The organism is Thioalkalivibrio sp. AKL9 (genome assembly GCF_000377825.1).
Lineage (GTDB): Bacteria > Pseudomonadota > Gammaproteobacteria > Ectothiorhodospirales > Ectothiorhodospiraceae > Thioalkalivibrio > Thioalkalivibrio versutus.
The window spans coordinates 30,611-86,268 of the sequence record NZ_KB905107.1 but is presented as its reverse complement, the minus strand read 5'-3'; the positions used below and the strand labels follow the sequence as shown (position 1 = coordinate 86,268).

Annotated in this window: 55 protein-coding genes, 2 tRNA genes, 1 other RNA gene and 2 pseudogenes (1 of these 60 cut by a window edge); 48 read left to right on the top strand and 12 right to left on the bottom strand. The window is 65.3% G+C overall.

The window, feature by feature from the left end; all coding sequences use genetic code 11:
* Positions 1–204, bottom strand: the 5' end (the start) of a protein-coding gene (locus D573_RS0106290; RefSeq protein ID WP_018937968.1) for a TMEM165/GDT1 family protein. Its footprint begins 354 nt before the window's first position; the window shows 204 of its 558 coding nt (coding positions 1–204); its start codon is at positions 202–204; its stop codon lies off the left edge, out of view.
* A gap of 166 nt (positions 205–370) precedes the next feature.
* Between D573_RS0106290 and D573_RS0106285 the strand changes: the two genes are divergently transcribed.
* The 5 genes from D573_RS0106285 (at position 371) to D573_RS0106265 (ending at position 3,287) form a co-directional block, all read left to right on the top strand.
* Positions 371–613, top strand: coding sequence for a hypothetical protein (locus tag D573_RS0106285; protein ID WP_018937967.1), 243 nt, complete (start codon positions 371–373; stop codon positions 611–613).
* Positions 614–704: 91 nt separating this feature from the next.
* Complete coding sequence (locus tag D573_RS0106280; protein WP_018937966.1) at positions 705–1,061, top strand: DsrE family protein; 357 nt, start codon at positions 705–707, stop codon at positions 1,059–1,061.
* Between the two features lie 236 nt (positions 1,062–1,297).
* A complete protein-coding gene (locus D573_RS0106275; protein WP_018937965.1) occupies positions 1,298–2,239 on the top strand; it encodes an aldo/keto reductase in 942 nt (313 codons plus the stop codon).
* 36 nt (positions 2,240–2,275) lie between these two features.
* Positions 2,276–2,944 carry a DUF6064 family protein gene (locus tag D573_RS0106270; RefSeq protein WP_018937964.1) on the top strand — a complete coding sequence of 223 codons (669 nt, stop codon included), beginning with the start codon at positions 2,276–2,278 and terminating at the stop codon, positions 2,942–2,944.
* A 70-nt stretch (positions 2,945–3,014) separates the two neighbouring features.
* On the top strand, positions 3,015–3,287 hold the full coding sequence (locus tag D573_RS0106265; protein ID WP_018937963.1) for a cupin domain-containing protein: 273 nt from the start codon (positions 3,015–3,017) through the stop codon (positions 3,285–3,287).
* A 136-nt stretch (positions 3,288–3,423) separates the two neighbouring features.
* Here the strand turns inward: D573_RS0106265 and D573_RS0106260 are convergent, their stop codons facing one another.
* The 6 genes from D573_RS0106260 to D573_RS0106240 all read right to left on the bottom strand — a co-directional run bounded on the left by D573_RS0106260 (position 3,424) and on the right by D573_RS0106240 (position 6,514).
* Positions 3,424–4,101 carry a glutathione S-transferase family protein gene (locus tag D573_RS0106260; protein WP_018937962.1) on the bottom strand — a complete coding sequence of 226 codons (678 nt, stop codon included), beginning with the start codon at positions 4,099–4,101 and terminating at the stop codon, positions 3,424–3,426.
* 4 nt (positions 4,102–4,105) lie between these two features.
* Positions 4,106–4,570, bottom strand: coding sequence for an EVE domain-containing protein (locus D573_RS0106255; protein WP_018176468.1), 465 nt, complete (start codon positions 4,568–4,570; stop codon positions 4,106–4,108).
* 19 nt (positions 4,571–4,589) lie between these two features.
* Positions 4,590–5,237, bottom strand: coding sequence for a 5-formyltetrahydrofolate cyclo-ligase (locus D573_RS0106250; RefSeq protein ID WP_018937961.1), 648 nt, complete (start codon positions 5,235–5,237; stop codon positions 4,590–4,592).
* Positions 5,238–5,267: 30 nt separating this feature from the next.
* Positions 5,268–5,453: non-coding RNA, 6S RNA (ssrS, locus tag D573_RS14150), on the bottom strand.
* A 74-nt stretch (positions 5,454–5,527) separates the two neighbouring features.
* Positions 5,528–5,962 (bottom strand): rhodanese-like domain-containing protein, encoded by a 435-nt coding sequence (locus tag D573_RS0106245; RefSeq protein ID WP_018937960.1) that lies wholly within the window; start codon positions 5,960–5,962, stop codon positions 5,528–5,530.
* A gap of 45 nt (positions 5,963–6,007) precedes the next feature.
* Positions 6,008–6,514, bottom strand: coding sequence for a heme-binding protein (locus D573_RS0106240; protein ID WP_018167912.1), 507 nt, complete (start codon positions 6,512–6,514; stop codon positions 6,008–6,010).
* A gap of 148 nt (positions 6,515–6,662) precedes the next feature.
* Between D573_RS0106240 and aroC the strand changes: the two genes are divergently transcribed.
* The 3 genes from aroC (at position 6,663) to dapB (ending at position 9,840) form a co-directional block, all read left to right on the top strand.
* Positions 6,663–7,766, top strand: a complete 1,104-nt coding sequence (aroC, locus tag D573_RS0106235) for a chorismate synthase (protein ID WP_018937959.1) — start codon at positions 6,663–6,665, stop codon at positions 7,764–7,766.
* A gap of 44 nt (positions 7,767–7,810) precedes the next feature.
* Entirely contained in the window at positions 7,811–8,974 is a 1,164-nt protein-coding gene (locus D573_RS0106230; RefSeq protein ID WP_018176465.1) for an MFS transporter, read from the top strand.
* Between the two features lie 71 nt (positions 8,975–9,045).
* On the top strand, positions 9,046–9,840 hold the full coding sequence (gene dapB, locus D573_RS0106225) for a 4-hydroxy-tetrahydrodipicolinate reductase (protein ID WP_018146247.1): 795 nt from the start codon (positions 9,046–9,048) through the stop codon (positions 9,838–9,840).
* A gap of 284 nt (positions 9,841–10,124) precedes the next feature.
* Here dapB and D573_RS14955 read toward each other — a convergent pair.
* A pseudogene (locus tag D573_RS14955) lies at positions 10,125–10,380 on the bottom strand (hypothetical protein).
* A 659-nt stretch (positions 10,381–11,039) separates the two neighbouring features.
* Between D573_RS14955 and carA the strand changes: the two are divergent.
* From carA to greA, 3 genes are read left to right on the top strand one after another with little or no spacing between them, the layout of a single operon-like run.
* Entirely contained in the window at positions 11,040–12,173 is a 1,134-nt protein-coding gene (gene carA, locus D573_RS0106220) for a glutamine-hydrolyzing carbamoyl-phosphate synthase small subunit (RefSeq protein ID WP_018937958.1), read from the top strand.
* Positions 12,174–12,233: 60 nt separating this feature from the next.
* The gene (gene carB, locus D573_RS0106215; protein ID WP_018146245.1) at positions 12,234–15,467 is read left to right on the top strand and encodes a carbamoyl-phosphate synthase large subunit; all 3,234 of its coding nucleotides are present in this window, start codon (positions 12,234–12,236) and stop codon (positions 15,465–15,467) included.
* Positions 15,464–15,943 carry a transcription elongation factor GreA gene (greA, locus tag D573_RS0106210; RefSeq protein WP_018146244.1) on the top strand — a complete coding sequence of 160 codons (480 nt, stop codon included), beginning with the start codon at positions 15,464–15,466 and terminating at the stop codon, positions 15,941–15,943. The genes carB and greA overlap by 4 nt, the downstream gene beginning before the upstream one ends.
* Before the next feature lie 49 nt (positions 15,944–15,992).
* Here the strand turns inward: greA and yhbY are convergent, their stop codons facing one another.
* A complete protein-coding gene (yhbY, locus tag D573_RS0106205) occupies positions 15,993–16,292 on the bottom strand; it encodes a ribosome assembly RNA-binding protein YhbY (protein WP_018146243.1) in 300 nt (99 codons plus the stop codon).
* Positions 16,293–16,360: 68 nt separating this feature from the next.
* Between yhbY and rlmE the strand changes: the two genes are divergently transcribed.
* The 31 genes from rlmE (at position 16,361) to D573_RS0106050 (ending at position 48,034) form a co-directional block, all read left to right on the top strand.
* Positions 16,361–16,987, top strand: a complete 627-nt coding sequence (rlmE, locus tag D573_RS0106200) for a 23S rRNA (uridine(2552)-2'-O)-methyltransferase RlmE (RefSeq protein ID WP_018167907.1) — start codon at positions 16,361–16,363, stop codon at positions 16,985–16,987.
* Between the two features lie 43 nt (positions 16,988–17,030).
* Positions 17,031–19,010, top strand: a complete 1,980-nt coding sequence (gene ftsH / locus D573_RS0106195) for an ATP-dependent zinc metalloprotease FtsH (RefSeq protein WP_018937957.1) — start codon at positions 17,031–17,033, stop codon at positions 19,008–19,010.
* A 104-nt stretch (positions 19,011–19,114) separates the two neighbouring features.
* Entirely contained in the window at positions 19,115–20,002 is an 888-nt protein-coding gene (gene folP, locus D573_RS0106190) for a dihydropteroate synthase (RefSeq protein WP_018937956.1), read from the top strand.
* Positions 20,002–21,342, top strand: a complete 1,341-nt coding sequence (glmM, locus tag D573_RS0106185) for a phosphoglucosamine mutase (protein ID WP_018167905.1) — start codon at positions 20,002–20,004, stop codon at positions 21,340–21,342. Before folP ends, glmM begins: the two co-directional genes overlap by 1 nt.
* Positions 21,343–21,487: 145 nt before the next feature.
* Positions 21,488–22,255 (top strand): triose-phosphate isomerase, encoded by a 768-nt coding sequence (tpiA, locus tag D573_RS0106180; RefSeq protein WP_018937955.1) that lies wholly within the window; start codon positions 21,488–21,490, stop codon positions 22,253–22,255.
* A complete protein-coding gene (gene secG, locus D573_RS0106175) occupies positions 22,252–22,635 on the top strand; it encodes a preprotein translocase subunit SecG (RefSeq protein WP_018167903.1) in 384 nt (127 codons plus the stop codon). Before tpiA ends, secG begins: the two co-directional genes overlap by 4 nt.
* 22 nt (positions 22,636–22,657) lie before the next feature.
* Positions 22,658–22,742, top strand: a tRNA-Leu gene (locus tag D573_RS0106170).
* Positions 22,743–23,007: 265 nt separating this feature from the next.
* The gene (locus tag D573_RS0106165) at positions 23,008–23,364 is read left to right on the top strand and encodes an NADH-quinone oxidoreductase subunit A (RefSeq protein ID WP_018146236.1); all 357 of its coding nucleotides are present in this window, start codon (positions 23,008–23,010) and stop codon (positions 23,362–23,364) included.
* A complete protein-coding gene (locus tag D573_RS0106160) occupies positions 23,355–23,831 on the top strand; it encodes an NADH-quinone oxidoreductase subunit B family protein (protein ID WP_012982122.1) in 477 nt (158 codons plus the stop codon). Before D573_RS0106165 ends, D573_RS0106160 begins: the two co-directional genes overlap by 10 nt.
* 17 nt (positions 23,832–23,848) lie before the next feature.
* Complete coding sequence (locus D573_RS0106155; protein ID WP_018146235.1) at positions 23,849–24,568, top strand: NADH-quinone oxidoreductase subunit C; 720 nt, start codon at positions 23,849–23,851, stop codon at positions 24,566–24,568.
* Positions 24,561–25,814 carry an NADH-quinone oxidoreductase subunit D gene (locus D573_RS0106150; RefSeq protein ID WP_018937954.1) on the top strand — a complete coding sequence of 418 codons (1,254 nt, stop codon included), beginning with the start codon at positions 24,561–24,563 and terminating at the stop codon, positions 25,812–25,814. The genes D573_RS0106155 and D573_RS0106150 overlap by 8 nt, the downstream gene beginning before the upstream one ends.
* Entirely contained in the window at positions 25,814–26,344 is a 531-nt protein-coding gene (gene nuoE / locus D573_RS0106145) for an NAD(P)H-dependent oxidoreductase subunit E (protein ID WP_018167902.1), read from the top strand. The genes D573_RS0106150 and nuoE overlap by 1 nt, the downstream gene beginning before the upstream one ends.
* A 1-nt stretch (position 26,345) precedes the next feature.
* Positions 26,346–27,626: an NADH-quinone oxidoreductase subunit NuoF gene (gene nuoF, locus D573_RS0106140; RefSeq protein ID WP_018176461.1), complete on the top strand. Its 1,281-nt coding sequence runs from the start codon at positions 26,346–26,348 to the stop codon at positions 27,624–27,626.
* A gap of 33 nt (positions 27,627–27,659) precedes the next feature.
* Entirely contained in the window at positions 27,660–30,059 is a 2,400-nt protein-coding gene (gene nuoG, locus D573_RS0106135) for an NADH-quinone oxidoreductase subunit NuoG (RefSeq protein ID WP_018937953.1), read from the top strand.
* A 12-nt stretch (positions 30,060–30,071) separates the two neighbouring features.
* Complete coding sequence (gene nuoH / locus D573_RS0106130) at positions 30,072–31,136, top strand: NADH-quinone oxidoreductase subunit NuoH (protein ID WP_018146230.1); 1,065 nt, start codon at positions 30,072–30,074, stop codon at positions 31,134–31,136.
* A 10-nt stretch (positions 31,137–31,146) separates the two neighbouring features.
* Positions 31,147–31,635 carry an NADH-quinone oxidoreductase subunit NuoI gene (nuoI, locus tag D573_RS0106125; RefSeq protein ID WP_018146229.1) on the top strand — a complete coding sequence of 163 codons (489 nt, stop codon included), beginning with the start codon at positions 31,147–31,149 and terminating at the stop codon, positions 31,633–31,635.
* A gap of 15 nt (positions 31,636–31,650) precedes the next feature.
* On the top strand, positions 31,651–32,307 hold the full coding sequence (locus D573_RS0106120; RefSeq protein ID WP_018167898.1) for an NADH-quinone oxidoreductase subunit J: 657 nt from the start codon (positions 31,651–31,653) through the stop codon (positions 32,305–32,307).
* 89 nt (positions 32,308–32,396) lie between these two features.
* The gene (gene nuoK / locus D573_RS0106115) at positions 32,397–32,702 is read left to right on the top strand and encodes an NADH-quinone oxidoreductase subunit NuoK (protein WP_018141813.1); all 306 of its coding nucleotides are present in this window, start codon (positions 32,397–32,399) and stop codon (positions 32,700–32,702) included.
* Between the two features lie 6 nt (positions 32,703–32,708).
* A complete protein-coding gene (gene nuoL / locus D573_RS0106110) occupies positions 32,709–34,718 on the top strand; it encodes an NADH-quinone oxidoreductase subunit L (RefSeq protein ID WP_018146227.1) in 2,010 nt (669 codons plus the stop codon).
* 52 nt (positions 34,719–34,770) lie between these two features.
* Positions 34,771–36,285: an NADH-quinone oxidoreductase subunit M gene (locus tag D573_RS0106105; RefSeq protein ID WP_018167897.1), complete on the top strand. Its 1,515-nt coding sequence runs from the start codon at positions 34,771–34,773 to the stop codon at positions 36,283–36,285.
* A 13-nt stretch (positions 36,286–36,298) separates the two neighbouring features.
* On the top strand, positions 36,299–37,747 hold the full coding sequence (gene nuoN, locus D573_RS0106100) for an NADH-quinone oxidoreductase subunit NuoN (RefSeq protein ID WP_018167896.1): 1,449 nt from the start codon (positions 36,299–36,301) through the stop codon (positions 37,745–37,747).
* A 3-nt stretch (positions 37,748–37,750) separates the two neighbouring features.
* Positions 37,751–38,095, top strand: coding sequence for a DUF2818 family protein (locus D573_RS0106095; RefSeq protein ID WP_026287928.1), 345 nt, complete (start codon positions 37,751–37,753; stop codon positions 38,093–38,095).
* 60 nt (positions 38,096–38,155) lie between these two features.
* A tRNA-Met gene (locus tag D573_RS0106090) sits at positions 38,156–38,232 on the top strand.
* Between the two features lie 197 nt (positions 38,233–38,429).
* A complete protein-coding gene (gene rimP / locus D573_RS0106085) occupies positions 38,430–38,885 on the top strand; it encodes a ribosome maturation factor RimP (RefSeq protein ID WP_018176459.1) in 456 nt (151 codons plus the stop codon).
* Positions 38,886–38,962: 77 nt separating this feature from the next.
* Entirely contained in the window at positions 38,963–40,456 is a 1,494-nt protein-coding gene (nusA, locus tag D573_RS0106080; RefSeq protein ID WP_018146222.1) for a transcription termination factor NusA, read from the top strand.
* A 64-nt stretch (positions 40,457–40,520) separates the two neighbouring features.
* The gene (infB, locus tag D573_RS0106075) at positions 40,521–43,283 is read left to right on the top strand and encodes a translation initiation factor IF-2 (RefSeq protein WP_051076212.1); all 2,763 of its coding nucleotides are present in this window, start codon (positions 40,521–40,523) and stop codon (positions 43,281–43,283) included.
* The gene (gene rbfA, locus D573_RS0106070; RefSeq protein ID WP_018937951.1) at positions 43,283–43,750 is read left to right on the top strand and encodes a 30S ribosome-binding factor RbfA; all 468 of its coding nucleotides are present in this window, start codon (positions 43,283–43,285) and stop codon (positions 43,748–43,750) included. The genes infB and rbfA overlap by 1 nt, the downstream gene beginning before the upstream one ends.
* A 31-nt stretch (positions 43,751–43,781) precedes the next feature.
* Positions 43,782–44,753 (top strand): tRNA pseudouridine(55) synthase TruB, encoded by a 972-nt coding sequence (truB, locus tag D573_RS0106065; RefSeq protein ID WP_018937950.1) that lies wholly within the window; start codon positions 43,782–43,784, stop codon positions 44,751–44,753.
* A 114-nt stretch (positions 44,754–44,867) separates the two neighbouring features.
* Positions 44,868–45,137 (top strand): 30S ribosomal protein S15, encoded by a 270-nt coding sequence (rpsO, locus tag D573_RS0106060; RefSeq protein ID WP_018146218.1) that lies wholly within the window; start codon positions 44,868–44,870, stop codon positions 45,135–45,137.
* Positions 45,138–45,259: 122 nt separating this feature from the next.
* A complete protein-coding gene (pnp, locus tag D573_RS0106055; protein WP_018937949.1) occupies positions 45,260–47,347 on the top strand; it encodes a polyribonucleotide nucleotidyltransferase in 2,088 nt (695 codons plus the stop codon).
* A gap of 69 nt (positions 47,348–47,416) precedes the next feature.
* Positions 47,417–48,034 (top strand): class I SAM-dependent methyltransferase, encoded by a 618-nt coding sequence (locus tag D573_RS0106050; protein WP_018146216.1) that lies wholly within the window; start codon positions 47,417–47,419, stop codon positions 48,032–48,034.
* A 176-nt stretch (positions 48,035–48,210) separates the two neighbouring features.
* Here D573_RS0106050 and D573_RS0106045 read toward each other — a convergent pair whose 3' ends face one another.
* A complete protein-coding gene (locus D573_RS0106045) occupies positions 48,211–48,489 on the bottom strand; it encodes a hypothetical protein (RefSeq protein ID WP_018937948.1) in 279 nt (92 codons plus the stop codon).
* 111 nt (positions 48,490–48,600) lie between these two features.
* Between D573_RS0106045 and D573_RS0106040 the strand changes: the two genes are divergently transcribed.
* Positions 48,601–50,049, top strand: coding sequence for a circularly permuted type 2 ATP-grasp protein (locus D573_RS0106040; protein ID WP_018937947.1), 1,449 nt, complete (start codon positions 48,601–48,603; stop codon positions 50,047–50,049).
* A 1-nt stretch (position 50,050) separates the two neighbouring features.
* Complete coding sequence (locus D573_RS0106035) at positions 50,051–51,010, top strand: alpha-E domain-containing protein (RefSeq protein WP_026313083.1); 960 nt, start codon at positions 50,051–50,053, stop codon at positions 51,008–51,010.
* Between the two features lie 19 nt (positions 51,011–51,029).
* On the opposite strand, the gene D573_RS0106030 is transcribed toward D573_RS0106035, so the two are convergent.
* On the bottom strand, positions 51,030–51,854 hold the full coding sequence (locus D573_RS0106030) for a proteasome-type protease (RefSeq protein WP_018937946.1): 825 nt from the start codon (positions 51,852–51,854) through the stop codon (positions 51,030–51,032).
* Positions 51,855–52,016: 162 nt separating this feature from the next.
* Between D573_RS0106030 and D573_RS0106025 the strand changes: the two genes are divergently transcribed.
* Complete coding sequence (locus tag D573_RS0106025; protein WP_018937945.1) at positions 52,017–52,613, top strand: histidine phosphatase family protein; 597 nt, start codon at positions 52,017–52,019, stop codon at positions 52,611–52,613.
* A gap of 107 nt (positions 52,614–52,720) precedes the next feature.
* Entirely contained in the window at positions 52,721–53,320 is a 600-nt protein-coding gene (locus tag D573_RS0106020; RefSeq protein ID WP_018937944.1) for a histidine phosphatase family protein, read from the top strand.
* A gap of 64 nt (positions 53,321–53,384) precedes the next feature.
* Here D573_RS0106020 and D573_RS0106015 read toward each other — a convergent pair whose 3' ends face one another.
* Positions 53,385–53,834, bottom strand: coding sequence for a host attachment protein (locus tag D573_RS0106015; RefSeq protein WP_018146209.1), 450 nt, complete (start codon positions 53,832–53,834; stop codon positions 53,385–53,387).
* Between the two features lie 235 nt (positions 53,835–54,069).
* On the opposite strand from D573_RS0106015, the gene D573_RS0106010 reads away from it, so the two are divergent.
* Complete coding sequence (locus tag D573_RS0106010) at positions 54,070–55,107, top strand: DUF21 domain-containing protein (RefSeq protein ID WP_018937943.1); 1,038 nt, start codon at positions 54,070–54,072, stop codon at positions 55,105–55,107.
* A 20-nt stretch (positions 55,108–55,127) separates the two neighbouring features.
* Positions 55,128–55,451, top strand: a pseudogene (locus D573_RS13780) (hypothetical protein); the annotation flags it as partial.
* Positions 55,452–55,658 lie beyond the last annotated feature (207 nt).

The following is a 55,658-nucleotide window of genomic DNA, read 5'->3' as shown; positions in this document are numbered from 1 at the left end:
CAGCCACTCGTCCGGCACGCTGGCGCCGATCCAGACGCCGGCCAGCGCGGCGAGGAAGTGATTGGCCAGGGTCGCCACCACGATGCCCCAGATGATGGGCCAGGTCTGCTGGTAGCGGCAGATCAGGAGCAGCGCGAGGAGTTGGGTCTTGTCGCCCATCTCGGCGATGGCGACGATGACGGTGGAGACGAGCAGGGCTTCCATGATGGTCTTCCGGACCGGGCGGCTACTGCGGACCGCGGTGGTGAGGCCAGGCGGTTCCCGGGCCTGCCGCGTCGCGCCCCCTGAAGCTGGCAAAAGTGTAGAAGGCGGCCCCGTTACCGGCAAGAACGGGCTGCGCCGTGCGCGGGCCTTGGGTAGGATGCGCGCGATGAAAGCCTTCGTACGCTGGGTAGATCGCGCACCGCTGTGGCTGTTTGCCCTGCTGGTGGCCACGCTGGGCCTGGCCCCCTGGATCCCCGAGCCGCATGTCGCGGAGAAGCTGCGCTGGTTGCTCGCCGGCGAGCTGATCCGGGTGCGGGACATCCTCGACCTGGTCATGCACGCCATCCCCTGGCTGCTGATGGCCTTCAAGCTCTACCGGACCAGTGTGACGGCGAGGGGCAGGCCCTGATCCGAGTGTTTCTCCGCGGCTTGTGGGAAATCGACGCCGGGCGTGCCTGCCGCTACGGTTGCAGCACGTTTCAAGCACTCAGGAGAACCCCATGCGTTTTATTGTTGCTGTCACCGCCGGTACCGACGACCCCACCCGTGCGACGCTCGGCATGATCGCCGCCAACGTGGCCAAGCAGCAGGGCCATGACGTGACCGTCTGGCTGCAGGGCGAGGCCGTGAACATCGCCAACCGCAATGTCTACGACAAGATCGTCGGCCACAACATGCCGGCGATGAAGGACATCGTCGATTCACTGGTCAGTGAAGGCGTCCCGCTCTGGGCCTGCGAAGCCTGCGCCAAGGGCCGCGACGTCGGCGAACACAACTTCCTGCCGAACGCCGAGATGGCCGGCATGGGCCAGTACGTCCAGGCCGTCGCCGAGTACGACCGCTCGATGAGCTTCTGATCGAATCTCCATCGGCACGGGCGGGGCCCTGCATCCCCGCCCGTTTCTTCTGGAGGAGCTTGTGAGCGGGTTGTCACCGCGCTGCAAACGGCGGTACCCCGGTTTCGAACCCTCCTGATTCCATAATTGCTCGGGTTGATGCCCCGCGTTGGTGAAGGCCCGGTGGATGCCCGCACCGGGAACTTGTGGCGCAGCCCAATGGCCCACGGATTGAGTCTTCTTCGGTGATCCGGGCCATGAATCAACCCACCTTGTGGCGTTCGCGCCGATCCTTCCTGCGCTGGGTGACCGGCTCTGCCATGGCAGCCGGAGCGGGGTGGCCGGCCATCGGGATCGCTTCCGATGGGCGTGAACCGCGTCGAAAGCCGATCCCGTCTTCCGGGGAGAAGATCCCGGTGATCGGGATGGGGACGTGGATTACCTTCAATGTGCAGGAGGATCCCGAAGCGCTGGCGGTGCGTACCCGGATCCTGGATACCTTTGTCCGCCGTGGCGGCGGGTTGATCGACTCCTCGCCGATGTACGGGCGCGCGGAGGCGGTGGTCGGTCACGGCCTGCGCGAACTGGGCCATCCGGAGGGTGTGTTCTCGGCGACCAAGATCTGGACGCGCAGCACCTCGACCGGCCGCGACCAGCATGCGGAGTCGCGGGATCTGTGGGGTGTCGACACCCTGGACCTGCAGCAGGTGCACAACCTGCAGAACTGGGAGGCGCACCTGGAAACCCTGCGCGAGCGCCGTGAGGCGGGGGAGGTTCGCTATCTCGGCGTGACTACCTCGCACGCGCGGCGCCACGATGAGCTGGAGCGCATCCTGCGGCGCGAGGACCTGGACTTCGTGCAGCTGACCTACAACATCCTGGATCGCGAAGCGGAACAGCGCCTGTTGCCGTTGGCGCGGGAACGCGGGGTGGCGGTGATCGCGAACCGCCCGTTTCGGCGCAAGGCGCTGATCAACCAGTTCGCGGGGCATCCGCTGCCGGAATGGGCGGCGGAGATCGAATGCGAGAACTGGCCGCAGTTCCTGCTCAAATTCATCGTCTCGCACCCGGACGTGACCTGTGCGATCCCCGCGACCTCGGTGGTGGCGCACATGGAGGAGAACATGGGCGCGCTGTACGGTCCCATGCCGGACGCCGGGATGCGCAGCCGCATGGTGGCGTACGTGCAGGACCTGTAGGGTTGGCCTCCGAATCCTTGCGACCGGGAAGCCGACATGCTGCCGTTTGAGGCCTCGACCTGGCTGGCGATCCTGGGGCAGTACAACACCGCGATCTGGCCCCTGCACGGGATCGGCGCACTGCTTGCCCTGGTGGCTGTGGGGCTGGTGGTTCCGGGCTCGCGTGCGGCCGGCCGCGTCATTGGCCTGTTGCTGGGCGTGCTGTGGATCTGGACCGGGGTTGCCTTCTTCGGTGGTTCGCTGGCGCCGTTCCACTTCGCCTCCGAGTGGCTGGCCGGAGTGTTCGTGGCCCAGGGCCTGATGCTGGTGTTCGCGCTGACCCTGTTGGGCCAGGCCCGCTTCGGCTGGCCCGGCGGGCTCGCGGGTAGCGGCGCGGTCTTGATGATCGTCTACGCGCTGGTGGGCTATCCCTTGCTGGATCTCGCATTGACCGGCACGCCCTGGACGCAGCTGCAATATGTCGGCGTGGCCCCGGGACCGGTGATGCTGCTGACCCTGGGGCTGCTGTTGCTGGTGCCGTCGCGTCCGCCCCTGGTGCTGGCGATCATCCCGCTGCTGTGGGCGCTGGTCACCGGCTACATGGCCTGGGGCCTTGGCCAGTGGCTGGAATTCCTGCCGGCCGGCCTCGGCGTGGGGGCGTTCGTGCTCCTGCTGCTGCGGCGCTTTGGCGGTACGGCGCGGTCAGGCCCGCGCCCGGGTGTTTGACCGGACCGGCGGTTGGTCTGCGAACGCGTTGGGTTTAGGCTCGCGTGCTCTCGGTATTGAGGAGGCTGTCATGTCGATCGAAGTGATTCATCGCCCGGACCACGACCACCTGGAACGCCTGGGGGTGTTCGGCTGGCCGGTCTGGGAGAAGGAGGTCTCGACCTTCCCCTGGCACTACGACGAGCGCGAGGTCTGCTACATCCTGGAAGGCCAGGTCACGGTGACTCCGGACGGCGGTGAGCCGGTCACGGTCGGCGAGGGCGACCTGGTCACCTTCCCCGAGGGCATGGACTGCACCTGGGAGATCCACCGCGACATCCGCAAGCACTACCGCTTTGGGTGAAATGACTCTGGCCTGCGCTTGGGCCGGGGTCCCTGCGAGATCGCCACGTCGCTGCGCTCCTCGCGATGACGACGAGTCTGAGTGCTGTGGATGAGGGACGCGGCGCATGGCCCGTTGAAGGGTTGTCGCCAACCGGTCAGCGGGCGAGCCAGTGGGTGTTGAGGGGGGTGTGGAAGGTCTCCTCGACGCGGCGGAGGTAGTAGAGCATGTCGACCGGCAGGTTGATGCCGTCGTGCATTTGTAGCGGGTAGAGGTCGGCGGCGATCACGCAGTCGGCGATCGACGGGTGGCCGAGGTAGAAGCGGTTGGCGGCCAGGTGTTTGGCCAGTTCCGGCAGGTGGCTCAGTTTGGCGAGCTGGTTGTAGCCGTCGTAGCGGTCGTTGGCGAGTTCCTCCAGCGACAGGCCGAAGCGGTGCTGCACATGCGCCTTGAAGTCGGCCAGGGCCTCGGCGCTCTCGCCGATGCCGTGAAAGCCCGGCGCCAGCGGGGCGTAGAGTCGGTCCAGCACGATCTCCACCTTGGCGCGCCAGTCCACCAGGGCCTGCCAGGCGTCCTCGGCGATGACGCCATCGGATAGTGGCTCGCCGGTCGGGAACAGGTGGTCGATATCGCGCAATGCGGTGACCGTGTCGGTGTGCAGCGTAGCGTCGTCGGTTTGCAGGATCGGGGACTGGCGGGCCACGCCCAGTTCGAAGAAGGTCTCGTCGTCGAACCAGTCCAGCGCGCGGGTCTCCAGCGCGACACCCTTGTAGCCGCAGGCCAGGCGCAGGCGGTCGGCCTTCGCATCGTGCGGGAAGTGGTAGAGCGTGGCCACGCGTTTACTTCCCGCGCTGGGCGTGGCTCAGGATGAAGTCCCACTGGTCCTGGGTGATGGGCATTACCGACAACCGGTTGCCGCGGCGCACCAGCGGGCAGTCCTCGAGCTGCGGCTGCTGCTTCAGCCAGTCCAGGGTGATGATGTCGCCGAATTTTTCCTCGAAGGCGACGTCCACGCGCAGCCAGCGCGGGTTGTCCGGGTCGCTCTTTGGGTCGTAGTGCGGATCTTCGGGGTCGAAGGCGCAGGTGTCCGGGTAGGCCTCTTTCTCGATGCGCAGGATGCCGACGATGCCCGGTGGCTTGGCGTTGGAGTGGTAGAAGAAGGCCAGATCGCCTTTCTTCATTTCGTCGCGCATCATGTTGCGCACCTGGTAGTTGCGGATGCCGTCCCACGGCTCCACGCCGACGCGTTCCAGGTCGTCGATGCTGAACTCGTCGGGTTCGGACTTCATCAGCCAGTAGGCCATGCGGGCTCCTTCAGGGGTTTCAGTCGAGCGTATTGTGCCGCGCGCGGTCTGGAAGCGCATGCCAGCCCTGTTCTGTGACAACGCCATCCAGCGGGACGTCCCAGGGCTGTGTGGGCAGCGCCGGGACGCCCTGCAGCGAGTGGGCCACGCCGATCAGTTTCGGCCGGCGGATGCCGAAGCGGCGCCGGGCGAAGTAGCGATCGTAGTAGCCCGCGCCCATGCCCATGCGGTTGCCGGCAGTGTCAAAGGCCACCAGCGGCATCAGCACCACCTGCATCTCGCGGCGCCAGATGCGCGGGGCGTCCGGACAGGGCTCGGCGATGCCGAAGCCGTTGTGGCAAAGCGGCTCATCCGGGGCCCAGGTGTGGAAATGCATGTGCCCGGGGCGTTTGTCGTCCATCACCGGCAGGGCGATGCGGGTGCCGCGCCGGGCCAGGGCGACGGTCAGTGGGGTCAGGTCGACCTCGCCGCGCAGGCCGCGATAGGCGCCGACACAATGCGGCTTCCAGCGCTCGAACCAGCGCAGCAGGTGTCCGCAAATGGCGGCAGAGTGGTGGTCGAGCTGGGCATCCGACAAAGCCGCCCGCGCGCGGCGCAGGCGCAGACGCAGGGCACGCAGATCGTCGGGCGATAGCGAATCTTGAACGGAGTCGGTTTCCGCAGGCATAAAGGAAATCGGGATCAATAAAGAAGTGGACGCGCCCCGCAGGCGCCGGCGTGGCCCTTGACCTTGAACCTAGGGCTCAGGTGGGAGAAGTCTCCGGATCTTTAGGCTTTCCGCTCGAAGACGGACATGCACAGCGAAACGGAAGTACTCGGTCCCGTGGTGAAAAATTAAGGCTCAAGGGTACCACCGGGCCACAATCGAACGCCGCAGTGACGCGTCCGAGTTCATTATGAACCAAACCCCCTGGGGTGCGCGCAACCCCCGTGGCTGTAGGGGATCCGTCGCGGGCCTCAGCACTGCTCCCAGGGCAGGCCGTGGTAGCGCCAGCCGCTGCGGGTGGAGCGCTGGTGGTTCTCGTCCAGTGGTCCTTCGAAGCCCTCGTCCACCGAGAAGACATGCTCGATGCCGGCGTCCACCAGGGCCTGCCCGGCGTCCAGCGTGCGCTTGCCGCTGCGGCAGATCAGGTACAGGGCCGGTGCTTCTTCGCTGTGATCGCTGACGCCGCCCAGCAGCAGCTTGCGCACCTGCGGCACGAACTGTGGGTTCACGGTCCAGTCGGGTTCGTCGATCCACGGGATGTGGATGGAGCCGGTCGGATGGCCGACGAACAGATACTCCATGGTCGAGCGGACGTCGATCAGCAGGTCGCGCGGGCGTGCCTGCAGACGCTCGTAGGTCTCCACCGGCGAGATGCGTTTCGGGGCGGGGCGGGGGGTGTCGGTCATGGTGTTTTCCTGGGGGCTGGCGCCGTTCCCTGGCACCCGCAATGCTTACATGGCGAAGTCGAGGCGTTCCTGGACCCGGTCGATCCCGGCCTGGGCGCATTCCTCGTCGAGATCGCCGCCGGGCGCACCGGACACGCCGACCGCACCGAGCATGCTCCCGGCCGCTTCGATTGGCAGGCCGCCGGCCAGCATGATGATGCCATCCACGTGGTTCATCTCCATGCGGATGTCTTCGCGGTTGTCGCGGAAGTTGGCGGAGGTAGTGCCGGACATGGTCACGGCCCGGGCCTTGTCGCCGGCAATCTGGATGGTCTGCACGCCGGCCATGCGGTCGCGCAGGACCACTTGGTCGTTGCCGGCGCGATCAACCACGACCACCGCGGTCTGGTGGCCCATCTCGCGGCAGGCCTCGACGGCGCCCATAGCGATGTCGTTGGCCAGTTCAAGGGTCATGAAGCGCTGGGTATAGACATCGGCCTGGGCGCTGCTGGCGAGGCCGAGGCACAGGGCCGCGGCGGTGCCGGTCACCAGGCGGGTCAGGGAATTCGTCATGGGTTCCTCCTTTCTGGTTATGGGTGTTGCACGTCGATCATGGCAGATAGGGGACGTGGTTGCCGAGCGTGCCATTCCGCCCGTCGCCGACCGGCCGCCGGGTGGGGGAACAGGCGACAGCCGGCGCGGCCGCGGATACACTACGCGCATGTCGGGAAACAGCTTTGGGCGACTGTTCGTCGTCAGTACCTTTGGTGAAAGTCACGGGCCGGCCCTGGGCGCGGTGGTGGACGGTTGTCCGCCCGGTCTGGAGCTTTGCGAGGCGGATCTGCAGTTTGACCTGGATCGCCGCCGGCCGGGCCAGTCGCGCCACACCACCCAGCGTCGCGAGCCGGATCAGGTCCGTATCCTGTCAGGGGTGTTCGAGGGGCGTACCACGGGTACGCCGATCGGGCTGCTGATCGAGAACGTCGATCAGCGCTCCAAGGATTACGGCGACATCCAGGACCGCTTCCGCCCGGGGCATGCGGACTACACCTATCACCAGAAATACGGCGTGCGTGATTACCGCGGCGGCGGGCGCAGTTCTGCGCGCGAGACCGCGCTGCGGGTGGCGGCCGGTGGCATCGCGCGGCGCTATCTCGAGCAGCGCTACGGGATCACCATCCGCGGCTGGTTGTCGCAGCTCGGCCCGATCGAGCTGGAGCCGAAGCAGCCGGAGATCGCGAACGACAACCCGTTCTTCTCCCCCGACCCAGACAAGGTGCCGGAGCTGGAGGAGTACATGGACGCCCTGCGCAAGTCGGGCGATTCCATCGGGGCACGGGTGACGGTCGAGGCGACCGGGGTGCCGGCTGGCTGGGGCGAGCCGGTGTTCGACCGCCTGGACGCCGACCTGGCGCACGCGCTGATGAGCATCAACGCGGTGAAGGGCGTGGAGATCGGCGCAGGTTTCGAATCCGTGACCCAGCGCGGCACCGAGCACCGCGACGAGATCACCCCCGAGGGCTTTCTGTCCAACCACGCCGGCGGCGTGCTGGGCGGGATCAGCACCGGTCAGGCGGTGCAGGCCAGCATTGCCATGAAGCCGACGTCCAGCATCCGTCTGCCCGGGCGCAGCATCAACACCGCCGGCGAGCCGGTGGAGGTGGTCACCAAGGGGCGGCACGACCCCTGCGTGGGCATCCGCGCGACCCCGATCGCCGAGGCGATGATGGCGCTGGTGCTGATGGACCACGCCCTGCGTCACCGTGCGCAGAACGCCGATGTCCCGGACTCGGGGCTGGAGCTGCGCGACCATCCCGGCGAATGACGCGGCCTTCGGCCGTGTCGTCCTGATCGTGTAGCGGTCCCCTCATGGCAGTGACGCAGAACGCGCGCCTGTCCGCGGTCTACTTCTTCTATTTCGCCAGCCTCGGCGCCTTCATGCCGTTCTGGGGGCCGTACCTCTCCGAGGAGGGGTTCAGCGGCGCCCAGATCGGCGAGCTGATGGCGATCGTGCTGGCGACCAAGATCATTGCGCCCAACGTCTGGGGCTGGCTGGCGGATCGCGCCGGCGCGCACATGCCGATCGCCCGCTGGGGCGCGCTGGGCGGGGCGGTCGCCTTCACCGGAGTGTTGCTGTACACCGGGTATTGGTGGCTGGCCGTGGTGATGGCGGCCTACAGCTTTTTCTGGAACGCGATCCTGCCGCAGTTCGAGGCGGCCACCATGCGGTCGCTGGGGCGGGACGCGCATCGCTACGCGCTGGTCCGGCTGTGGGGCTCGGTCGGTTTCATCGTCGCGGTGGCGGTGCTGGGCTGGGCCTTCGACCGGATCGCAGTGGCCTGGCTGCCGTGGATCGTGCTGGCGGTGCTGATCGCGGTGGTGGCGGCGTCGCAGTTCGTGCGCGAGCCGGCGCGCAACCTCGACGAGGACAATAACGCCCCGCCCCTGCTAACCGTGTTGCGCCGCCCCGAGGTGATCGCGCTGTTTGTGGCCTGCTTCTTCATGCAGGCGAGCCACGGGCCGTACTACGCCTTCTTTACCCTGTACCTGGAACAGGCCGGCTACTCGCGCTCGGTGGCCGGGCAGCTGTGGGCGCTGGGGGTGGCCGCCGAGGTGGTGCTGTTCCTGTTGATGCCGCGGTTGATCCTGCGTTTTGGGGCCTGGTTGCTGGTGTCGGCGGCGCTGGTGTTGACCACGCTGCGCTGGGGGCTGCTGGCGGCGGTGCCGGATTCTCTGCCGATGCTGCTGTTCATCCAGATCCTGCATGCGGCCAGTTACGGGGTGTACCACGCGGCGGCGATCTCGCTGATCCACTATTTCTTCCCCGGGCGGTTGCAGGGGCGCGGGCAGGCCCTGTATTCGTCGCTGGCCTTCGGGTTGGGCGGTGCCTCGGGATCCCTGGTGGCCGGCTATCTGTGGGATGGCATCAGCCCAGCCTCGGTGTATGTGTTCGCGGCATTCCTGGCAGCGGCCGGGGTGATCGCCTCGGTGTATGGCGAATGGCGTTTCCGCACCCCGGTGCGAACCCTGTAACTGGCGTGCCCGCGCAAAGCTTCGTAGGGTGCGCGTAACCCGATGGACCGATAGCACTGGATGGAACAAAGATGATTCGAATTGCGATTGCGGGCGCCGGCGGGCGCATGGGCCAGAACCTGGTGCAGGCGGTGGACGAACACCCCGATGCCCAGCTGGGGGCGGCCAGTGAGCGCCCCGGCAGCGAGACCATCGGTCAGGCGGTGGGCGCGGAGGGCCGGGTGCGCCTGGTCGAGGATCTGGCGACGGTTACCGACGATTTCGATGTGCTGATCGATTTCACCTCGCCGCAGGCGACCATGCAGCACCTGGAGCTGTGTGCGAACGCCGGAAAGGCACTGGTGATCGGCACCACCGGGCTGGATGCGGAGCAGGAGCAGCGCCTGCAGGCGGCGGCAGGGGATCTGCCGATCGTCTATGCGCCGAACATGAGTGTCGGGGTCAATCTGACCTTCAAGCTGGTGGAGCTGGCCGCGCGGGCGCTGGGCGACAGCGTGGATGTGGAGATCCTGGAGGCCCATCACCGGCACAAGGTGGACGCGCCCTCCGGTACCGCGCTGAAGCTCGGGCGTGTGGTCGCGGAGACCCTGGGCCGCGATCTGGAGCAGGACGCCGTCTACGGGCGCGAGGGCCAGACCGGAGCCCGTGACCGGCGCACCATCGGTTTTGCCACGGTGCGCGGCGGCGACATCGTCGGCGAGCACACGACCCTGTTTGCGGGTGATGGCGAGCGTGTGGAGATCACCCACAAGGCCTCCAGTCGCACGGTGTTTGCCTCCGGTGCAGTGCGTGCGGCGGTCTGGCTGGCCGGCGCCGGAAATGGGCTGTTCGACATGCAGGATGTGCTGGGGCTGCGCGACCTCTAGCCGGTTGGGGCTCCGTTTGGCGAAGGCTAGGCCTGGTTCGTCATCCGGTGTTTACGGTGCCTTCGTCCGACCGCCAGGCTTGTTGTGGCTGGCCCTGGTTCGGCATCGGGTGTTTACGGTGCTTTCGTCGAGCCGCCTGCCCGGCGCTGACTCGCCAGCGCGCCGCGAGGTACTTTCTTGCTTGCCCAAGAAAGTACCCAAAGAAGGGCACCCGGATTCCGCCCGGGAACCTTGCTCCAGGGCCCTCGGGCCGGCGGCGCTGAACTCGCTACGCTGCGCTTCGCTCAGACATCCAGCGCCTTCTCCCGGCCCGAGAACCCTTCCGCAAGGGGCTCCATACGGGGGGGCAAAACAGAAAGTATCCCGTAGGGTGCGGTTGAGCGCAGGGAAACGCACCGTTCTCCACGCCGTGCGACACGCTGATGCGATTCGCTGCGCTCATCGGCATCCTACGAAAGCCCCCGGCGCCCGCTACGCGGGCGCGGCACGCCATGGCCGAAGGCCGAGCGTGCCGAAGATGCTCGAAGACCTAGCCATCATCCACTGGCAACAACGCTGGGACAGCCGTTGTTTGGACCTGCCTCCCCGTTGTCGTCGCGCCGAGCGGAGAGGCTTTTCGCGGGACGATTCTAAATAGACACGGGGCGCTGGATGTCTGAGCGAAGCCGAAGGCGCAGCGAGTTCAGCGCCGCCCGCGAAAAGCCTCGGAGCGAGGGAAACCCTGGCCCGCACAGCGGGCCGGGGTCGCGGCAGTCGGGCGTGTTTCTTGGGCACTTCTTTGCTCGTGCAAAGAAGTGCCTCGCGGTGCGCTCGCGAGAGAGCGCCTGGCAGGTGGCGGACCGGAGCCGCCGTAAACACCGAGCGATGAACCAGGGCCAGCCTGAATGGCCAGGCTGGCCACGGAGCATCGGCTTCATACCTGGGCTGGGTAGGCAGTGTTCGGGCCCGGAAAGCGGGCGGCGAGTGGCGGGCGGAGACGCCGGAAGTGGGGATCTCGTTGGACGCCGCGCGCGGCGCTCGCGTACACTTGAAGGCGTAATCGTATCCGTCCTCCGAGCACCGAATCGTTGCCGAAAAAGGGGTTCACACCCCGGTAGAATGGTGCGGACGAGGGCGGGTCGCAGATCCCGAACGAATCGCAGTACCGCCGCCGGCGAATCGCCTGGCGGCCCCGACCCAGACCACCCGGAGGTCCCCCTGTGTCCGCGCCTGCTCTGCTCGTCCTGGAAGATGGCACTGTGTTTCATGGTCAGGCGATTGGCGCCCTGGGCCAGACGGTTGGCGAGGTGGTGTTCAACACCGCGATGACCGGGTACCAGGAGATCCTCACCGACCCGTCCTATCACCGGCAGATGGTCACGCTGACCTACCCGCATATCGGCAACACCGGAACGAACCCGGAAGACGACGAGTCCTCGCGGGCTCATGCCGCGGGCCTGATCATCCGGGATCTGCCGCCGCTGGTGTCCAACTGGCGCTCGCGCGAGTCGCTGCCGGACTACCTGCTGCGCCATGGGATCGTGGCGATCAGCGGGATCGATACCCGCAAGCTGACCCGCATCCTGCGCGAGAAGGGCGCGCTGAACGGCTGCATCCAGGCCGGCGACGTGGACGAGGCCTCGGCCCTGGCGGCCGCGCGAGAGTTCCCCGGTATCAAGGGCATGGATCTGGCGCGCGAGGTGACCACGCGCAGCCGCTACGAGTGGCTGGAAGGGACCTGGCAGCTGGGTGAAGAACCGGCGCGGGTCGATGCGAAGGCCGCCGACTATCACGTGGTCGCTTACGACTTCGGCATGAAGCAGAACATCCTGCGCATGCTGGCGGATCGCGGCTGCCGCGTGACCGTGGTCCCGGCCGAGACGCCAGTGGACGAGGTGATGGAGCTCAAGCCCGACGGGGTGTTCCTGTCCAACGGGCCGGGCGATCCCGAGCCCTGCACCTATGCGATCGAGGCGATCCGGGATTTCTGCGAGCGCAAACTGCCGCTGTTCGGAATCTGCCTGGGGCATCAGTTGCTGGGTATCGCCAGTGGCGGCAAGAGCGTGAAGATGAAGTTCGGCCACCACGGGGCGAACCACCCGATCCGGCACGAGGCCAGTGGGCGAGTGATGATCTCGTCGCAGAACCACGGCTTCGCGATCGACGAAGACAACCTGCCGGAGACGCTGACACCGACGTACCGGTCGCTGTTCGACGGCACGCTGCAGGGCGTCGCCCGCACCGACTGCCCGGCGTTCAGCCTGCAGGGCCACCCCGAGGCGAGCCCGGGGCCGCATGACGTGTCCCCGGCGTTCGACGACTTTGTCGAGATGATGCGCACGGCGCGCAGCTAACGCCTTCCCCCCGATTTTCCGACCGAATTTCCGATTTCGACAGCCTGCGAGAGCCGTCACATGCCCAAGCGTACCGACATCCAGAGCATCCTGATCCTCGGGGCCGGCCCGATCGTGATCGGTCAGGCCTGCGAGTTCGATTACTCCGGCGCCCAGGCCTGCAAGGCCCTGCGCGAGGAGGGCTACCGGGTGATCCTGGTGAACTCCAACCCGGCGACCATCATGACCGACCCCGAGATGGCGGATGCCACCTACATCGAGCCGGTGGACTGGCAGACGGTCGCCCAGATCATCGAGAAGGAGCGCCCGGACGCGGTGCTGCCGACCATGGGCGGGCAGACCGCGCTGAACTGCGCGCTGGACCTGTCCCGGGAAGGCGTGCTCGAGAAGTTCGGTGTGGAGATGATCGGTGCCAACGAGGCGGCGATCGATATGGCCGAGGACCGCGACCACTTCAAGGCGGCGATGGCTGATATCGGCCTGGATACGCCGACCGCGATGCTCGCGCACTCCTGGGAGGAGGCGCAGGAGATCCAGCCGAAGATCGGCTTCCCGGTGATCATCCGGCCGTCGTTCACCCTCGGTGGTTCGGGCGGCGGCATCGCCTACAACCGCGAGGAGTTCGAGTACATCGTCAAGAACGGGATCGATCTCTCGCCGGTGAACCAGGTGCTGCTGGAGGAGTCCGCGCTCGGCTGGAAGGAGTTCGAGATGGAGGTGGTCCGTGACAAGGCGGACAACTGCATCATCATCTGCTCGATCGAGAACCTCGATCCGATGGGTATCCACACCGGCGACTCGATCACCGTGGCCCCGGCGCAGACCCTGACCGACAAGGAATACCAGATCATGCGCGACGCCTCGCTGGCGGTACTGCGCAAGATCGGCGTGGAGACCGGCGGCTCCAACGTGCAGTTTGCGATCAACCCGGAGAACGGGCGCATGATCGTGATCGAAATGAACCCGCGGGTGTCGCGTTCCTCCGCGCTGGCCTCCAAGGCGACCGGCTTCCCGATCGCCAAGGTCGCGGCCAAGCTGGCGGTGGGCTACACCCTCGACGAGCTGAAGAACGACATTACCGGCGGTCTGACCCCGGCCTCGTTCGAGCCGTCCATCGATTACGTGGTCACCAAGATCCCGCGCTTCACCTTCGAGAAGTTCCCGCAGGCGGATGCACGCCTGACCACCCAGATGAAGGCGGTGGGCGAGGCCATGGCCATTGGCCGCACCTTCCAGGAGTCGTTCCAGAAGGCGCTGCGCTCGATGGAGACCGGCATGGACGGCCTCGACGAGCGCATCGATCTGACCGCCGATGACGTGACCGATCAGCTGCGCACGAAGCTCGCCAACCCCAGCCCCGAGCAGGTGCTGTACGTGGCCGATGCCTTCCGTGCGGGTTTCTCGATCCAGGATATCTTCGACCTGACCGCGATCGACCCCTGGTTCCTGGCCCAGATTCAGGAGCTGGTGGACGTCGAGAAGGGCGTGAAGGACCGCATCCTGGGCGAGATCAGCGCCGAGGAGATGTACCGTCTGAAACAGCGCGGATTCTCCGACCTGCGCCTGGCGAAACTGGTGAACGATACCGAGAAGGCGGTGCGCAAACACCGCCATGGACTGGGCGTGCGCCCGGTGTACAAGCGGGTGGATACCTGTGCGGCCGAGTTCGCGACCACCACGGCCTACATGTACTCCTCGTACGAAGAGGAGAACGAGGCGGATCCCACCGACAAGCAGAAGATCATGGTGCTGGGCGGCGGGCCCAACCGCATCGGTCAGGGCATCGAGTTCGACTACTGCTGCGTGCACGCCGCACTCGCGATGCGCGAAGACGGGTACGAGACCATCATGGTCAACTGCAACCCGGAGACCGTCTCCACCGACTATGACACCTCGGACCGGCTGTACTTCGAGCCGCTGACGCTGGAGGACGTGCTGGAGGTCGTGGCGACCGAGAAGCCGGCCGGCGTGATCGTGCAGTACGGTGGCCAGACGCCACTGAAGCTCGCGCGGGACCTGGAGGCCGCCGGCGTGCCGATCATCGGCACCAGCCCGGACTCCATCGACCTGGCCGAGGACCGCGAGCGCTTCCAGGCCCTGCTGAACAAGCTGGGGCTCAAGCAGCCGCCGAACCGCACCGCCCGCAGCGAGGAGGAGGCCGAGAAGCTGGCCGAGGAGATCGGCTACCCGCTGGTCGTACGTCCGTCCTACGTGCTCGGTGGGCGCGCGATGGAGATCGTGCGCGACCGCGAGGACCTGCGCAGCTACATGAAGAACGCGGTGTCCGTCTCCAATGATGCCCCGGTGCTGCTGGACCGCTTCCTGGATGACGCCATCGAGGTCGACGTGGACGCGATCTCGGATGGCGAGAACGTGATCATCGGCGGGATCATGGAGCACATCGAGCAGGCCGGCGTGCACTCGGGCGACTCCGCCTGTTCCCTGCCGCCGTTCTCGTTGTCCATGGAACTCCAGGACGAGATGGTCGAGCAGGTGCGCAAGATGGCACTGGGCCTGAAGGTCGTCGGCCTGATGAACACCCAGTTTGCGATCAAGGGCGACGATATCTACGTGCTGGAGGTGAATCCACGGGCCTCGCGCACCGTGCCGTACGTCTCCAAGAGCGTCGGACGGCCACTGGCCAAGATCGCCGCGCGTTGCATGGTCGGGCAGACCCTGCCCGAGCAGGGCGTGGGCGATGCGGTCTATCCGGACTATTATTCGGTGAAGGAATCGGTGTTTCCGTTCGCCAAGTTCCAGGGCGTGGACCCGATCCTGGGGCCGGAGATGAAATCCACTGGCGAGGTGATGGGGGTTGGGCGCAGTTTTGCCGAGGCGTTCGCCAAGAGCCAGCTGGGAGCGGGCGTACTGTTGCCGTCCACCGGCAAGGCCTTCGTGTCGGTGCGCGAGATCGACAAGCCGCACGTGGCGGAAGTGGCCCGGCGCCTGGTGGAGTTGGGCTTCGAGGTCCTGGCGACGCGTGGCACGGCGAACGTGCTGGAGGAAGCCGGCATTCAGGTGACGCGCGTGAACAAGGTCACCGAGGGTCGCCCGCACATCGTGGACATGATCAAGAACGACGAGATCAGCTTCATCATCAATACCGTGGAGGGGAAGCAGTCGACCTCCGACTCCTACACCATTCGCCGCGAGGCGTTGATGCACAAGGTGGGCTATACCACCACGATCGCCGGGGCCAAGGCCACCGTACAGGCCCTGGATCACCTGGGGGCGAATGACGTCTTCCGGCTGCAGGACCTCCACCAGGAAAATCTCGGAGGGAAAAGCGCATGAACAAGACGCCCTTGACCGTGACTGGCGCGGAAAAGATGAAGGAAGAGCTGAAGAAGCTGAAGGGCGAGGATCGCCCGCGCGTGGTCAACGCGATCTCCGATGCGCGCGAGCACGGCGACCTCAAGGAGAATGCCGAGTACCACGCGGCACGCGAACAGCAGAGCTTCATCGAGGGCCGCATCCGCGAGCTGGAGTCGAAGCTCTCCAACGCCCAGATCATCGACGTGGCCACCCTGCCGCAGACCGGCAAGGTGGTGTTCGGGACCACCGTGGTGCTGGAGGCGACTGCGGACGGGCGCCAGGTCACCTACAAGATCGTTGGTGACGACGAGGCCGATATCAAGAACAACATGATCTCGGTGTCTTCGCCGATTGCGCGGGCGCTGATCGGCAAGGAAGAAGGCGACGTCGTGACCGTGCAGGCCCCGGGCGGGGAGACGGAATACGAGATCCTGGAGGTTCGCTACGTCAACTGATGACGCGGCGGGTCCCGGTCGCGCTCAGGGGCGCAACCGGGCGGTGGGGTCAGGCCGGGTCCAGGGAGACCTTCGGGTCATCCGGGTTGCGGCGGAACAGGGTGGCGACATAGCCGACGCGTTGCACTCGCGCGGCGCCGGTGCGTTCACAGAGCTCTTCCACGGTGCCGTTGCGGACCTCGCGGTCGCCGATGTTCACCTTGATCTTGACCAGCTCGTGGTGGGTCAGCGCCAGCTCCAGCTCCGCCAGTACGGCATCAGTCAGCCCATTGCGGCCAATGGTCACGATGGGCTTGCGCGGATGGGCGAGGCTGCGCAGATGGCGGCGTTGCGCGTCGGTCAGATTCACAGGAGGCCATTTTTCAGTGTTTAAACATCAAAATTGTAGCATGCCGTCCGCAGCTGCGAGGCCGCTCAATGCCCAAGCGTAGCCGCTCCAGTCAGCGCTGGTTGAAGGAGCATTTCGACGATCCCTACGTCCAGCGGGCCCAGCAGGAGGGTTACCGCGGGCGGGCGGTGTACAAGCTGCAGGAGATCGATGAGCGCGATCGGCTGCTGAAACCCGGCATGCGCGTGGTGGACCTCGGCGCGGCACCGGGCGGCTGGACGCAGTACGCCGCTCGGAAGATTGGCCGCAAGGGCGTGCTGATTGCCACGGACATCTTGCCGATGGACCCGGTGCCGGGCGCGGAGATCGTCACCGGCGACTTCCGCGAGGACGCCGTGCTGGACGCGATACTTGCCCTGGTGGGCGATGAGCGTGCCGATCTTGTGCTTTCCGACATGGCCCCCAACCTGACCGGGACGGGTGCGGTGGATCTGCCGCGTTCGATCCATCTTTGTGAACTGGCGCTGGACTTGGCGACACGCATTCTGAACCCCGGGGGCGCATTTCTGGTCAAGCTGTTTCAGGGTGAAGGTTCTGATGCCTATCTGGCCGAGGTGCGTCGGCGGTTCGGCTCGGTAAAGGTGCGCAAGCCGAAGGCATCGCGGCCACGGTCACGCGAAGTGTACGTATTGGCGCGTGAGCCCCGGGATGTGTAAAGCTGCCAAAAGCTAACGATTAAATGTTCTTCGAGGTGTCGTTTTGAACGGTCTGGCCAAGAATCTGATCATCTGGGCGGTAATTGCCGTCGTCCTGATGTCCGTCTTCAACAACTTCGGCCCGCAGCAGCAGACGCAGGATGTTCGGAGCATTACGTACTCCGAGTTCATCCGCGACGTGCAGGGCGGTCGCGTGGACAACGTGACCATCAAGGGTGAGAAGATCGAGGGTACGACGATCGAGGGCCAGGCGTTTACCACGGTGAACCCGAACGACCCCGGTCTGATCGGCGACCTGCTGCAGAACAACGTGGAGCTGAACGCCCACGAGGAAGCCGAGCGCTCCCTGCTGATGAGCATCCTGATCAGCTGGTTCCCGATCCTGTTGCTGATCGCCGTGTGGATCTACTTCATGCGCCAGATGCAGGGCGGTGGTGCCGGTGGCAAGGGCGCGATGTCCTTCGGCAAGTCCAAGGCCAAGCTGATGTCCGAGGACCAGGTCAAGGTCAGCTTCAATGACGTGGCCGGCTGCGACGAGGCCAAGGAGGAGGTGACCGAGCTGGTCGACTTCCTGCGCGACCCGTCCAAGTTCCAGAAGCTGGGTGGCCAGATTCCGCGCGGCGTGCTGATGGTCGGCTCTCCGGGTACCGGCAAGACGCTGCTGGCCAAGGCGATTGCCGGCGAGGCCAAGGTGCCGTTCTTCAGCATCTCCGGTTCCGATTTCGTCGAGATGTTCGTTGGCGTGGGCGCCTCGCGCGTGCGCGACATGTTCGCCGAGGCCAAGAAGCACGCCCCCTGCATCATCTTCATCGACGAGATCGACGCGGTCGGTCGCCAGCGTGGTGCCGGCATGGGCGGCGGTCACGACGAGCGTGAGCAGACCCTGAACCAGCTGCTGGTCGAGATGGACGGCTTCGAGGGCACCGAGGGGGTTATCGTGATTGCCGCGACCAACCGTCCGGACGTGCTGGATCCGGCGCTGCTGCGCCCGGGTCGCTTCGACCGCCAGGTGGTGGTGCCGCCGCCGGACGTACGCGGTCGCGAGCAGATCCTCAAGGTGCATATGAAGAAAACGCCGATCTCCGACGACGTGCGTCCGGATCTGATCGCGCGCGGCACGCCGGGTTTCTCCGGCGCGGATCTGGCCAACCTGGTCAACGAGGCGGCGTTGTTTGCGGCGCGCTCCAACAAGCGCCTGGTGGACATGTCCGACTTCGAGCGCGCCAAGGACAAGATCATGATGGGCGCCGAGCGCAAGTCCATGGTGATGTCCGAGGACGAGAAGAAGCTGACCGCCTACCATGAGGCCGGCCACGCGATTGTTGGCCTGACGGTGCCGGAGCACGACCCGGTCTACAAGGTCAGCATCATCCCGCGTGGGCGGGCCCTGGGCGTGACCATGTTCCTGCCCGAGGAGGACCGCTACAGCCACTCGAAGACGCGTCTGGAGAGTCAGCTGGCGAGCCTGTTTGGCGGGCGTCTGGCAGAAGAGATTATCTTCGGCAATGACAAGGTGACCACCGGAGCCTCGAACGATATCGAGCGCGCCACTCAGATCGCCCGCAACATGGTCACCAAGTGGGGCCTGTCGGAAAAGCTCGGCCCGCTGGATTACGGTGAGGAAGAAGGGCATCCGTTCCTGGGTGGGCAAATGGGCAAGTCGAAGCCGATGTCCGACGACACTGCGCGCCAGATCGATGCCGAGGTCCGTCACATCATCGATGCGAACTACCAGCATGCGAAGCAGATCCTGGTCGACAATATCGATACGCTGCACGCGATGGCGCGGGCACTGATGAAATACGAGACCATCGACGACAAGCAGATCGCGGACATCATGGCCGGGCGCGAGCCCCGCGAGCCGGCGGATTGGGATAGCGGCGGCGGTTCCGGTGGCTCGGCGCAGGCCAGCGACGAGGCCGAGGGTGGTGCCTCGGATGCCGATCGCGACGCCAAGGACGGCTCCGATGGCCGGGGTGATGATGACAAGGGTGTGGTCGGCGGTCCTGCGCCGCAGTCCTGATCCGTCCACTTTGTGACCGGGCTTGGATCCGGTCGCTGCCACTGGCCGCCAGGCCCTCGTCCTGGCGGCCTTTTTCGTTGGGTACTCACAGGAGAACGCCGATCGTGCCGACTGACGCACCGGTACTGCAATGCGGGGGGCACGCCCTGGACCTCGGGCAGCCGCGCATCATGGGGATTCTGAACGTTACCCCGGACTCGTTCTCCGACGGTGGCCAGTACGCGCGGGTGGAAGATGCGCTGATGCGGGCCCGCGCCATGGTCGCGGAGGGGGCGGAGATCCTTGACGTGGGCGGCGAATCCACTCGCCCCGGTGCGGCGCCAGTGGCGCTGGAGGATGAGCGTCAGCGCGTGCTTCCGGTCATCGAAGCCCTGCGCGCGGAACTGGATGTTCCGCTGTCCGTGGACACCATGAAGCCGGAGATGATGCGCGAGGCGGTTGCCGTCGGTGCCGGGATGCTGAATGACGTGAACGGCTTTCGCACCGAAGGGGCGCTGGCGGTCGCGATGGGGGCGGCCCGCGAGCGTGGCGTAGCGCTTTGCGCGATGCACATGCAGGGCGATCCGCAGTCGATGCAGCGGGCGCCGCGTTACGACGATGTGGTGGACGAGGTGCGCGCCTTCCTCGAGCAGCGGGTGGCGGAATTGTTGCGGGGCGGCGTGCCGCGCGGCCAGATCCTGCTGGATCCGGGCTTCGGCTTCGGCAAGACCCTGGAGCACAACGTCGCGCTGTTTCGCGGCCTGCCGCGCCTGGCGGCCTCCGGCTTGCCGCTGCTGGTGGGCGTCTCGCGCAAGTCGATGATCGGTCAGCTGCTGGATGACCGTCCGGTCGCTGACCGGGATCCCGGCAGTGCCGTGGCGGCCCTGTTGGCGGCACAGGCCGGTGCGCGTGTCCTGCGTGTGCACGATGTCTCGGCGACCCGTGATGCCCTGGCGCTATACTCAGCGTTGCGACCGGATGGTGGCGACGGACAGGACAATCGAGGGAACTGATGGGCAAGTATTTCGGAACCGACGGCATCCGTGGGCGCACCGGCGACTGGCCGATGACGCCGGAGTTTGCGCTGCGCCTCGGGTATGCCGTGGGCGAGGTGCTGGGCGAGAACGGCCACCGCCAGGGGCCGGTCCTGGTGGGCAAGGACACGCGCGTGTCCGGCTACATGTTCGAGTCGGCGCTGGAGGCCGGGCTGTCCGCCGCCGGGCTGGATGTCGCGTTGCTGGGACCGATGCCGACCCCGGCCATCGCCTACTTGACGCATACCTTCCGTGCCACTGCGGGCGTCGTCATCAGTGCCTCGCACAACCCATTCCACGACAACGGGTTCAAGTTCTTCACCCCCGAGGGCGACAAGCTGCCGGATGCGACCGAGGCGGCCATCGAGGCGCGTCTCGATCAGCCGGCACAGCCCATCAATAGTGCGCGTCTGGGCAAGGCCGTGCGCATCCAGGATGCCGCTGGACGCTACGTTGAGTTCTGCAAGAGCGCGATCCCGGCGCGTTCCGAGCTGCGTGGGATGAAGATCGTCATCGATTGTGCCCACGGCGCGACCTACAACGTCTCCCCGCACGTGTTCGAGGAGCTGGGGGCGCAGGTCGAGATCCTCGGCGCCAGTCCGGACGGCTACAACATCAACGACGGGGTCGGCGCCCTGCACCCGGAGAACGTCGCCGAACAGGTGCGGGCAACCGGGGCGGATCTCGGGATCGCGCTGGACGGCGACGGTGACCGGGTGATCCTGGCCGATGCCGACGGCACCGTGGTCGATGGGGACCAGATCCTCGGTATCCTGGCCCTGGCGCGGCAACAGGCCGGGGGCTTCGACGGCGGTGTGGTCGGGACCCTGATGACCAACCTGGGGCTGGAGCAGGCCCTGGGGGGCGCCGGCATCCCGTTCGTGCGTGCGAAGGTCGGGGATCGCTATGTCCTGGAGGAGCTCCGCCGTCGCGACTGGACCCTGGGCGGCGAGGGGTCGGGGCATATTGTCTGTCTGGAGCACACCACGACCGGCGACGGTACGGTGGCGGCGTTGCAGGTTGCACACCTGATGCACCGTACCGGTCAGCCGCTCTCGGCGCTCGCAGCGGCCATTCCCAAGTTGCCGCAGTGCCTGATCAACGTGCCCGTCAGCGGTGCCGCGGCCGGCTGCCTGGAGGCCGAGCCAGTGCGCGCCGAGGTCGCCGCGGTGGAAGATCAGCTCGGCCAGCGTGGCCGGGTCCTGCTGCGTCCCTCCGGTACCGAGCCCCTGGTGCGGGTGATGGTTGAGGGCGAAGATGTCGACGAGACCCGCTCGGCCGCCGAGCGCATCGCGGACAGCATCCGGGCGGCGATCTGATTGCCGCAACCAAGCCTCGCCTGCGCGCCCCGCGACGGCTTGGTTGATTTGCTACCGGTGCGCCGGTAACATCCCGCCGCTCTAATCATCATGATCGGACCCCGTGTATCTGCGGGGTTCGGCCGATCGCAGGAGGAGGATCCGCATGCGCACGCCGCTGGTCGCCGGAAACTGGAAGATGAACGGTTCGCGGGACGCGAACCGCGCGCTCCTGTCCGCCCTGAAGGGCAGCCTGGGCGACATCCGGGGCGTGGACGTGGCGGTCTGCCCGCCCGCGGTCTACCTCGCCGAAATCGCGAACGACCTGTCCGGTGGCCCCATCGCCGTCGGCGCGCAGGATTGTTCCGACCAGGAAAAGGGTGCCTACACCGGCGAACTGGCCGGCTCCATGCTGGCCGAGGTGGGCTGCCGCTATGTGATCGTCGGGCATTCCGAGCGCCGCGAGCGGCAGAACGAGGACAATGCCTGGGTGGCAGCCAAGTTCGTTGCGGCGCAGGCCGCCGGGCTGACCCCGATCCTGTGTGTGGGCGAGCAGAAGGCCGACCGCGAAGGCGGGCGCACCGAGACTGTGGTGGCCGAGCAGCTCGATGCGGTCCTGGATGCGGCCGGAGTCGAGGCGTTCGCCGGCGCCGTGATCGCCTACGAGCCGGTTTGGGCGATTGGCACCGGTTTGACCGCCACGCCGGAACAGGCCCAGGAAGTGCATGCATTCATCCGCAACCGTGTTGCGGGTCGCGACCCGCAGGTCGCAGCCGATCTTCGGATCCTCTACGGTGGCAGCATGAAAGCCGATAATGCGGCCGGCCTCCTGGCGCTCGAGGACATCGACGGCGGTTTGATCGGTGGTGCCTCGCTGGATGCCGACGCATTTTCCGCCATTGCCCGCGCCGCGGGCGAGCAGGTCGCGGCATGATTTACGGCCTGCTCCTGGTGGTCCAGGTCGCGGTATCGCTTGGCCTGATCGCGCTGATCCTGATGCAGCACGGCAAGGGCGCCGACGCGGGCGCGGCCTTCGGCAGCGGCGCATCGGCGACGGTGTTCGGTGCGGCCGGGTCGGCCAACTTCCTGAGCCGCTCGACGGCCGTGCTGGCGGTGGTCTTTTTCCTCAACAGCCTGACGCTGGCGTATCTGGCGGCATCCAGCCCGGAGGCCGAGAGCCTGCTGGACCAGATGGAGGCGATGGAAGAAGAGGGCGATGGTCCGCCGGATCTCCCGCCCGAAGTGCTCCCGGGGCAAGAGCCCCCGGGTGGCAGCGGCCCGCAATCCGGCCGGCCGGCCGATGTGCCCGATTGAGATCCGGTACCTGTACGAATTGGCAGATGTGGTGGAATTGGTAGACACGCTATCTTGAGGGGGTAGTGGCGCAAGCCGTGTGGGTTCGAGTCCCACCATCTGCACCAAATACTCGTTGCCCCGGGCGGTTGAATATCTGTCGGCGCCCGGGGTAATTAACAATAAAAACAGCATCTTATAAAATTACGAATACTTGACACCGTTTTTGGGCATCACCTAGACTCCGTGCCCGGTGTACGGCTCTGCCGCGTCTGTGCGGGACCGAGTCGTACCCGCGCTTTCAACCAGCAACGCTGAACGGCTCGCCGGCGCGCTCGATCCACGCGACGCCTCGCGAACCTGCCCGCCTGAGGCGGCGTACGGGAGAGAGAAATGCTGGAAGGTTATTTACCCATCCTGCTGTTCATCGCAGTAGGCATCGTGATCGGCGTCGTGCCGCTGGTGGTCGGTATGGCCGTGGGTCCGCACAAGCCGGACGCGGCGAAGAATTCGCCCTACGAGTGCGGCTTCGAGGCCTTCGAGGATTCGCGGCTGAAGTTCGATGTCCGCTTCTACCTGGTTGCGATCCTGTTCATCATCTTTGATCTCGAGATCGCGTTTCTCTTCCCGTGGGCCGTGTCGCTAGACACCATTGGCCTGTTCGGGCTTCTTGCGATGGCCCTGTTTCTTGTCATTCTGGTCGTCGGTTTCATCTACGAGTGGAAGAAGGGGGCGCTGGAATGGGAATAGAAGGCGTTCTTGAGAAGGGCTTCGTCACCACCTCGGCGGACAAGCTCATCAACTGGGCCCGCACCGGGTCGCTCTGGCCGATGACCTTCGGTCTCGCGTGCTGCGCGGTGGAGATGATGCATGCCGGTGCCGCGCGCTACGACCTCGACCGCTTCGGGATCATCTTTCGGCCGAGCCCGCGCCAGTCGGACGTGATGATTGTGGCCGGCACCCTGGTCAACAAGATGGCGCCGGCTCTGCGCAAGGTCTACGACCAGATGCCCGAGCCGCGCTGGGTGATCTCCATGGGGTCCTGCGCCAACGGGGGCGGGTACTACCACTACTCCTACGCGGTGGTGCGCGGATGCGACCGCATCGTGCCGGTGGATGTCTACGTGCCGGGGTGTCCGCCGACGGCGGAGGCGCTGCTCTACGGCATTATCCAGCTGCAGAACAAGATCCGGCGCACGAACACGATCGCGCGCTGACGCACCCGGGGTAGCAGATGGCTGAACAAGACAACTGGACCGACGCCCTGCGGGCGGAACTGGGCGATGCCCTGGAAAGCCTGCACGAGGCGAACGGCGAGATTACCGTCGATATCGCACCGGGCTCCTGGCGCGAGGCGGGCGAGAAGCTGCGCGACGCCCTGGGCTTCGAGATCCTGATCGACCTGTGCGGGGTGGACTACCTCGAATACGGGCAGGACGAATGGGGCACCGACTCCGCCACCAATACGGGCTTTTCCCGCGGTGTCGAAGCGGCGACCTCCGGGCGTTTCACCTTCGATGATGCGCCGGAAGATTCCAACTGGGACGGCCCGCGGTTCACCGTGGTGGCTCACCTGCTGTCGCTCGAACATAACCGCCGCGTGCGGATGCGCGCCTGGCTCAGTGACGAGGAGTTCCCCGAGGTCGAATCCCTCGTGGACGTCTGGGCCTCGGCCAACTGGTTCGAGCGCGAGGCCTTCGATCTGTTCGGCATCCTGTTCTCCGGGCATCCGGACCTGCGCCGCATCCTCACGGACTACGGCTTTGTGGGGCATCCGTTCCGCAAGGACTTCCCGCTGATCGGGCATGTCGAGATGCGTTATGACGCCGAGCAGGCCCGTGTGGTGTACCAGCCGGTGACGATCGAGCCGCGCGTGCTGGTGCCCAAGGTGATCCGCGCCGACCATCGCTACAGCGAGGGCGAGAAGCCGGGCGAAGGAGCCGAGAATGCCTGAGATTCGCAACTTCACCCTCAACTTCGGGCCGCAGCATCCCTCCGCCCACGGCGTATTGCGCCTGGTGCTGGAGATGGATGGCGAGGTGGTGCAGCGGGCCGACCCGCACATCGGCCTGCTGCATCGCGGCACCGAGAAGCTCGCGGAGAGTAAGCCGTACAACCAGTCGATCGGCTACATGGACCGTCTGGACTACGTGTCCATGATGGCCAACGAGCACGGCTACGTGCTCGCGATGGAAAAGCTGCTGGGCATCGAGGCCCCGCTGCGCGCGCAGTACATCCGGGTGATGTTCGACGAGATCACCCGCATCCTGAACCACCTGATGTGGCTGGGGGCGCATGCGCTGGATATCGGCGCCATGGCGGTGTTCCTGTACGCCTTCCGTGAGCGCGAGGACCTGATGGACTGCTACGAGGCGGTCTCGGGTGCGCGCATGCACGCGACCTATTACCGCCCCGGCGGTGTCGCGCGGGACCTGCCCGGCACGATGCCGAAGTATCAACCGTCCTCCTGGAAGTCGCAGGAGGTGGTGGATGACCTGAACAAGATCCGTCAGGGCTCGTTGCTGGACTTCATCGAGGCGTTTACCGAGCGCTTCCCCGGCTGCGTGGACGAGTACGAGACCCTGCTGACCGATAACCGGATCTGGAAGCAGCGCACCGTCGGGATCGGCGTGGTCGACGCGGATCGTGCGAAGCAGCTGGGCTTCACCGGCCCGATGCTGCGCGGCTCGGGCATCGAGTGGGACCTGCGCAAGAAGCAGCCCTACGAGGTCTACGACCGTCTCGACTTCGACATCCCGGTGGGCACCAACGGCGATTGTTACGACCGCTACCTGGTGCGCATCGAGGAGATGCGTCAGTCGAACCGCATCATTCGTCAGTGTGTGGACTGGCTGCGCCAGAATCCGGGCCCGGTGCTCCTCGAGGATCACAAGATCACCCCGCCGAAGCGCGAGGAGATGAAGGCCGATATGGAGGCCCTGATCCACCACTTCAAGCTGTTCACCGAGGGCATGTGCCTGCCGGAAGGCGAGGCCTACGCGGCGATCGAGCATCCGAAGGGCGAGTTCGGGGTCTACCTGGTCTCGGATGGTTCCAACAAACCGTATCGTCTGAAGGTCCGTCCGCCGGGCTTTGTGCACCTGTCCGCGCTGGACGAGATGGCGCGCGGCCACATGCTGGCCGACGTGGTCGCCATCATCGGGACCCAGGACATCGTATTCGGGGAGATCGACCGCTGATGGCTGCCGAACAGAAAACTGTCGCCTTCCACAAGCACGCCGCGAAGAAGGTCGAGCTGAGCGCGCACGAGCGCGAAGAGATCGACGCCTGGCTGGCGCGCTATCCCGAGGATCAGAAGCGCTCGGCCGTTCTGGGCGCACTGCGTGCGGTGCAACACGAGGATGGCTATCTCTCCACCGCGAAGATGGACGCCGTGGCCGACTATCTCGGGCTGCCGGCGATCGCGGTGTACGAGGTGGGTTCGTTCTACTCCATGTACGAACTGGAGCCGGTGGGCAAGCACACCATCATGGTGTGCGACAACATCTCCTGCATGCTGCGCGGCGCCGAGCCGATCATCGAGCACCTCGAGAAGCGTCTGGGCATCAAACGCGGCGAGAGTACACCGGACGGCAAGTTCTACCTGAAGCTGGAAGAGGAGTGCCTTGCAGCCTGTTGCGGCGCCCCGATGATGCAGGTGGACCACAAGTACTACGAGAATCTCACCCCCGAGCGGGTCGACGAGATCCTCGACGGTCTGGAGAAGTAGCATGGCCAACCAGATCTGCTTTGCGACGCGTTACCTGGACAACGCCGCCGCGCTCGAGACCTACAAGAGCGTCGGCGGCTATCAGGCGCTGGAGAAGGTCTACAAGGGCAAGATGGCCCCCGAGGACGTGATCGAGGAGGTCAAGACCTCCAACCTCCGCGGCCGCGGAGGTGCGGGTTTCCCAACCGGTCTCAAGTGGTCGTTCATGCCGCGCAACAGCCCGGGGCAGAAGTACATCGTCTGCAACTCGGATGAATCCGAGCCGGGTACCTGCAAGGATCGCGAGATCCTGATGTACAACCCGCATGCGCTGATCGAGGGCATGGCGATCGCTGGGTACGCGATCGGCGCGACGGTGGGCTACAACTACATGCGCGGCGAGTTCATGGACGAAGTGAACACGCGCTTTACGGCCGCGCTGCAGGAGGCCTACGAAGCCGGCTACCTCGGCAAGGACATCTTCGGCTCGGGGGTGGACTTCGATCTGCATCCGTCGCTGGGGGCGGGCGCCTATATCTGCGGCGAAGAGACGGCGCTGCTGGAATCGCTGGAAGGCAAGAAGGGCCAGCCGCGCTTCAAGCCCCCGTTTCCGGCCAACTACGGCCTGTACGGCAAGCCGACCACGATCAATAACACCGAGTCGCTCGCCTCGATCCCGTCGATCATCCGCAACGGCGGCCAGTGGTTCGCGGATCTGGGTGTGCCCAAGTCCGGGGGCGAGAAGCTGTTCTCGGTGTCCGGGCACGTGAACAAGCCGGGCAACTTCGAGATCCCACTGGGCACTCCGTTCAAGGATCTGCTGGAAATGGCCGGCGGTGTGCTGAACGGGCGCAAGCTGAAGGCGGTGATCCCGGGCGGATCATCGGTGCCGGTGGTACCGGGCGACGTGATGCTGAAAGCCAACATGGACTTCGATTCCATCGCGCATGCCGGCTCCATGCTGGGCTCCGGGGCGGTGATCGTGATGGACGAGACCGCTGACATGGTGAAGTCCCTGCAGCGGATCTCTCGCTTCTATTTCTCCGAGTCCTGTGGCCAGTGCACGCCCTGCCGCGAGGGGACCGGCTGGCTCTACCGCATGCTCACTCGCATCGTCGAGGGCCAGGGCCGACCCGAGGACCTGGAACGGCTGGACGACGTGGCCAGCAAGATCGAGGGCCATACCATCTGCGCCCTGGGCGACGCCGCCGCCATGCCGGTGCGCAGCTTCGTCAAGCATTTCCGCCACGAATTCGAATACTACATCCAGCACGGCCGGAGCCCGGTGGCAGACGCCGCCTGACGCTCTACCGCGCCATCGCATCAGGAATCGAGCATGAGTCAGGATCAGAAACAAGATCTGGTCAGCATCGAGATTGACGGCCGTACGGTGGAGGCGCCCAAGGGCGCCATGCTCATCGATGTCGCCGATGATGCCGATATCCGCATTCCGCGGTTCTGCTACCACAAGAAGCTGTCGGTGGCGGCCAACTGCCGTATGTGTCTGGTCGAGGTGGAAAAGGCGCCCAAGCCGCTGCCGGCCTGCGCCACGCCGGTGATGGACGGCATGAAGGTGTACACCCAGTCCCCGCTGGCGCTACGCGCGCAGAAGGGGACCATGGAGTTCCTGCTGATCAACCATCCGCTGGACTGCCCGATCTGTGACCAGGGCGGCGAGTGCGAGCTGCAGGACGTGGCCATGGGCTACGGCGAGAGCGTGTCCACCTATACCGAAGCCAAGCGCGTGGTGAAGGACAAGGACATCGGTCCGCTGATCGAGACCGAGATGACCCGCTGCATCCACTGCACCCGTTGTGTGCGCTTCGGCGAGGAGATCGCCGGGGTGCGCGAGCTGGGCGCGACCGGACGCGGCGAGCACATGCGCATCGGCACCTACGTCGAGAAGACCGTGGCCCACGAGCTCTCCGGCAACGTGATCGACCTGTGCCCGGTGGGGGCGCTGACCGCCAAGCCGTCGCGCTACAGCGCGCGTGCCTGGGAATACGCGCAGGCGGCGACGATTGCCCCGCATGACGCGGTCGGCTCCAACCTGTTCCTGCATACTGACGACGGCCGTGCGATGCGGGTCGTCCCGCGCGAGAACGACGCGGTCAACGAGACCTGGATCTCCGACCGCGATCGCTTCAGCTACACCGGTCTGTATGCGGAGGATCGACTGACCCGCCCACGGATCAAGGTCGACGGCCAGTGGCAGGAGGTCTCCTGGGAGACCGCATTGAGCTACGCCGTCGAGGGCCTGAAGGATGTGGCCCCGGATCGCATCGGTGCGCTGCTGTCGCCCTCGCTTTCGCTGGAAGAACACTACCTGGCGCAAAAGGTGTTGCGGGGCATGGGTGTCACCGACATCGATCACCGCGTGAATCAGCGCGATTTCCGCGACGAGGCGGCGGCCCCGCTGTTCCCGTATCTGGGGGTCGCAATTGGCGAGCTCGAAAATGCGGATGCCGTTCTGCTGGTGGGCAGCAACCCGCGTCGCGAGCAGCCGTTGCTGGCACACCGCCTGCGCAAGGCGGCCTCGCGTGGTGCACATGTGAGCCTGATCAACGACATGCTGCTGGACCTGACCTATCCGGTTCAGGCCCAGCTGGTCGGCGACGAGCATGACCAGGTCCTGGCGCTCGCCGGGATCGCCGGGCAGCTCGCCGCGGCCGGCAAGTCGCTGCCCAAAAAGCTGGAGAAGATCGTCAAGGCGGCCGCGACAGACGACGGCGAGACGCGGGAAGCCTTCGAACGCGCAGCCCGGGCGCTGCTGGACGCGAAGCGAGGCCATGTGCTGCTGGGCGTCGCCGCAATCAACGGGCCAGCCTTTGCCACGTTGCGGGCCCTGGCAGGCTGGATCGCCAAACATACCGGTGCCAGCCTGGGCTACCTGCCGCAGGGCGCGAATGCCGCGGGTGCCTGGCTGGCTGGCGTCCTGCCGCATCGTGGCCCGGGTGGGGCGGAGCTGGATGTCGCCGGTACGAATGCCGCCGAGATGCTCGAGCAGGGACGCGATGCATTCGTGATCGCCGGGCTGGAGCCGGGCCGCGATGGGGTCGATCCGGTGGCCTTCCAGGCAGCCCTGGAGCGTGCCGGTCTGGTGGTCGCCCTGAACAGCTTCGCCACACCTGAACTGGAGGCTGTGGCAGATGTGCTGCTGCCGATCGCCACAAGCTTTGAGCAATCCGGGACCTTCGTGAACGCCGAGGGCCGTTGGCAGAGTTTCCGCGCCGCCTCGCGCGCCCCCGATGACGCCCGGCCGGGCTGGAAGGTCTGGCGCGTGCTCGGCAATCTGCTCGACCAGAGCGGCTTCGATTACCTGGATTCGCCCGCGGTGCGGGACGAGCTGAAGGGCCAGCTGGCGGAAGCCAGCTTCGATACCGGTGTCAACCTCAACAAGGTGCAGGTAGAGGTGCCCGAGGCCGGCGCGGGCGACGGGCTGTACCGTGTGCAGGCGGCCGCGCTCTACAGCGGTGATCCGCTGGTGCGCCGTGCCGAGCCGCTGCAGACCAGCCCCGAAGGGCTGCTGGCCGAGAGCGTGCTGGTGCATCCCGAGTCTGCCGGCGAGCACGCCCATGGCAGCCGCGTGCGACTGCGTCAGGGCAAGGCCGAAACGGAATTGACCCTGTTGCTGGACGATTCGGTGCCGCCGGGTCTGGCCGTGACCTTTGCGGGTTCCGCGGCCATGGGGGCCCTCGGCCTGCCGAACACCACGGTCACGCTGGCGCGGGCCTGAGGGACTTAAGACATGTTCGACTGGATGATGAACCTCTTCTACAGCCTTCCGACGGTCATGCAGATCCTGATCGGCATTCAGCTGATCGTGATTCCGCTGATGCTGGCCGTGGCCTACACGACCTTCGCCGAACGCAAGGTCATCGGTTACGCCCACGTGCGCATCGGCCCGAACCGGGTGGGCCCGCGCGGCTGGTTGCAGCCGATCGCGGACGCCCTGAAGCTGTTGACCAAGGAGGTCATCCTCCCGACCAACGCTAATCGCTTCCTGTTCCTCAGCGCCCCGGTGCTTACGATTGCGCCGGCTTTGGCGGCCTGGGCGGTGGTTCCGTTTTTCGACGGCGGGGCCCTGGCGGACGTGAACGCCGGCCTGCTGTATCTGCTGGCCCTGACCTCCCTCGGTGTGTACGGCATTATTATCGCGGGCTGGGCCTCGAACTCGAAGTACGCGCTGCTGGGCTCGCTGCGCTCGGCCGCGCAACTGGTCTCCTACGAGATCGCGATGGGCTTTGCCCTGGTGGGCGTGCTGATGGCCGCCGGCACCCTGAACGTGGGCGGGATTATCGAGGCGCAGTCCGGGAGCATGTACCACTGGTTCCTGCTGCCGCTGCTGCCGATGTTCTTCGTGTACTTCATCTCCGGGATCGCGGAGACCAACCGTGCGCCCTTCGACGTCGCGGAGGGCGAGTCCGAGATCGTGGCCGGGTTCCATGTGGAATACTCCGGCATGGCGTTCGCGGTGTTCTTCCTGGCCGAATACGCCAACATGATCCTGATCTCGGCGCTGACCGCGATCCTGTTCCTGGGGGGGTGGCTGTCGCCGTTCCAGGGCATCCTGCCGGCCGCCGTGTTCGACTGGCCGGTGATCGGGGCGCTGCTGGATCACGGGATTCACTGGTTCCTGTTCAAGACCGCGGTGTTCCTGTTCGCCTTCCTGTGGTTCCGCGCCACCTTCCCGCGCTATCGCTATGACCAGATCATGCGCCTGGGCTGGAAGGTCCTGATCCCGGTGACCATCGTCTGGCTGTTTGTCGAGGGCGTGCTGGTCGCGTTCAACGTCGGCCCGTGGTTCGCCTGAGGAGATCGTGATGAAAGCCGTGCGCCGTTTCTTCAAGAGTTTCCTGTTCTTCGAGCTGCTGCTGGGGCTGCGCCTGACCGGGCGTTACCTGTTGAGCCGCAAGTTCACCGTGCAATACCCGGACGAGAAGACGCCGATGTCGCCGCGCTTCCGCGGACTGCACGCCCTGCGCCGTTATCCCAACGGCGAAGAGCGCTGCATCGCCTGCAAGCTGTGCGAGGCGGTGTGCCCGGCGCTGGCAATCACCATCGACTCCGAGGAGCGCGACGACGGCACGCGGCGGACCACGCGCTACGACATTGACCTGTTCAAGTGCATCTTCTGCGGCTTCTGCGAAGAGGCCTGTCCGGTGGATTCCATCGTAGAGACGCATCTGTTCGAGTACCACTTCGAGAACCGGGGCGAGCAGATCATGACCAAGGACAAGCTCCTGGCCATTGGTGACCGCTTCGAGAAAGAGATCGCGCAGGCCCGCGCGGTCGACGCCCCCTACCGGTAACGCAGGGAACGCCTCATGACCTTCGAGCTTGTCCTTTTCTACCTGTTCGGTGCGATGCTGCTGGGAGGTGCGCTGGCGATGATCAGCGTGCGCAACCCGGTGCATGCGGCGCTGTTCCTGGTGCTTTGCTTTGTTGCCGCTGCGGCATTGTGGGTCATGGCGGAGGCCGAGTTCCTGGGCATCGTCCTGGTGCTGGTGTACGTCGGCGCGGTCATGGTGCTGTTCCTGTTCGTGGTGATGATGCTGGACATCAACCTCGCCAAACTGCGCGAGGGCTTCGCCGAGTATCTGCCGGCGGGGATCGTGGTCGCGCTGGCCATGGCCACCGTGCTGGTGCTGGTGATTACCCGCTACATCACCATGGACGCCCCCGAGCGCGCCGGCCCCGAGTACGCCAACACCGAGGCCCTGGGCGCGATCCTGTACACCGAGTACGTCTATCCGTTCGAGATCGCCGCGGTCATCCTGCTGGTCGCGATCATCGCCGCGATCTCGCTGACCATGCGCAAGCGGCCGGACAACAAGTCGATCGACCCGGGCAAGCAGATGGCGGTCTCCCGCGAAGGGCGGGTGCGCATGGTCGCCATGCCGTCGGAGAAGAAAGAAGCCCCGCGCCGGGGTGCGCAGGGTTCCGGGGCGAACGCCCCGGGCAGGGACGACGGCTCGAAGTAGGCACACCGAGTACACAGGCATCCCGGCCGCGCGCCGGGACCCGGACACCGGGGGCGGCCAACGTCCCCGAAAGAACTCAGGGCTAGAACATGATTACGCTAGAGCACTACCTGGTGCTGGCCGCGCTTTTGTTTTCCATTAGCGTGGCCGGGATCTTCCTGAACCGGAAAAACGTGATCGTGCTGTTGATGTGCATCGAGCTGATGATGCTCGCGGTGAACATCAACTTCATTGCCTTCTCGTTCTTCCTGCAGGACCTCGCGGGCCAGGTGTTCGTGTTCTTCATCCTGACCGTCGCCGCGGCCGAGGCGGCCATCGGCCTCGCCATCCTGGTGTTGCTGTTCCGTAATCGCGGAACCATCAACGTCCAGGACATGGATGCAATGAAGGGATAAACGGCCATGGATACGATCTATCTGCTCATTGTTCTGGCGCCGCTGTTCGGCGCGATCGCCGCCGGCCTGTTCGGTCGCCAGATTGGCCGTGCCGGGGCGCACACCGTCACCATCCTGGGGGTGGCGGTGTCGTTCATCCTGTCTGTGGTGGTCTTCTGGGCGCATGTCTTCGGGGATGCCGGGGTCTACAACGAGACCCTCTACACCTGGCTGGTGTCGGACGGCATCCAGTTCGAAGTCGGGTTCCTGGTCGACAACCTGACCGCGATGATGATGCTCGTGGTCACCTTCGTCTCCCTGATGGTGCACATCTACACCATCGGGTACATGAAGGACGATCCGGGCTATCAGCGCTTCTTTGCGTACATCTCGTTGTTCACCTTCTCCATGCTGATGCTGGTGATGGCGAACAACTTCATGCAGCTGTTCTTCGGCTGGGAGGCCGTGGGACTGGTCTCCTATCTGCTGATTGGCTTCTGGTACAAGCGCCCGACCGCGACCTACGCGAACATGAAGGCGTTCATCGTGAACCGGGTCGGGGACTTCGGTTTCCTGATCGGTATCGCCGCGCTGGTGTTCTACACCGGCAGCCTCAACTACACCGAGGTGTTCGCCGAAGGCCAGGCGATGAGCGAGGCCACGATCACCATCTGGCCGGGCTGGACCTTCGGCCTGCTGGACCTGGCCCTGATCTTCCTGTTCATCGGTGCGATGGGGAAATCCGCACAGGTGCCGCTGCACGTCTGGCTGCCGGATTCCATGGAAGGCCCGACGCCGATCTCCGCGCTGATCCACGCGGCCACCATGGTGACCGCGGGCATCTTCATGGTCGCGCGCATGTCGCCGCTGTACGAGTTCTCGGTCGCGGCGCTGTCGTTCATTCTCATCATCGGCGCGATCACTGCGTTCTTCATGGGCCTGATCGGGCTGGTGCAGAACGACATCAAGCGCGTGGTCGCCTATTCGACGTTGTCCCAGCTGGGTTACATGACCGTGGCTCTGGGTGCGTCGGCCTACGCCGCGGGGCTGTTCCACCTGATGACCCACGCCTTCTTCAAGGCGCTGCTGTTTCTGGCGGCCGGGTCGGTGATCATCGCCATGCACCACCTGCAGGACATGCGCGCGATGGGCGGCCTGCGTCGGTACATGCCGATCACCTACGTGACGGCGCTCATCGGGTCACTGGCGTTGATCGGCTTTCCGTTCTTCTCCGGGTTCTTCTCCAAGGACGCGATCATCGAGGCGGTGGGCTATTCCGAAACCCCGGGCGCCACGTTCGCCTACTGGCTGGTGCTGGCCGGGGTGTTCGTCACCGCGCTATACACCTTCCGCATGTTCTTCATGGTGTTCCATGGCGAGGAGCGCTATGACCAGGCGCACAAGTACATGCCGGACCACGGCGACGAACACGACGATGAGCATGGTGATGACCACCACCACGGTCCGTTGCAGCCGAAGGAGTCGCCGTGGGTGGTGACCGTGCCGCTGATCCTGCTGGCGATCCCGTCGGTCGTGGCTGGCTACTTCATCGGTCCGATGTTGTTTGGTGACTTCTTCGCCAACAGCCTGTTCGTGTTGCCGGAGCAGGATGTGCTGGCGACCAAGGGCGAGACCTACACCGGGGTCATCGGGTTTGTACTGCACGGTCTGATGCTGCCGGCGTTCTGGCTGGCCATGGCCGGCCTGGCGACCGCCTGGTACCTGTACATGAAGCGGCCGGAACTGCCGGCATTGATCGCCGAGCGCCTGAAGCTCGGGGTGCGCATCCTCGAGGACAAGTACGGCTTCGACCGCTTCAACGACTGGTTCTTTGCCGGCGGGTCGGTGCGTCTCGGGCGGGCGCTGTGGCGCTATGGTGACGCGCTGATCATCGACGGCTTGCTGGTCAATGGCACGGCGCGCTCGATCGGCTGGATCTCGTCGCGTGTCCGCCACATGCAGTCCGGCTTCCTCTACCACTACGCGTTCGTGATGATCATCGGCCTGCTGGTCCTGATGTTCGCCTTCGTGATCTGAGCGGCTTCGACACCCATGCGCTCGAAGCCCATCGCTGTTTCAAGGAACGACCATGTTTGCTGACTGGCCTATCTTGAGTCTGTTGATCTGGCTGCCGATTCTCGGTGGCTTCCTGGTGCTCGCCGCCGGGCGCGACGCGCCCCATGTGGCGCGTCGGCTCGGGCTCGCGGTGGCCGTAGCGACCTTTGTCGTCAGCCTGCCGCTCTGGTTCGTGTTCGAGCGGGGGACCGCCGAGATGCAGTTCCAGGAGCTGGCCTCCTGGATCCCGGCGTTCAACGTGAACTACCACCTGGGTGTGGACGGCATCTCCATGCCGCTGATCCTGCTGACCACGCTGATCACCGTGGTCGTGGTGGTTGCCGCGTGGGAATCGGTGAAGGACCGCATCGCCTACTACATGGCGGCGATGCTGGTGATGGAAGGCCTGATGATCGGCATGTTCGCATCGATGGATGCGGTGCTGTTCTACGTGTTCTTCGAGGCGATGCTGATCCCGATGTTCCTGGTGATCGGGATCTGGGGCGGTCCGCGGCGCGTCTACGCCACCCTCAAGTTCTTCCTCTACACCTTCCTCGGTTCGGTGTTCATGCTGGTCGCGCTGATCTGGATGTACATCCAGTCCGGCAGCTTCCTGATCCAGGATTTCCATGCCCTGCAGATCGGCCTGACCGCGCAGATCCTGATCTTCCTCGCGTTCTTCATGGCGTTCGCGGTGAAGATCCCGATGTTCCCGGTGCATACCTGGCTGCCGGATGCCCATGTGGAAGCGCCCACCGGCGGCTCGGTGATCCTGGCCGCGATCATGCTGAAGATCGGGGGCTATGGCTTCCTGCGCTTCTCGCTGCCGATCACCCCGGATGCCAGCGCCGTGCTCGACACCATGATGATCGTGCTGTCGCTGATCGCCATCGTCTACATCGGCCTGGTGGCGTTGATCCAGAGCGACATGAAGAAGCTGATCGCGTATTCGTCGATCGCGCACATGGGCTTCGTGACCCTCGGCTTCTTCCTGGCCTTCTACATCTACTCCAACACCGGTGACTGGGAAGGCGCCTCGCTGGGTATCGCCGGCGGCATGGTGCAGATGATCTCGCATGGCTTCATCTCGGCGGCGATGTTCCTCGCGGTGGGGGTGCTGTACGACCGCCTGCACAGCCGGCAGATCGCCGATTACGGCGGCGTGGTGAACACCATGCCGTGGTTCGCCGCGTTCTTCGTGCTGTTCGCCATGGCCAACACCGGCCTGCCGGGCACGTCCGGATTCGTCGGCGAGTTCATGGTCATCCTGGCCGCGTTCAAGGCGGATTTCTGGATCGCCTTCCTCGCCGCTACCACCCTGATCCTGGCCGCTGGCTACACCCTGTGGCTGGTCAAGCGCGTGATCTTCGGCGCGGTGGCCAATGAGAACGTGGCCGGTCTTTCCGACATGAATCGCCGCGAGTTCTTCCTGATGGGCGTGCTGGCCTTCTTCACGCTGCTGCTGGGCGTATGGCCGGCCCCGCTGCTGGATGTGATGAACGCGACCATCGACCACCTCGTGGCGCATATCGCGCAGTCGAAGCTCTGAAGGGGCGCCTGACATGAATTTCGAGATCCCCAATTTCCTCCCCGCCGTGCCCGAGATGTTCGTGCTCGGGATGGCGTGCCTGATCCTGGTGATCGACGCGTTCCTGCCGGATTCGCGGCGTGATGTCACCTACGGCCTGGTGCAGGCGACCCTGGTCGCGGCGGCGGGTCTGACACTGTGGATGATGGGGCCGGAGACGGTCCTGACCTTCTCGGATACCTTCGTGAAGGACCCGATGGCCGACATCCTGAAGGTGGCGGTGTACGTGACCAGCTTCCTGGTCTTCCTGTATGCCCGTCCGTACCTGATGGAGCGCGGTATCCACAAGGGCGAGTTCTACGTGCTGGGCCTGTTCGCGGTGCTCGGCATGATGATCATGATCTCGGGGCACAACCTGCTGACCCTGTACCTGGGCCTGGAGTTGCTGTCGCTGTCGTCCTACGCGCTGGTCGCATTCTGGCGCGACAACTCGCGCGCCACCGAGGCGGCCATGAAGTACTTCGTGCTGGGCGCGCTGGCATCCGGTTTGCTGCTCTACGGCATGTCCATGATCTATGGCATGACCGGTTCGCTGGATATCGCGGTGATCGCCGCCGAATTGGTGGCTGCGGACGAGAGCATGAACGTCCCGCTGGTCTTCGGTCTGGTGTTCCTGGTGGTCGCCATCGCGTTCAAGCTGGGGGCGGTGCCGTTCCATATGTGGGTGCCGGACGTCTACGACGGCGCGCCCACCGCGGTCACGCTGTTCATCGCCACGGCGCCGAAGATTGCGGCATTCGCCTTCCTGATGCGGCTGCTGGTGGAAGGCATGGGGCCACTGCACGCTGACTGGCAGGGCATGCTGATTATCCTCGCGGTCCTATCGCTCGCCGTGGGCAATGTGATCGCGATCGCCCAGACCAGCATCAAGCGCATGCTGGCCTATTCGACCATTGCCCATATCGGGTTCCTGTTCATGGGGATCCTGGCGGGCACCGACAGCGGGTACGCCTCGGCCATGTTCTACGTGATCGTCTACGCGATCACGGCCGCCGGTGGTTTCGGGATGATCGTGTTCCTGTCGCGCAAGGGGTACGAAGCGGACCAGATCGATGACTTCAAGGGGCTCGCCAAGCGCAACCCCTGGTTTGCGTTCATCATGCTGCTCCTGTTGTTCTCCATGGCCGGTGTACCGCCGACGGTCGGCTTCTACGCCAAGCTGGCGGTGATCCAGGCCGCCGTGGGCGCGGAACTGGTCTGGCTGGCGATCGTCGCGGTGATCTTCTCGATCATTGGCGCCTTCTACTACCTGCGTGTGGTCAAGATGATGTTCTTCGACGACCCCCAGGAAGGTGCCGAGGAGCCGGTCCAGCCGTCCGGTGCGCTGGCCGCTGCGCTTAGCATTAATGGGCTTGCGGTGCTGCTGTTGGGAATTTTCCCGGGTCTGCTGCTGTCTTTAACCCACTACGCAATTATCGGGTAACTCGTGACACAGTGGATTCCGTTTGATGTTCTAGTCTGGGGGTTTGTGGTGGTGGCGTTTATCAGCGCCAACCTGCCCTGGCTCAGTGATCGTATCGGCCTGATGGTGGTGCCGGAGAGTGGCATCAAGGGGCCGTGGACCCGCATTGGCGAATGGCTGGTGCTGTATATCGTGATCGGCGCCATCGGGAAGGGGCTGGAGTTCCAGGCGACCGGCGGTATCCATCCGCAGGGTTGGGAGTTCTACGTTATCACCCTGTCGCTGTTCGCGATGTTTGCCCTGCCCGGATACATCTGGCGCTACGACCTGCGTCCACACCTGCGGGCTGGCCAGCGCCGGGCACGGTAAATAATCGGCGACAGCCCTTGCGGGGCGGGTCGCCGCTTTGGTATAGTTCTGCGTCTCGGATGCGGGGTGGAGCAGTCTGGCAGCTCGTCGGGCTCATAACCCGAAGGTCGCAGGTTCAAATCCTGCCCCCGCTACCAATTGTCAGAGAGGCCCCGTACGGGGCCTTTTTGTTAAGGGTCTTCGCCCGGTGTGGTGAATCGCCCTTGGGCCGCGCTCCCGCGCGCCTCGCAGCACCCAAGGTGTTGCTGTCATCTGGAGAGGTGTACGAGGGGCGTTCGGCGCCCTTTTTTTGTTTCCGGGTCCCGCCAAAGGGACGGAGTCGATCGAGACGCCCTTGTCGCAGAAGGCTGAACAACTGAAAACACTGCTGACCCCGGTTGTCGAGGGGGAAGGCATGCAGCTGTGGGGGCTGGAGTACCACTCCGGTTCCACGCCGCCTGTCGTGCGGATCTATATCGATGGCGAGAATGGCGTCACGGTGGACGATTGCGCGCGCGTCAGCGATCAGGCCGGTGCGGTCATCGAGGTCGAGGAGGCTCTGAAGGGGAACTACACCCTGGAGGTGTCCAGCCCCGGTATCGAACGCCCTCTGTTTACCCCCGAGCAGTTCCGGAGCTACATCGGTCATCCGGTGAAGGTGCGTCTGGCATGGCCGGAGCATGACCGCCGCAATTTCCGTGGCGTACTGCTGTCGGTGGAAGATCCGATGATCGAGGTGGAAGTGGACGGCATGGCCTACGAGCTGCCGCTGGCCGCGATCCACAACGCGCGTGTCCTTGAGCAGCTATAAAAAATAGCTGTAGTCCAGGGCGCTGCTACGCTTTTTGTTGAATCGGCAGGCAACTGCCGAGTGCGGAGAGGCAAGACATGAACAAGGAGATCCTGCTGGTCGCTGATGCCGTGGCGAACGAGAAGGGAGTGGAGAAGGACATCATCTTCGAAGCCCTGGAATCGGCCCTGGCGATGGCGACCCGCAAGTACCACGGCGGCAAGATGGACGTGCGCGTGAGCATCGACCGCGAGGAGGGTGATTACGAGGCCTTCCGGCGCTGGACCGTGGTGGACGACGAGGACCCCGAGTTCGAATCCCCGGAATACCAGACGCTGCTGTCCTATGCCCAGCAGAAGAATCCGGATGCCCAGGTCGGCGACGTGATCGAGGAGCCGGTCGAGGCCGTGGACTTCGGTCGCATTGCGGCCCAGGCCGCGAAGCAGGTCATCGTGCAGAAAGTACGCGAGGCCGAGCGAGCCAAGGTCGTCGCGGAGTACCAGGATCGCGTTGGCACGCTGGTCATGGGGATCGTCAAGCGTACGGATCGCAATGGCACCTATGTGGACCTCGGGAGCAACGCCGAGGCCCTGATCCCGCGCGAACACATGATCCCGCGCGAGACCGTGCGTACCAATGACCGGCTGCGCGGCTATCTCAAGGAGATCCGCCCCGAGGCCCGTGGCCCGCAGTTGATCCTCAGCCGAACCGCGCCGGAGTTCCTGATGGAGCTGTTCAAGCTCGAGGTGCCCGAGGTCGGCCAGAACATTATCGACATCATGGGCGCGGCCCGTGACCCGGGTATGCGCGCCAAGATTGCGGTGCGCTCCAACGACCCGCGTCTGGATCCGGTCGGCGCCTGCGTCGGCATGCGCGGCTCGCGTGTGCAGTCGGTGTCCAACGAGCTGGCCGGCGAGCGCATCGACATCATTGTCTGGGACGAGAATCCGGCTCAGTTCGTGATCAATGCGATGTCGCCGGCGGAGGTCCTGTCGATCGTGGTCGACGAGGACAAGCAGTCGATGGATATCGCGGTCGAGGAAGACAAGCTGTCGCTGGCTATCGGCCGTGGCGGCCAGAACATCCGCCTGGCCTCCCAGCTGACCGGCTGGGAACTGAACGTGATGACCGAGGAACAGGCCGCCGAAAAGAGCGACGCCGAGGCCCAGCAGTTGGTCGCGTTCTTCATGGAGGCCCTGGATGTCGACGAGGAAGTTGCCAGCATCCTGGTTCAGGAAGGCTTTACGACCCTGGACGAAGTGGCCTATGTGGAAGAGGCAGAACTGCTGGCGATCGAGGAGTTCGACGAGGCCATGGTCGAGGAGCTGCGCAATCGTGCGAGCGACGCGCTCCTGACCAAGGCCATCGCGGCCGAGGGTGGCGATGGCTATCAACCCGCGGAGGATCTCCTCGGCATGGAAGGCATGAGCCCGGCGTTGGCGAACAAGCTGGCGTCACATGGTGTGTGCACCATGGAGGACCTGGCGGAGCAGGCATCCGACGACGTGGTCGAGATGACCGGCCTGGATACGGAAGAGGCGTCGGCGCTGATTATGACGGCGCGCGCCCCGTGGTTCGAAACCGGGGAGTAAGCCCCGGTCGCTCGTCTCGCGGACGCGTATCACAGGCTGTCGGTTGGCCTGAAAAGAATCTGGAATGGAGGTAGGCGCCATGGCGCAAATGACAGTGCAGCAATTCGCGGAATCGGTGGGAACACCGGTTGACCGCCTCATGGTTCAGCTCAAGGAGGCGGGCGTCGAGGTCGATGGTCCGGAAGCGGCGATCACCGATGCCGAAAAGCGCAAGCTGCTCGATCACCTCCGTCAGGCGCATGGCGAGGGCGACGCAGGGCGCGTGACCCTGAAGCGCCGGACCCAGGCGCAGACCCTCAAGGTCAGCTCCGGCCAGGGGCGCTCCAAGACGGTTAACGTCGAGGTGCGCAAGAAGCGGACCCTGAAGCCCAAGCCGGCCGAGGCGCAGCCCGAGGCCCCGGTGGAAGAGGCCCCGGTGGCCGAAGAGCAACAGGCCCCGGCGCCCGAGGCCCCGGAAGAAGTCCGTGCCGCCGACCCGGCGGAAGAGACGGCCCCCGAGGCCCCGGTCGAGGACGAGACCCCGGTCGCCGAAGAGGTGCCGGTCGAGGAGCCCAAGGCCGAAGAGCCGGTCGTCGAGACCCCGGCCGAGCCGGAGCCCGAGGTGGCCGAAGAGGCCCCGGTCGAGGAGCCCGCTGCCGAACCGGAGCCCGTGCCCGAGAAGCCGAAGCGTGCGCTCAGCCGTACCGAGCAGCTGGCGCTGCAGGTGGAGGCCGAGCGCGAAGCCCAGCGCAAGGCGTCCGACGCGCGCAAGCAGGAAGCCGTTGAACGCGAAGAACGCCAGAAGCGTCGGGCGAAAGAGCTCGAGGCCCAGGAGGCCAAGCGCGAGAATGAAGAACAGACACGGTTGGAGCGCGAAGCCGCAGCGCGGCAGGCCGCTCCGGCGGCTGCCCCGGCAGCCGATGCCAAGGCCGGCAAGGGCGCCCGCAAGGGTGGCCGCAAGGACGAGCGCAAGGAGCTGCATGTCGCCGGGGACCGCCGCGGTCGCCGCAAGAAGGGCGAGAGCCGCAAGGCACAGTCCGCAGCGGCTCAGGCCGTGACCAGCAAGCACGGCTTTGCCAAGCCGACCGCGCCGGTAGTGCGGGATGTCGAGGTGCCGGAAACCATTACCGTGGCCGACTTGGCCCAGGCGATGGCGATCAAGGCGCCGCAGCTGATCAAGGCCCTGATGGGCATGGGCGTGATGGCGACCATCAATCAGTCGATTGATCAGGACACCGCGATGCTGGTGGTCGAGGAGATGGGGCATAACCCGATCGCCGCGAAGGAAACCTCGGTCGAGGACGAGATCGATACCGGTCTCGAGCAGAATGCCGAGGCCCGTCCGCGGCCGCCGGTGGTGACCGTGATGGGTCACGTCGACCACGGGAAGACCTCGCTGCTGGACTATATCCGCAAGGAGAAGGTCGCCTCTGGCGAGGCCGGCGGGATTACCCAGCACATCGGCGCCTACCACGTGAAGAACAACCACGATGGCGTGACCTTCCTGGATACGCCGGGGCATGCCGCGTTTACCGCGATGCGTGCCCGCGGCGCCCAATCCACCGACATTGTGATCCTGGTGGTTGCGGCGGATGACGGCGTGATGCCGCAAACCATTGAGGCGATCCAGCATGCGAAGGCTGCGGGCGTGCCGATGGTCGTGGCGGTCAACAAGGTCGACAAGCCCGAGGCCGAACCGGATCGGGTCATGAACGAACTGGCCCAGCACGAGGTAATCCCCGAGTCCTGGGGCGGCGATACCCAGTTCATTCAGGTCTCCGCCCATACCGGCCAGGGGATCGACGATCTGCTGGAGTCCCTGGGGCTGCAGGCCGAGGTGATGGAGCTGAAGGCCCCGGACGAGGGTCCGGCGCGTGGTGTGGTCATCGAATCGCGCCTGGAGAAAGGCCGTGGTCCGGTGGCGACCATTCTGGTCCAGTCCGGCAAGCTCAAGCACGGCGACATCGTGCTCTCGGGCAAGGAATACGGCCGCGTGCGGGCGATGTTCGACGATACCGGCAAGGCCGTGAAGGAAGTCGGCCCGTCGATGCCGGTCGAGGTCCTGGGCCTGTCCGGGGTGCCGGACGCTGGCGACGAGGTGCTGGTGGTGGCCGATGACAAGACGGCCCGCGAGGTCGCAGAACATCGCGACACCAAGCAACGCGAGCGTAAGCTGGCCGCGCAGCAGGCGTCGAAGCTGGAGAACATCTTCAACCAGATGCAGGACGGCCAGATCGCGACCGTGAACATCCTGATCAAGGCGGATGTGCAGGGCTCGGCCGAGGCCTTGCGCGAGTCGCTGATCAAGCTGTCCACCGACGAGGTCCGCGTGAAGGTGGTCTCCGCCGGCGTGGGCGGGATCTCCGAGTCCGACATGAACCTGGCGATGGCCTCCGAGGCGATCGTGATCGCGTTCAACGTGCGTGCCGATGCGGGCGCGAAGCGCCTCGCGGCGGAGAACGAGATCGACGTGCGCTACTACTCGGTGATCTACGAGGCGATCGACGACGTGAAGCAGGCGCTGTCCGGTCTGCTGTCGGCCGAGATCCGCGAAGAGATCGTCGGCCTGGCGCAGGTGCGCGACGTGTTCAAGGCCTCGGGCTTTGGTCAGGTGGCCGGCTGTCTGGTGATGGAGGGCGCGGTCAAGCGGGGCAACCCGATCCGCGTGCTGCGCGACAACGTCGTAATCTACGAGGGCGAGCTGGAGAGCCTGCGTCGCTTCAAGGACGATGTGAACGAGGTCAAGGCCGGTACCGAATGTGGTATCGCGGTGAAGAACTACAACGACGTGAAGGCGGGTGACCAGATCGAGGTCTTCCAGCGCGTCGAGGTGGCCCGGACGCTCTGATGCCCGGTAACCGCGACTTCCATCGTTCCGACCGAGTCGGGGAGCAGATCCAGCGCGAGCTGGCCGAGCTCATCCGCATGGAGGTCAAGGACCCGCGGGTCGGCATGATCACGCTGGCCGGAGTCGAGGTGTCGCGCGATCTGGCGTATGCCCGAGTGTATTTCACCCAGCTCGGCGGGGCCGAGACGGGTCAGGAGGCGCAGAAGGGCTTGAACAGCGCCGCCGGTTTTCTGCGCCGGGCCCTGGGGCAGCGCATGCGTCTACGCTCGGTGCCGCAATTGCGCTTCATCTATGACGACACGCCGGAGCGCGGCGCGCACCTGTCGTCACTGATCAACCAGGCGCTGGCCGAGGATCGGGCGCATCATGCGGACGATCCCGAGGCCCCGGATGGGGACGGCGCGGCAGATGACGGTGGCTCCGACGAGCGACGCGATCCGGACGAGGGACCGGAACGCGGGGCCTGAGCCCGGGCGTTTTCGGCCGGGCGGTTCATCCATGGCGAGCAAGCGGCGCGAGGTCGACGGCATCCTGTTGCTGGACAAGCCGCGGGGGCGCAGCTCCAACCAGGCGCTGGGCCGGGTCAAGTATCTGTTGCAGGCGAAGAAGGCCGGTCATACCGGGGCACTGGACCCACGGGCGACGGGCCTTTTGCCGTTGTGCTTCGGGCAGGCCACCAAGGTCTCTGGCTGGCTGCTGGATGCGGACAAGCGCTATGTCGCCGAGGCGCGCCTGGGGGTGGAGACGGACAGCGCGGACCTCGATGGCGCAGTGATCCGCGAGGCGGCGGTGCCGCCCATCGAGCCGGCCATCCTGCGCGAGCTGGAGCGGCGGTTCAGTGGCGACCAGGCGCAGGTCCCGCCGATGGTCTCGGCCCTAAAGCATCAGGGCAAGCGCCTGTATGAGCTCGCGCGTCAGGGGGTGGAGGTGGACCGCCCCCCGCGTCCGGTGCAGATCCATTCCCTGGAGATCGAGCAGATCGCGGCGGACGGCCTGCGTTTGACGGTGCACTGTTCCAAGGGGACCTATATCCGTTCGCTGGTTGCCGACATCGGGCATGCGCTCGGTTGTGGAGCTGCGGTGGATACGTTGCACCGGGTCGGGCACGGCCACTTCGACGCCGCCGCGATGGTCTCGCTGGATGCCATTGAGGCGGCCTTCGAGGCGGGCGGGGTGGCCGCCATCGAGGCCTTGCTGCAACCGGCGGAGGCGGCGCTGGCGCACTGGCCGTCGGTCACGCTCGACGTCGCCGCCAGCGCCGCCATGCGCCATGGCAACCCGGCCGCGCCGACCGCCGTGGTCGGGCAGGCCCCAGGGGCGGCGGATGCGCCGTACGAAGGGGATACTGGCTGGCCCCTGGTGCGGATTTTTGATGATGGTGGCCGCTTCCTGGCGGTCGGTGTTCGCGACCCCGACGGGCAGATCCGGGCGCGGCGTTTGTTCGTGCCGGCGGCGCACGCGCCGGCCTGAGCGTGCCCGGTCTCTTTCTGTTCACGTCGTCGTGCGTCGTGCTACCATTGCCCGCCTATCGCCAGCGCCACTGGTCGGTTAACGGTTTAGAAATTTTTCAGGAGTCAGGTTTTCATGTCGCTCACCACCGAAGAAAAATCGGCCATCGTCGAGAAGCACAAGCGCGATCCCAACGACACCGGTTCGCCGGAAGTCCAGGTCGCGCTGCTGACGGCCCGCATCCAGCATCTGATGGGGCACTTCGACAAGCACAAGCAGGATCATCACTCGCGCCGCGGCCTGTTGAAGATGGTCAGCACGCGCCGCAAGTTGCTGACCTATCTCAAGCGTCATGACCAGGAGCGCTATCAGGCCCTGGTTCAGGAGCTTGGGCTGCGCCGCTAAGGCCGGCATGACGGGCCCGCGCCATTGGTGCGGGCCCGTTCGCTTTCGGGCCCGCACCAATGGGTCGCGAGAGCCAGAATTCAGGCATCAAAGTCGCAAGAACACGGGAAACGGGAAATAACGTGGCATACAAGAAGTCATTCCAGTACGGAAACCATACGGTCACCTTCGAAACCGGTGACATCGCTCGTCAGGCCAGTGGCGCCGTCATCGTCAATATGGCCGAGACCGTGGTGCTGGTCACCGTGGTGGCTCGCAAGGAAGCCGACCCGGGCCGAGACTTCTTCCCCCTGACCGTGAACTACCAGGAACGCACCTACGCGGCCGGCAAGATCCCGGGTGGATTCTTCAAGCGCGAGGGGCGTCCGAGCGAGAAGGAAACCCTGACTTGTCGCCTGATCGACCGACCGATCCGTCCGCTGTTCCCGGAAGGCTTCAAGAACGAGACCCAGGTGGTCGCGACGGTAATGTCGATCAACCCCGACGTGGATCCCGATATCCCCGCGATGCTCGGGACCTCGGCCGCGCTGGCGCTCTCCGGCGTGCCCTTCGCCGGGCCGATTGGCGCCGCGCGAGTCGGTTACCGCGCCGGTGAGTACCTGCTGAACCCGACCTACAGCGCCCTGGCGGATTCCGACCTTGATCTTGTCGTGGCGGGTACCGAGAACGCCGTGCTGATGGTCGAATCCGAGGCCAACCAGCTCTCCGAAGAGGTGATGCTGGGTGCGGTGATGTACGGCCACGAGCAGATGCAGGCCGCGATCCAGGCAATCAAGGAACTGGCGGCCGAGGCCGGCAAGCCCGCGTGGGAGTGGCAGCCGACGGCGTCGCTCGAATCGCTCGAGGAGCAGATCCAGGGGGTGGTCGGCGAAGAACTGGTGGAGGCCTACCAGATCGCCGAGAAGCAGGCGCGCACGCAGCGCATTGGCGAACTGCGCGGCAAGGCCGTGGAGGCTCTGGTCAGTGAAGACGAGTCCGGGCCCAACCTGGATGACGTGAAGACGGCCTTCCACGACCTGGAGTACCGCCTGGTCCGTGATCGTATCCTCGACGGCAACCCGCGCATCGACGGCCGCGACACCAAGACGGTACGCCCGATCCACGTGGATACGGGCGTGCTGCCGCGCGCGCACGGCTCCGCCGTGTTTACCCGGGGCGAGACGCAGGCAATGGTGGTGGCCACCCTCGGCACCGATCGCGATGCCCAGATCATCGACGCCCTGGAAGGCGAGCGCCGCGACCGTTTCATGCTGCACTACAACTTCCCGCCTTACTGCACCGGCGAAACCGGCTTTGTCGGGTCACCCAAGCGCCGCGAGATCGGCCACGGGCGCCTCGCCAAGCGTGGCGTGCAGGCGGTGATGCCGAACGAGGCGGACTTCCCCTATGTGCTTCGCGTGGTCTCCGAGATCACCGAATCCAACGGGTCCAGCTCCATGGCCTCTGTCTGCGGTACCTCGCTGGCGCTGATGGATGCCGGCGTGCCGCTGAAGGCTCCGGTTGCAGGTATAGCGATGGGCCTGATCAAGGAAGGCGATCGCTTCGCCGTGCTCTCCGACATCCTCGGCGACGAGGACCATCTGGGCGACATGGACTTCAAGGTGGCCGGCACCAACGACGGCGTGACGGCGTTGCAGATGGACATCAAGATCGACGGGATCACCCGCGAGATCATGGAGCGGGCGCTGGCCCAGGCCCGTGAAGGCCGCATGCATATCCTCGGATGCATGAACGAAGTGCTGCCGCATCATCGTGACGAGATGTCCTCGCACGCGCCGCGCTTCATCACCATGAAGATCAACCCGGACAAGATCCGCGACGTGATCGGCAAGGGCGGGGCGACCATTCGCGCACTGACCGAAGAGACCGGCGCGACCATCGACATCCAGGACGACGGCACGGTGAAGGTCGCCTCCACCGATCAGGCGGCGGGCCTCGAGGCCAAGCGCCGTATCGAAGAGCTGACGGCGGATATCGAGGTGGGGCGCCAGTACACCGGGAAGGTGGCGAAGATCATGGACTTCGGGGCGTTCGTCTCGATTCTGCCGGGCCGTGACGGTCTGGTCCACATCTCGCAGATCTCCGACGAACGTGTCGAGAGCGTCGGCGATTTCCTCTCGGAAGGGGATTCGGTGACGGTGCGGGTCCTGGAAGTGGACAAGCAGGGCCGCATCCGTCTGAGCATGAAGGCGGTCGAACCCGAGTCCTGATCGGACTCGCTTCGATCAGGGGCGCTGCTTTTTCCGGCGCCCGGCCATTCAGATTCGGGACGCGTGGGCATGGACCTCGTCAGTATTCGCAAAAGTTACCGGCGCTACGCTCGCCACTACGACGCCACCTTCGGTCGAGTGTTCGCGACCGGGCGGGCCAGCGCGCGGGAGACCCTGGCGCCGGTCTCGGGCAAGCGCATCCTGGAGGTCGGGGTCGGCACCGGGATCTCGCTGCCGGATTATCCGGATGACTGCGAGGTGGTGGGGATCGATGTATCCCGCGAGATGCTGGAGGTTGCGCGTGGGCGCCTGAACGGCGGTCTGCCGGCGGTATCCGGCCTGTGCGAGATGGATGCCGAACAGCTCGGCTTCGCCGACAATAGCTTTGATGCGGTGGTCGCGATGTATGTGGCCACCGTGGTACCCAACCCCGATGCCCTGTTCGCCGAGATGTGGCGAGTCTGCCGCCCCGGGGGACGCTTGCTGGTGGTCAACCACTTTGCCTCGCAGCAATGGTTGTTGCGCGGCGTCGAGCGCTGCCTGCGGCCGCTGTCGAAGGCCGTTGGGTTCCGGCCGGACATGGAATACGAGGACTTCGTGCGCGTGACCGGGCAGGAGCCCTGCATGGTCGCCCCGGCCAGCCTGTTCGGCTACTGGAAACAGGTCGAATTCCGCAAGCCTGTCTGAACGTTCGTCCTCGCGGGGCTCAGCTACGAGCACCGTGATTGCGAGGAGCGCAGCGACGAAGCAACCTCCGTCTGTACCCCCGCGTTTCGTTTGGATCGGTTCCGGGGCCGCCGATGGAGGTCGCCACGTCGCTGCGCTCCTCGCGATGACGGTGCTCGTGGCGACGCCGCGGTTTGTCAGCGGCGGGTGAACAACGGCAGCTCGTGGCGCCGCGCATTGGCGGCGAGAAATTGCCCGCGGCCGTCCCGCTCGGCATCCAGCCCGGCCTGTTCCGTTGAAGGTTCCCCCAGGATTGTTGCCAGGAACACCTCCAGTTCCCGCCCGTCCACCCGCAAGCTGCCGAAGGGCGTGCCGTCGGCGGCCGCATGCCAGAACAACCGTGGTTGCCAGTTGCATCCCTGGATCTTCGGGTGGCGGTAGAGTTCGATCAGGCGCTGTTCGAGTGCGTCGGACATGGGAACCTCGGTCGGGGCGGGCCGGACGAAACGCTGTAGGCAGAAACGTCGGCTAGCGCGAAAAGACGTTACTGTAGAACAACACCATCCCCGCGTCAGAGGACCCGACGAATGGCCATCGACTGGAAGCATTACGATTCCGCCCCGTTTTACGACGAACTGATCGAGAAACCTGGCCAGCCGCGCGCTCCGGCTCGGGCACTCGCGGAATACCTGGCCTCGCTGGACGAGGGCGAGATCCACAGCCGCAAGCAGGCCGCGGACAGCGCGATTCTCGAGATGGGTATCAGCTTCACGGTCTACACCGAAGGCGAGAACATTGACCGCGCCTGGCCGTTCGACATCATCCCGCGGGTCATTGCGCGCAAGGAATGGGATCAGGTCACGGCCGGCCTCGAGCAGCGCCTGAATGCCCTGAACCTGTTCATCGACGATATCTACAACGAGCAGCGGATCTTCCAGGACAAGGTGATTCCGCGCTATGTCCTGAATCAGTCGAAGAACTTCCGCGAACAGTGTGTTGGTATCAAGCCGCCGCAGGGCGTCTGGGCACACATCTGCGGCTCGGACCTGGTGCGCGACGGCTCGGGGCAGTTCTACGTGCTGGAGGACAACCTCCGCGTGCCTTCCGGCGTGTCGTACATGCTGGAAAACCGGCAAGTCACCAAGCGGGTGTTCCCGGAGCTGTTCGAGAGTTCCAGCATCCTGCCGGTGGATGAATATCCCACCCAGCTGTTCGACATGCTCGCCTCGATCTCGCCGCGTCCGCAGGATTACCCGGAGATCGCGGTGCTGACGCCGGGGATCTACAACTCGGCCTACTTCGAGCACTCCTTCCTCGCGCAGCGCATGGGCGCGGAGCTGGTGGAGGGCGCGGATCTGGTGGTCGGCGACGACGACTGCGTCTACATGCGCACCATCGATGGTCTGGAGCGCGTCGACGTCATCTACCGGCGCATCGACGACGAGTTCCTGGACCCGGAGGTCTTCAACCCGGATTCGATGCTGGGCGTGCCCGGGCTGATGCGCGCATGGCGCCAGGGCAACGTGGGGCTCGCCAACGCGCCGGGCGCGGGCGTGGCCGACGACAAGGTGATGTATGCCTTTGTGCCGGACATCATCCGCTATTACCTGGATCAGGAACCGATCATCCCCAACGTGCCGACCTATCTCTGCGTCAACGAGAAGGATCGTGCCTACGTGCTGGATCACCTCGACGAGCTGGTGGTGAAGCCGGCCAACGAGTCCGGTGGCTACGGCATGCTGGTCGGCCCGCACGCAACCAAGAAGCAACGTGCCGAGTTCGCGCAGCTGATCAAGAAGGACCCGCGCAACTACATCGCACAGCCGACGCTGGACCTTTCGGTGGCCCCGACGCTGTGCGGTGACGAGATCGAACCGCGGCACCTGGATCTGCGCCCGTTCGTCCTGCAGGGGGTGCGCACCGACGTGACCGCCGGCGGGCTGACCCGCGTGGCGATGCGCAAGGGCTCGCTGGTGGTGAACTCCTCGCAGGGCGGGGGCAGCAAGGACACCTGGATCGTGGACGAGGAGAACTAAGATGCTCTCGAGAGTCGCAGAACGCGTGTACTGGATGGCGCGCTACGTTGAGCGTGCCGAGAACACGGCGCGCATGGTCATGGCCTTCAATCTGCTGGCGCTGGACATGCCGAAATCGGTGCAGCTGTCCTGGAAGGGGCTGGTGGACGTCACCGGTAACGAGGCCCTGTTCGACAACCACTACCAGCGCGAAGATGAACGGAACTGCGTGAAGTTCCTGCTGGCCGATGCCGATAACCCCAGCTCCATCCTCAACTCCCTGCGCGCCGCACGCGAGAACGTTCGCACCACGCGCGATCTGGTGCCCTCCGAGGCCTGGGAGGTGATGAACGAACTCTATCTGTTCGCGCGCGACCATATCGACCAGGGTATCGGCAAGCGCGGACGTTTCGAATTCCTCTCGGACGTGATCCAGCGCTGCCAGACCCTGACCGGGCTGCTGGCCGGAACCATGAGCCACGATGCCGCCTACGACTTTATCCGCCTGGGGCGCAACCTGGAGCGGGCCGACATGGGGACGCGGCAGATCGACGTTGGCGCACTGCGCCACCTGAAGAAGGATGGTGAGGACCCGGGGCCCTACGAGGGACTGCTGTGGACCAGCATCCTGCGTTCGGAGAGCGGCTTCCAGATGTATCGTCAGCATGTGAAGCGGCGCATCAACGGCGTGGATGTGGTGCGCTACCTGTTGCAGGACACCGCCTTCCCGCGGTCGGTTACCCACGCCCTGACCCAGGTACAGGACGCGCTGGAAAAACTGCCGAACAACGAACTGCCCCTGCGCCTGGTGATCCAGGGGCGCCGTCACGCGGCCGATGCCCACGTGGACGAATTGATCAAGGAAGAGGCCCTGCACGCCTTCATCGACGTGCTGCAGCGGGATATCGGAGATATTCACGGCGCGAACGCCGAGACCTGGTTCCTGGCCTCGCCGGCGCAGGTGCAGACTCAGGCGGCGTAGCTTCGCCGCGCTGCGGTGTTCAGCGCCGCGGCTTTTTCGTCTTGGCCGAGGAAGACCCCGCCGTCTTGCCGGAGCCGCGGCTGACGCGCGTCCCGCGCTGCTTGCGTTCGTGGGCGGATTCCCAGTCGAAGCGCGGCAGGTCGGTGAAGGCCTTCTTGATGTTCATGTCCCAGGCCTGGGTGAGCGACCGCAGGTAGTCGTCGTCCGTCTCCAGGCACAGGTAATGGTCGAAGGTCAGGGTGCCGCGCTCATAGACCATCACCTCGATCGGTGGCCCCACGGTCAGGTTCGAACGGATCGTCGAGTCGATGGAGACCAGGGCACAGCGCGCGGCATCGCCCAGCGGGGTGGTCGGGTCGATGATGCGGTCCAGAATGGGCTTGCCGTATTTGCTCTCGCCGATCTGCAAGAAGCGTGTCTGCTGCGAGGTGGTGATGTAGTTGCCCTGCGGGTAAACCATGAAGATCGCCGGCGCGTCCTGGCCGATCTGGCCGCCGATGATCAGCGTGGCCTCGGCCTTGATGCCGGAGCGGGACAGTGCCTCGGAGTGCTTTTCCGCCTCTTCGCGGTTGAGCCGGCCCAGATAGTCGGCCGCATCCGACATGCGCTCCACGGTGGCCAGGCTCTCGTCGGCACCTTCTTCCATGTCCCGTTTGAGCTGCTGTACCACGGATTGTGTGGTGGCGAGGTTCCCGGCAGCGAGGACCACAAAGACCCGCTGACCCTCGATCTCGAAGGTGTGCATCTTGCTGTAGGTGCTGACCTGGTCGACGCCGGCATTGGTGCGGGAGTCGGAGGCGAAGACGAGACCGTCGTCCAGATCGATGGCGACACAATAGGTCATGGGGACGCGGGTTTCCGGGCAAGGGGGTGACGGCATACTAGGGCTGGGGTCGGGGGGCGTCAACGCGCCGGGCGGATGGTTGCGCCCAGAACATGCATCGAACCGATGCCCTTGGGTGACGGTCTCTTGCTTCGTTGAACCCCTTTCTTACTGGAGGTCCCGATGCTTCGGCGCTGGTTCTTGTTCTTGATCATCCTTGGATTTTCCCCCGTAATCGCGAGCGCCGACACACTGGCCCCGGATGCGCTGATCGAGCGCATGCAGGCGGGTGGGCTGGTGATCTACTGGCGGCATGCGGCCACCGACCGCAGCCAGCGGGACACCGACCTGTCCGACATGAGCCGTTGCGAGGGGCAGCGCAATCTCGACGACCGCGGGCATGAGCAGGCGCGTCAGGTGGGCGAGGGCTTCGAACGCCACGCGATCCCGGTCGAGCGCATCCTGAGCTCGCCCTTCTGCCGCAATGTCGACAGTGCCCGGATTGCCTTCGGCGAGGACTCCTGGGAGGTCCGTGACGACCTGTTCAATGTGCCGCCAGTGCGTGACCGTCAACGCCAGCAGGAGCTGGTCGATGCATTGCGGCGCTATCTGGTGACGGCGCCGGGGGATGCCGGGAAGAACGTGGTGATCGTGGGCCACAACATCAATCTTCAGCAGGCCGCCCGGGTTCGCATCGACGAGGGTGAAATCGCCGTGTTCGAGCCCGGCAGCGACTTGCCCCGGGTACTCGGGGTGCTCACGCCCGACGACTTCGACTGAGCCCCGGGAGACTGTGAGGCGCGGGCCCGGTGGGTGCCGGGTACCGCGGCCGCAGAGCGTCCGCACACAAGGGAAACACCGAATCCATCACTCGCAAGGAGGACGGCATGCGAAATGGGATGCTGAGCGCAATCCTGGCCCTGTTGCTGGTGGCGTTCGCTACCGCAACTGCGGAGACGCTGGCACCGGATGCGCTGATCGAGCGTATGCAGGCGGGTGGGCTGGTGGTGTACTGGCGGCATGCGGCGACCGATCGTTCGCATGACGACTACGACCTGTCCGACATGGACAATTGCGAAGGACAGCGCAATCTGAGTACGCGCGGGCGCGAGCAGGCGCGCCAGGTGGGCAAGGGCTTCGATCATTACGCGATCCCGGTGGAGCAGGTACTGACCAGCGAGTTCTGCCGTAACTGGGAGACCGCGCACTATGCCTTCGGTGACTACGAGATTCGGACCGAGCTCTACAATCTGCCGATTATCCAGGACGATGAACGCCGCGAGGACCTGATCGAAGGCCTTCGGGGGCATCTGAACACGCCGCCCAGGGATCCGAAGCAAAACATCGTCGTTGTGGGCCACGATCTCAACCTGCGCCACGCCGCGGATGTGGAAATCGAGGAGGCGGAAATGGCGGTGTTCGAGCCACACGCCGACGGCCCGCGCTTGCTGGGCACGCTGAAGCCGGACGATCTCGGCAAGCGTTGAGGGGCGTTGGAGCCGACCGGTCGCCCCTGGCCCCGCTATGCGGGGCCAGGGGCTGGAATGGTGCCTAGTAGAGGAAGTCGGGCAGGTGCTTGCGCAGGGTGGTGGCGTCGGTCGACTTGGTGATGTTCTTGGCGACCTCGGCGGTGACGCTATGGGCAACGGTCGGGTCCAGCATTTCGCGCAGGGCGCCGAGGAACGAGGGTGCGGCGACGATCACCAGTTTTTTGAAGGTGCCGTCGTTATGGGCGGACTTGAGGCGTTCGGCCACCTGTCGGGCAAAGCGGTTGCGCTCGTTGGCGGCGGGGTCGGTGCTGTCCTGCATGGCGTGGCGGGCGTCCCCGCTGGCGCTGCTCCAGCTGCGCCCGGGACGATCCGAGACGAGATCCTGATTGTGGGCGCGGGATTCGCTGTGCGAGAGCGTCTCGCTCTCGTGCATCCCCTGGCAGGCACGGCCCTCGCAGGTGAAGATGCGGGCTCGTGCGGCGTCGGCGACAACGATCCAGACAGTATCCATGCAGATCCTCCTGTAGCGTATTCGGTGGCCCGACCGGCCGTTTCCTGACGTACCGGGCCGCTGTGGTGCCGGCCCGACAGGCATCGGCCCCATCTCCGAGTGTAGATGTTTTGCCGGTTTGCGGGTGCGGCTTGGCACGACGAAACGAACGTTCCGTGCGGGCGCGCACGGCCTGCCACGCGGTACCCTGAAGCCTCTCCCGTTCGTGCGCCGTGTTGCCCAAGGAAAAGACCCCATGAGCGTCCTCACCTGGCTGGGTATCCTCGTCTGCCTGTCCCAATCGGCGATTCTGTCCGGACTCAATCTCGGACTGTTCTCGCGCAGCAAGCTGGAGCTGGAGGTCGAGGCGCAGAAGGGTGACCGGCGCGCGGAGCGCCTGCTGGCCCTGCGCGCCGATGCCAACTTTGCCCTGGTGACCATTCTCTGGGGAAACGTCTCCGTCAACGTGCTGCTGGCGTTGTTGTCGGGTTCGGTGATGGGCGGCGTGGCGGCATTCCTGTTCTCTACCGTGGTGATCACGATCTTTGCCGAGATTCTGCCGCAGTCTTATTTTTCGCGGCATGCCCTGCGGGTTGCCGGGGCGCTGTATCCACTGCTGCGCTTCTACCAGATCCTGATGTACCCGGTGGCACGGCCGACTGCCTGGGTGCTGGACCGCTGGCTGGGGGGCGAGGAGATTCGCTTCTTCCCCGAGCGGGACCTGCATCACCTGATTGACCTGCACATGCAGGCCCACGGCAGCGAGATTACCCGGGTCGAGGGGCGGGGCGCGCGGAATTTCCTCGAGCTGGACGACATCCTGGTGCAACACGAGGGCCAGGCGCTGGCCCCGGACAGCGTGATCACGCTGGACTTCGAGGCCGGGCGTCCGGTGTTCCCGGCGATCGAGCCCCGTACCGATGATGCGTTCCTGCGTCGACTCAATAGGCCGGGTCGCAGCTGGATGGTGGTCATCGATCCCGAGGGCGAGCCGCGCACGGTGATCCGGGTCGCGGATTTTACCCGCGAGGCGCTGTTTGCGCCGGAGCGGTTCGATCCCCACCATCACTGCCATCACCCGCTGGTCGTGCGTGATGGCAGCCACCGGCTGGGCAGCCTGGTACCCCATTTCCGGGTGCGCCCGGCCAGCAGCGGCGACACGGTGGTTGGGGACGACGTGATCCTGCTGTGGACCGACAGTCAGCGCCGGATATTGAGTGGGTCGGATATCCTTGGGCGCCTCTTGCGCGGTGTCGGCCGGGAGGCCCCTGCGGACACGCCGGCGCCGGTTTGATTGAGATACTGGGGAGGCGAATGGAGTTCAGGGTCGTGGGAGGGGCGGGGATTGTCCCCTATCTGGAGGATGTTGCACGCCTGCGCATCGCAGTCTTCCGCGAGTGGCCCTATCTCTACGACGGCAGCGCGGAGTACGAAGAGCGGTATCTGCAGGACTACGTCGACTGCCCGGATAGTACGCTGGTGCTCGCGCTGGAAGGTGATCGCGTCGTGGGGGCCTCCACTGCGCTGCCGCTGGCTGCGGCCGAGGCGGAATTCCAGGCTCCCTTCCTTGAGCAAGGACTGGACCCGGCGGCGTATTACTACCTGGCGGAATCGGTACTGGAGCCGGACTTCCGCGGCTAGGGAGACGCTGATTGAATCGCGCGCTCGCGCTCGAGTCGCTTTTGCGTGCGAACAAGGCGCGGTGACTGCCGTGCAGTCATTCTGCACAAGGGAACCGCAACGCCGTGCACGCGCAAAAGCGGCCGAGCCCGCTCTTTCAATGATTTGTCGGGTTGGTGCCCCCTGTTCCCCGATCCTGCGTTGCGCCGCTTGCGGGTAGAACCA

Excerpts from the sequence above, each read along its gene's own strand:
- D573_RS0106285 (WP_018937967.1), top strand. The coding sequence starts at position 371 with ATGAAAGCCTTCGTACGCTGGGTAGATCGCGCACCGCTGTGGCTGTTT.
- D573_RS0106265 (WP_018937963.1), top strand. The coding sequence starts at position 3,015 with ATGTCGATCGAAGTGATTCATCGCCCGGACCACGACCACCTGGAACGC.
- aroC (WP_018937959.1), top strand. The coding sequence starts at position 6,663 with ATGTCGGGAAACAGCTTTGGGCGACTGTTCGTCGTCAGTACCTTTGGT.
- D573_RS0106245 (WP_018937960.1), bottom strand. The coding sequence starts at position 5,962 with ATGACCGACACCCCCCGCCCCGCCCCGAAACGCATCTCGCCGGTGGAG.
- nuoI (WP_018146229.1), top strand. The coding sequence starts at position 31,147 with ATGAAAGCCGTGCGCCGTTTCTTCAAGAGTTTCCTGTTCTTCGAGCTG.
- D573_RS0106155 (WP_018146235.1), top strand. The coding sequence starts at position 23,849 with ATGGCTGAACAAGACAACTGGACCGACGCCCTGCGGGCGGAACTGGGC.
- D573_RS0106160 (WP_012982122.1), top strand. The coding sequence starts at position 23,355 with ATGGGAATAGAAGGCGTTCTTGAGAAGGGCTTCGTCACCACCTCGGCG.
- D573_RS0106010 (WP_018937943.1), top strand. The coding sequence starts at position 54,070 with ATGAGCGTCCTCACCTGGCTGGGTATCCTCGTCTGCCTGTCCCAATCG.
- rlmE (WP_018167907.1), top strand. The coding sequence starts at position 16,361 with ATGCCCAAGCGTAGCCGCTCCAGTCAGCGCTGGTTGAAGGAGCATTTC.
- D573_RS0106040 (WP_018937947.1), top strand. The coding sequence starts at position 48,601 with ATGGCCATCGACTGGAAGCATTACGATTCCGCCCCGTTTTACGACGAA.
- D573_RS0106025 (WP_018937945.1), top strand. The coding sequence starts at position 52,017 with ATGCTTCGGCGCTGGTTCTTGTTCTTGATCATCCTTGGATTTTCCCCC.
- secG (WP_018167903.1), top strand. The coding sequence starts at position 22,252 with ATGATTTACGGCCTGCTCCTGGTGGTCCAGGTCGCGGTATCGCTTGGC.
- glmM (WP_018167905.1), top strand. The coding sequence starts at position 20,002 with ATGGGCAAGTATTTCGGAACCGACGGCATCCGTGGGCGCACCGGCGAC.
- D573_RS0106280 (WP_018937966.1), top strand. The coding sequence starts at position 705 with ATGCGTTTTATTGTTGCTGTCACCGCCGGTACCGACGACCCCACCCGT.
- nuoG (WP_018937953.1), top strand. The coding sequence starts at position 27,660 with ATGAGTCAGGATCAGAAACAAGATCTGGTCAGCATCGAGATTGACGGC.
- D573_RS0106050 (WP_018146216.1), top strand. The coding sequence starts at position 47,417 with ATGGACCTCGTCAGTATTCGCAAAAGTTACCGGCGCTACGCTCGCCAC.
- D573_RS0106165 (WP_018146236.1), top strand. The coding sequence starts at position 23,008 with ATGCTGGAAGGTTATTTACCCATCCTGCTGTTCATCGCAGTAGGCATC.
- D573_RS0106150 (WP_018937954.1), top strand. The coding sequence starts at position 24,561 with ATGCCTGAGATTCGCAACTTCACCCTCAACTTCGGGCCGCAGCATCCC.
- D573_RS0106240 (WP_018167912.1), bottom strand. The coding sequence starts at position 6,514 with ATGACGAATTCCCTGACCCGCCTGGTGACCGGCACCGCCGCGGCCCTG.
- D573_RS0106030 (WP_018937946.1), bottom strand. The coding sequence starts at position 51,854 with ATGACCTATTGTGTCGCCATCGATCTGGACGACGGTCTCGTCTTCGCC.
- nuoK (WP_018141813.1), top strand. The coding sequence starts at position 32,397 with ATGATTACGCTAGAGCACTACCTGGTGCTGGCCGCGCTTTTGTTTTCC.
- nuoN (WP_018167896.1), top strand. The coding sequence starts at position 36,299 with ATGAATTTCGAGATCCCCAATTTCCTCCCCGCCGTGCCCGAGATGTTC.
- nuoE (WP_018167902.1), top strand. The coding sequence starts at position 25,814 with ATGGCTGCCGAACAGAAAACTGTCGCCTTCCACAAGCACGCCGCGAAG.
- dapB (WP_018146247.1), top strand. The coding sequence starts at position 9,046 with ATGATTCGAATTGCGATTGCGGGCGCCGGCGGGCGCATGGGCCAGAAC.
- D573_RS0106255 (WP_018176468.1), bottom strand. The coding sequence starts at position 4,570 with ATGGCCTACTGGCTGATGAAGTCCGAACCCGACGAGTTCAGCATCGAC.
- D573_RS0106275 (WP_018937965.1), top strand. The coding sequence starts at position 1,298 with ATGAATCAACCCACCTTGTGGCGTTCGCGCCGATCCTTCCTGCGCTGG.
- nuoF (WP_018176461.1), top strand. The coding sequence starts at position 26,346 with ATGGCCAACCAGATCTGCTTTGCGACGCGTTACCTGGACAACGCCGCC.
- D573_RS0106270 (WP_018937964.1), top strand. The coding sequence starts at position 2,276 with ATGCTGCCGTTTGAGGCCTCGACCTGGCTGGCGATCCTGGGGCAGTAC.
- D573_RS0106020 (WP_018937944.1), top strand. The coding sequence starts at position 52,721 with ATGCGAAATGGGATGCTGAGCGCAATCCTGGCCCTGTTGCTGGTGGCG.
- nusA (WP_018146222.1), top strand. The coding sequence starts at position 38,963 with ATGAACAAGGAGATCCTGCTGGTCGCTGATGCCGTGGCGAACGAGAAG.
- truB (WP_018937950.1), top strand. The coding sequence starts at position 43,782 with ATGGCGAGCAAGCGGCGCGAGGTCGACGGCATCCTGTTGCTGGACAAG.
- nuoH (WP_018146230.1), top strand. The coding sequence starts at position 30,072 with ATGTTCGACTGGATGATGAACCTCTTCTACAGCCTTCCGACGGTCATG.
- D573_RS0106120 (WP_018167898.1), top strand. The coding sequence starts at position 31,651 with ATGACCTTCGAGCTTGTCCTTTTCTACCTGTTCGGTGCGATGCTGCTG.
- rbfA (WP_018937951.1), top strand. The coding sequence starts at position 43,283 with ATGCCCGGTAACCGCGACTTCCATCGTTCCGACCGAGTCGGGGAGCAG.
- D573_RS0106105 (WP_018167897.1), top strand. The coding sequence starts at position 34,771 with ATGTTTGCTGACTGGCCTATCTTGAGTCTGTTGATCTGGCTGCCGATT.
- D573_RS0106015 (WP_018146209.1), bottom strand. The coding sequence starts at position 53,834 with ATGGATACTGTCTGGATCGTTGTCGCCGACGCCGCACGAGCCCGCATC.
- tpiA (WP_018937955.1), top strand. The coding sequence starts at position 21,488 with ATGCGCACGCCGCTGGTCGCCGGAAACTGGAAGATGAACGGTTCGCGG.
- greA (WP_018146244.1), top strand. The coding sequence starts at position 15,464 with ATGAACAAGACGCCCTTGACCGTGACTGGCGCGGAAAAGATGAAGGAA.
- D573_RS0106250 (WP_018937961.1), bottom strand. The coding sequence starts at position 5,237 with ATGCCTGCGGAAACCGACTCCGTTCAAGATTCGCTATCGCCCGACGAT.
- nuoL (WP_018146227.1), top strand. The coding sequence starts at position 32,709 with ATGGATACGATCTATCTGCTCATTGTTCTGGCGCCGCTGTTCGGCGCG.
- D573_RS0106045 (WP_018937948.1), bottom strand. The coding sequence starts at position 48,489 with ATGTCCGACGCACTCGAACAGCGCCTGATCGAACTCTACCGCCACCCG.
- rpsO (WP_018146218.1), top strand. The coding sequence starts at position 44,868 with ATGTCGCTCACCACCGAAGAAAAATCGGCCATCGTCGAGAAGCACAAG.
- carB (WP_018146245.1), top strand. The coding sequence starts at position 12,234 with ATGCCCAAGCGTACCGACATCCAGAGCATCCTGATCCTCGGGGCCGGC.
- D573_RS0106035 (WP_026313083.1), top strand. The coding sequence starts at position 50,051 with ATGCTCTCGAGAGTCGCAGAACGCGTGTACTGGATGGCGCGCTACGTT.
- D573_RS0106230 (WP_018176465.1), top strand. The coding sequence starts at position 7,811 with ATGGCAGTGACGCAGAACGCGCGCCTGTCCGCGGTCTACTTCTTCTAT.
- infB (WP_051076212.1), top strand. The coding sequence starts at position 40,521 with ATGGAGGTAGGCGCCATGGCGCAAATGACAGTGCAGCAATTCGCGGAA.